The organism is Desulfobacter vibrioformis DSM 8776, from assembly GCF_000745975.1.
Taxonomy (GTDB): Bacteria; Desulfobacterota; Desulfobacteria; order Desulfobacterales; family Desulfobacteraceae; genus Desulfobacter; species Desulfobacter vibrioformis.
Window position 1 is genome coordinate 115,343 of the sequence record NZ_JQKJ01000008.1, and the last position, 54,363, is coordinate 169,705.

The window sequence follows — 54,363 nt, forward strand, 5'->3', positions numbered from 1 at the left end:
ACGATCTTCTGGCAGAGGGTACACCTGTGGGCCAGGCGTTGAGAATGGCCGGAACCAGCCGATTCAGGGCCATATTCCTCACAACGGCCACCACGGTTTGCGGGCTTTTCCCCCTGCTGACCCAAACATCGGAACAGGCCCAGTATCTGATTCCGGCGGCTGTCTCCCTGGCCTACGGCGAGCTGTTTGCCACCGGCATCACGCTGCTGATCATCCCGGTGCTCATGCGTATCGCCTACGACGTCAGGGATGGGGTCAAGGCATTTACATCAGGGCGTTCCTGATCGAGAGCATTAAATATAACCCCAGCCAGGCACAGCCATAACATGTTGTGGCTGTGCCTGGCTGGGGTTTCGACGTCAGAAGGGCCGTTGAGATAAAAACAACCCCTGAAAAGGGCTGAAACAGCAATTTTTTAGGTCGATTTTAAGCATACGGCACCGGAAATCCCCTTAAGCGCTGGAAAAATTAATTTCAACCGGTTGTCGGGATCTGGGAATCGGAAAAGTCGTAAACCAAATCAGGAATAGAGTCGGAAGTCACTGGCTAAGCTGATATTTTTTTACGGCTTTGTTGTGGTCTTTCAGATTGGTGGAAAATTTATGAGTGGTGTCGTTTTTTGATACAAAGTAAAGAAAGTCTGTCCGGGCAGGATACAGGGCTGCCTTCAGGGATTGGGCACCCGGGTTGGCAATGGGACCGGCCGGAAGTCCGTCTATCTGGTAGGTATTATAGGGGGTGACACGCCTTAAATGTTTATATCGGATTCTTCCGTGATAGTCAGATACCCCGTAAATCACTGTGGGGTCGCTTTCAAGCCGCATATGGCGTTTGAGGCGGTTATGGAAGACCGATGAAATCATTGCCCTCTCTTTGGCATTGCCGGTCTCCTTTTCAATGATTGAGGCAAGGATGACAACTTCATGGACGCTTAGGCCTATCTGTTTTGCCCGGGCTTTCCACTTGTCATTAAATGTTTTTTTAAAGGTGGATATCATTTTTTTGATTAAGGTTTTACAGCCTGTCTCCTTGGAAAAAAAATAGGTTTCAGGGAACAGGTAGCCTTCTAAGGTCATGCCCGGTACTTCACACTGATTGATAAATTCAAGATCATTGCACAAAGATAAAAATTGCTGTCGGGAACACAAACCGGATTCCTGGGCGAGTATCGCAATCTCTTCCATGTCCAGGCCTTCGGGAACGGTAAACCGGTATAATTTGTTTTTACCCGAAGTAAGAAGATTTAAGATGGTCTCCGGACTCATCCCGGTGTTCATCTCGTATTCCCCGGCCTTTATCCGGGTAGCTGCCTTTTTCAGCCGGGCATATAGTTTAAATGCACTAGGATTTGAAATTAATTCCTGTGCTTCAAGGTTCTGGGCTATGGAGGATAAATGCTGGCCGGAAGATACCGTAAAATTGACAGGTTTAGAAATTTGGGCGGCAGGTGTCTTGATAAAAGAAGCCATCCAGTACATAGCAGCTCCGGCGGCTATTGCGATGCTCAAGCAGATGATGGCGAAAAAAAGGATAATTTTTTTTGTCATTTTTAATATAAAAATAAAACGGGCCTGCCGGTAAATCGGTCAGACCCGTATGTTTAATTATTTCTTTGTACCTTATTTATTTGGCAATAGGAAACTCGGTATCAGGATTGTAGCAGATCCGACAGCAGTTCAGACAGCGATCCGCCTCGGCAAGCGCCTGGTCTTCGGGCAGAACCAGATCAACCTCAATCATTGAATCCAGCCTCTGATTAACCGGTATTTCCGGCATTTTAGCCCGTTTGATGGGCGTTATACCTTCAACGTTTTTGAAAATAGATTCAGGAATTCTTTTTCCCAGTAAGGAATTTTCGACCGGTTCAACCGGTTTCCCTTTCAGGAACAGGTCGATGGCGCGGGCGGCACGCCTTCCGCCGCCAATGGCAGTAACAACAAGGGACGGTCCGGTTGCTGAATCCCCCCCGGTGAAAATATATGGGATTGAAGTTTGCAGGGTTTCAGGATTGTTGTCAATGGTATTCCAGCGGGTCAATTCCAGGTCTTTTATTTTCGGAGTTGGATCAGTATCCTTAAAAGAGGGATCCGGTGCCTGACTAATGGCAGAGATGACCATATCAACGTCCAGTACGGTTTCAGACCCTTCAATGGGTACAGGCCGTCTTCTACCGGATTTATCCGGTTCACCCAGTTCCATTTTCAGGTATTCAAGGCCTTTAACCTTGCCGTTTTCATCTCCAATGACCCGTGTGGGGGCTGCAAGGAATACAAAATCAATGCCTTCCTCTTCTGCTGCATGAATCTCCACTGCATTGGCAGGCATTTCCTTCCGGGTTCTTCTGTAAACAATGTACACTTTTTCAAGCCCCAGCCGCTTCAGTGTTCTGACGCAGTCAATGGCGCTGTTCCCACCACCGACGATAGCAGCGGTTTTCCCCAATTTTATATCCTGACCGCTGGCAAATTTTGAAAGCCAGTCAATTCCCTTATAACATCCGTCAAGGTTTTCCCCTTCAATACCGAGGGCATAATCGCTCCAGGCACCAATTCCCATGAATATGGCGTTGTATCCGGAGGCTACCAAGGAACTTAGTCCAAAGTCTACTCCGAATTTAACCTGGGTAAAGGCATTGATTCCTAAATCGAGAATTCCCTGGATTTCCCAATCCAGAACCTTTTTAGGAAGTCTGTACTCTGGGATGCCGTATCTGATAATACCACCAAGTTTTGGCATGGCGTCAAATATATCGACTTGATGACCGATCCGCCTTAGAAAATATGCACAGGAAAGTCCGGCAGGCCCGCCGCCGATTACAGCCACCTTTTTACCGGTATCAGGGGCACAGGTAATGGGGATACGGGAACCAGAATTCATTTCATAGTCAGCAACAAAGCGTTTGAGCTGATTAATGGAAACCGGTTCATCCTCAAGACCCCTTCTGCACATATCTTCACAAGGATGAGGACATACCCTTCCGCAGGAAAGGAGAAGGGGGTTTCTCATGCGTATGGTCTGAACTGCTTCGGCATATTTTCCGGCTTTTATTTCACTGATATATTTCGGAATATTGATTTCAGCAGGGCAGGTCTGGGCGCAAGGTGCCAGAGGATCATGCGTCTGGTTGAACTTCAGTAGTTGTTCTGTCAGGGTTTTGACCTGAATAATATCTTTGGGGCAGGCTTTCTGGCAGGCACCACAGCCAACGCACTTGGCGTCATCAACCACGGGGTAACCGTCCGGACCCATGTCAAGGGCGCCAAATTTGCATGCCTTGATACAATCCCCAAGACCGATGCAGCCGACCGTGCAAACCCTGTGTCCGCCATAAACAGCATCCATGGCTTTGCAAGATGACACACCCATGTAATGGTATTTATCAGCAGCCCGGTTACCGCCCTCACACATATTGTAGGATAACGGAGCTTCAGCCTCGCCCGCATCCACGCCCATAATACGGGAAACCGCTTCAACGCCGTCCTTGGAATTGACAATACAAAGACTTGGGGCTTCCTTACCCGTAACAATGGCCTCTGCGGCTGCAGAACAACCCGCATAGCCGCAACCACCGCAGTTGGCACCTGCAAGATTGTTCTCTACCTGTGCGATTCTGGGGTCTTCATACACATAAAAGATTTTGGAAGCAAGACTGAGCACGATGCCGCATGTTGCGCCAATGCCCAGCATTAGCAGTATAGCTGGAATCATACAATCACCTTATATTATATTTGTGTTAAACTAAACCATGCCCCTGAAAATGGTAAATATCAATGCGATCAGGCCCGCAGTCACAAGACCGATGGAGGTATCCTGTAAAGGTTTGGGCACCCGGGATAGAATGACCCGTTCCCTGACGCCGGCAAACAGAACCAGAGCAAGACCAAAACCGACGGCATAGGCAAAAGAGGATACCAGGGCTTCAATAAAGGTATATTCTTCCTTGATGTTAATCAGACATACACCCATAACCGCACAGTTGGTTGTAATCAGTGGAAGAAAGATACCCAGGCCTGCATACAGCCCCGGGATACTCTTTTTTAAAAACATTTCCACGAATTGAACCAGAGCCGCGATAACCAGAATAAAGGACACTGTCCTCAGAAATTCCACATTCATCGCTTTAAGCAGATACACATCTACGATCCAGGTTATCATGCCTGCCATGACCAGAACAAATACAACAGCCATGCCCATTCCCATGGCCGTTTCCATCTTTTTGGAGGTGCCCAGAAAGGGGCAGTTGCCTAAGAATTGGGCAAGGAGAATATTGTTGATGAAAATGCAGCTGATTGCCAGAACAAATAAATCACCCATGTTATAAATCTCCTTACCTTATTTTTGCCCGATGAGGTTCATCAGGCAGAGCATCAGGCCCAGGCCGATAAATGCACCCGGTGCTTCAACCATGAATTGAAAGGGAATATAGCCATGACCTATTTCAAAGATGGGAGAACCACCCCATACCGTCAGGGTGCCGGCCCCGATGAGCTCACGCACCGCCCCAAGTGCTGCCAGGGACATGGTAAAACCAATGCCCATGCCCAGGCCGTCAGCCGCAGAGGGAATCACTGTATTTTTACCGGCAAAGGCTTCTGCCCGGCCCAGTACAATACAGTTTACAACGATCAGGGGGATGAAAATACCCAGTTTCAGGAACAGTTCATAGGTATAGGCCTGCATCATAAACTCCACAATGGTAACAAATGTTGCAATGATAACAATGTAGCAGGCAATTCTGACCTTTGATGGGATTATATTTCTAAGCATGGAGATCAAAATATTTGAGAAGACCAGAACAAAGGTAGTAGCCACGCCCATGCCGATGCCGTTTTCTACGGTCTTGGTTACGGCAAGGGTGGGGCAAAGCCCAAGAACCAGCCGGAACGGGGGAATTTCCGCCCACAGACCTTTTGTAAATTCTTTTACCAGGGATTGTGCCATAATTATCTCTCCTGAACGACCTTAGTTGGCGATCTGTTTAACGATTTCAGGTTTCAGTTTCTTGTACAGGGCCTGGGCTGCGATTGCGGCCTGGCTGACACCGCCTGACGTGACCGTTGCACCGGACATGGCGTCAATGTCACCACCGCCTTTTTTAAGGCTGAAATTGGCGGACATGGACTTGCCGGCAAACTGGGAAACAAAGGACAGGTCCTCTTTGGCTCTGGAACCGATGCCTGGCGTTTCCGAGTGGGTTGTAACGCGCACTGCAATGATTTCATCGGTGTCAATGTTGATACCGACCATCAGACCCACAGGACCGCCGAAGCCGGTGCCCTTGGCTTCAAACGCGACAGCTTTCTTTCCGTTGCTAAGAACGGCCGGGAAAACCTGAAGTGTGGTCCCATCAGCAGTCACGTCAGCGCGTTCCTGGATGGGGTTATTGGTGGCGTCCGGAAAGATTTCTTTGATAGCCGGTTCTTTTTGAAATTTTAAAACCTGCTCTTCGATCTGGGGCCTGGTTGTCTGTTCAACAGCTGCCAGAAGGCCACCGGATACTGCCGTGAGCACGGTCAGTACCACAATCATACTCAGCATCTCACGCATGGGAAACCCCCTTTCCAAGGGCTTTGGGTTTTATTACATCAATCAGCGGATTAATCAGATTGATCAACAGGATGGACAGGATCGTGCCGTCCGGATAAATACCGATATTACGGACAAGGATGATCATAAATCCACCTAAAAATCCGTAAACCAGCATGGGAATACGATGAACCGGGGACGATGAATTTTCCACAGCCAGAAAGAAGGCGCCTAAAAGTGTATATCCTGAAAACAGGTGGAACAGGGGCGGTGCATATGTGTCCGGATGGAGTACATAGAAAAGCGTTGCGGTAATCAGAATACCTGCGATGAACGCTACCACAATTTCCCAGCGGGTGTAACCCCGTAATATCAGATAAATCCCGCCGATGATGATGCCAAGCCCGAAGGTGGAACCAATACCGCCCACTTCGTTGCCCATGAGCAGGTCATAGGTGGAAAATGAGGATAAAACGGATGTGCCCTGGGATTTCAGCGCTGCCAATGGTGCCAGGGCAGTGAAATCAAACTGGTATGATACATAAGCCGTATCAAAGTCCAGGAATGCGGGCCAGGACATCATGAGAATGGCAATACCCACCAGCGTAGGATGGAACGGATTGCCGCCGATACCGCCAAATACATATTTACCCAGAACCACCGCAACAAATGTGCCGGTGATCACAACCCACCAAGGCATTGTGGCCGGAACCATCATGCCGAACAGCAGGCCGATGACCGCCGATTCCATATCGGCAATGGCGATTTTCTGCTTGGAAATAATCGCCATGATCACTTCCCAGAGCATGGCTGATGAAGTGGCGAGGGTCAGCACCCCAAGCGCAGGCGCACCAAATTTGAAAATACCGAAAAGTGCGGCCGGTACAAGGGCGATAAGAAAATTCAAATTCTGTTGAAATAAGCTGTCTCCGCTATGCCAGAAAGGGGCATGGGAGACGATCAGTTTAGTGTTTGTCATTGGTTTCCTCCCATCTTCAAGCATTTTCACGAAGGGTCAACAGTTCATGTTTGCCCAGGCGGATATACTGGTATAAAGGAATCCTGGCCCGGCATACATAGCTGCAAAGCCCGCACTCTATACAGGATTCCAGATCGAACCGGTCTGCTGCCTCTTCATAAAGGTTTGCTTCAAGATACCGTACCAGCAGGTTCACCGGTACATTGGCCGGACAGATGCGGATGCACTCACCGCAGTTGACACAGGCACTGTCCGAAAGTTCGGCAATCACATCCCTGTCCTGAACCATAATTGTATCCATATCAGGAACCACGGGGTGATGAACCGTATACGTGGCAAGACCGCGCATGGGGCCGCCGATGATGACCCGGTCCCGTTCATTGATCTGGACATTAAAACAGGAAAGTATTTTACTGATGGGTGTGCCGATGGTGGCCTTGACCCGGTATCTTTTCCCGCCCTTATCAATTAGCGTGATGACCTTGTCAAACACCGGGTGTCCGGTTTCGTAAATCCGGGCAAGGGAAACCAGGGCCTCGGGGCGAATAAAACAGACGCCCTCATTTTCAGGGATGGTACCTGGTGAAAGCACCTTGCCCAAATGATCTTTCATTACCATGGCCGGCAGGTTGGACGGGTATGTATCAGATGTCCTGAGTATATTGAATCCATCAAGGTCCACCTGTACTGAAAGATTTTCAGGCACTGTAATGCAGATCCGGTCAGCCCGGATCATCGCTTTAAGAATCCTGGCTCCGGCGGCCATCTGGTCTGCATATGCGGAGCAGACAAATTGGCAGGTATCACACAAAAGGTCTGTGTCCGCACCTGTCACAACAATGGTCCTGATATCATAGTCCGGGTTTGCCAGGGTTGAAAAGGGCAGTGCTCCGGGGATCTGTCCCAGGTGGCCGACGGCAAACTCAAGGGTTTGTTCCAGATTTGTCTGGGCCCACTGCTCATCGCCTTTGGCTGATGGATTCGGCTTGATCATTATATATGTTGCTTTGTTGCCGAAGTCATCAGAGTAGGAATCAAATCCTTTGATCGTACCTGCGACAGGAGACAGAACATACGGTGTGCTGTCGTCGTAAAGCTTTAATTTCTGCCCTTTTTTGACAGCATCTCCCGGGCCGATCAAAGCCTTTTTTGCGCTGTCGATTTTTTCAGGCAAAAGGAGGGTAAGGCTGCCAGGAACTGCAAGCGGTTCGGCAGATTGCAGGGACGTATCCAGCAGATCATACGTCAGCCTGGGTTTGGATAGAGCGAAAAAAGATCGTTTAATCATAATTAGTCCTTAAGTTTTGTAAAAATCTTAAGCCAAGCTTTAAATTTATTCAGGTTATGTCCGTCGGTTGATATCCGTGGTCCTGAAAAAATTATTTTGCGTGACATGCATTACATTCTACCGGACCCGCACCATAATCTTCATGGCATCCCTTGCACTGGGCGTGGAATGCGTCAGCCCTGGACGGCATGCTTTCATCACCTGTTTCCTCATGGCACTCACTGCAGTTGTAGGTTTCGCCATCTTCAAGGTTGTGATGGCAGTTCAGACAATCTAAAGAATAGTCGTCTGTGTGCATAAGGTGGGTGAATAAAACTTTGCCTGCTTTGTTCTGAAACATCAGTCTGACTGGATTATCCGGAACAGGTTGGGAAAAGGACGCGTAACATACAATCCCTGTGACCAAAAGAACGATCATGATCCATACAGCAATTTTCAGGTCTCGTTGTGATGTCATAACTTTTCTCTCAATAATTTAGGGGTTAGAGTTTAACGACGAACCCACAACTGGAAGCGTATATAGTATATTGATTTTAGATTTACAAGGAAAAAGTGGTGGAAATTTATTTATTACAATGGTGCAATTTTTAGGAACTGGGCTGAATTTTTTTTCTCACCAGAAAGGGTTTATATTTGTCTTTTCCTGACATGCCTGCCTGCTTTTTTCTAATGATAAGAAAAGCGACTGCAAAAAATAAAAAACCAAACCCCATGGACAGGGCAGATCTGCTCATTTCCAAGACAGGTGCGAGGGCATCTCCGATCAGTGCGCCAATGATGAGCAGGATAATTGGAAATACATAAAGCAGAAAGCTCAAAAAAAGCATAGGTGCTGAATCCATGCCTACAATCACGCGGTCTCCTTTTTCCACACCCAGCGTGTTTGGGACCATGATGGTCATCTCTTCGGAAGGGTGATGGCTTACGCCGCAGGAGTCCTTTGAGGAACAGCTTTCGCAGGCTGCTGAGCGGATGGTTTTAATCCAGGCTGTTTCAGGTGTGGTGTGGGTGACAATGCCGTCTTCGGTAATCATGATGAACTCTTATAAAAAAATCGATGTTGGTATTTCAGGCTGCGGACAAAAAAATAAAACTAAAGGCATCAAAACACAGATAAAGCCTGGTGGCGCAAGCACTTGGCGCTCTTGTATCTAATTTCATGATGTCAGGCAATAACATCAAGTGTGATGCCTTGCCGGCTCTGAGGCTGCTGGGCCTGCAGGGTTTGCGTCTGTTCCTGGGCCTCATTGGCTAGGGATTCTGTATTTTTAGACTGCAGTGCTAACGCTTCCGGGGTAATGTTGACTTGAAAGGCTTCTTGAATGGGCTGGATGCTTGCCTTGTTTAGGTCAACCCCTGTTGTTTCCGTATTATTATTCCGGGCAGAAGTCGTGCTTGCCATTAACGCATTGGATGTGTAGGCATTCATTCCCTGAATACTATTAATATTCATCGGCGTCCTCCCTTTGCTGAAATTTTTTATACCTGATATTAAGAATAATCTTCAGGAGAGTAGATGTCAAATTTTTTATTGAATTTGCTTGACAAAGAATTTTGGCTGATATATAAACCACGAGTCTTGTTGAAAAGACGCTGCTCCCCAGTAGCTCAGTTGGCAGAGCGAGTGGCTGTTAACCACTAAGTCCGCGGTTCAAGTCCGTGCTGGGGAGCCAACATAAAAAAGTTTATCCCGACAACCTAAAAGTTGCCGGGATTTTTGTTTTTATGCCTCCTGCCTTTAATAAAAAAATATCACCCCGTAAATAAATTTTTCATTATTGACACTTTATGAATTGTTTTATATCTAATTATAAATTAGTTTTACATAACTTAATTTATAATCATTGAAGCTTAGGGGGGATGATTGATGGACGCCATGAAGTGTTTTTTAAATATCTGGGAAATTGAGCGCAATTTTAAATGTCCCGTGATTGGAGCCATGCTGACGGTTGACAAGCATAAAGACATACTTAAAAAATGCGGCTGGAATGTCAGCGCCCTAAAACCCTATGAACACCACACTTATCTTATGGGGTGCATGGGGGATGAAAATGCGGTGTCCGTCAAGACAAACAACTATATTCGGCATCAGTCCTTAAAATATATGAAGCAGATTGCAGCCCTTTATAAAAAGAAAGATGAAAAAGGGGTAAGAGCCCTATGGAACGACTATTCGGCCCGGGGGATCATCGGGCCGGTGATGTACGCCATTGTTTCCCACAAAGATACGAATGTTGAGTTGCTTAAGGATATCCAAGGTGAAGTCCATATGCTTTCCCATGCCAATATGGCGGAGGTTTTCAATATCCGGCGCAAGCTTGAAATTGCCGATCAGACCCTGGACCGGGAAAAAAACAAGAGTGATGAAAAAAGTAAAAAAATTCGGGACCTGGTCAGTCAGTTGAAGCAAACGGGTAAAGAAAAGGATTCTCTTGTAAAGGAAAATGCCCGGCTGAAAAAGAGACTTGGTGAACTTGAAACCCAAAACGCTTTGCAGCAGCCCTCAGTCCCTGATCTGACGCAGGATGCTGAACGTCTTGAACAGGCATTAAGCTGTCAAATGGAGGAGACCCTTCGCGCGGAACGGGAGAGAAAACAACTTGAGATTCAATTGTTCAGTGCCAGAAATGAGAACGCAATGCTCAAGGAAGAGTTTGCACAGATCTCTTCGGTCTTTGCCGCCGGGACAGATGATATATACACATGCCGGGAACCGGAGAATTGTCCGGTAACAGGAGCCTGCCCCAACGAAAATTGTCCAAGACGCCGCCTGTGCGCCAGGCGGATCTTTATGATCGGTGGAATTACGAAAATGAAATCCTACTACCGGCAGATTGTTGAAAATGCCGGCGGCGAGTTTGACTATCATGACGGTTATCTTAGAAACAGCAATGAGGATCTTGCCGCTAAAGTCAGACGGTGTGATGTGGTTGTCTGCCCCGTGAGCTGCAACAGCCATAATGCCTGTTTAAAGGTCAAACATTTATGCACACGGTATAATAAAGAACTGAAAATTTTAAACAGCGCAAGCCTTTCAGCCGTTACCCAGGCGTTGATCGTTTCCGATGATGCCGTAAGTATCAACTAATACCCATCCAGAAATAACATGTTGACATTTTTTCAATTCGGGAAATAATGGAGCTACAAAAATATTTGTAAAGGCAAGACAGGTAGATATGGAAACAGCACCCGGCAAAGGGGTGCCGTTCACCATCATTTTTCCGGAATTGATTAAAAAAGACTGACCCATCATGCAGATCCTGAACCCTTCCCGGTGGTATCTCCATCCGGTGTTTATTTTTGCCTGTTCCATTTTTGCCCTTGCCACATTCCTGGTCCTCACGGTCAGCCTCTACATGGAGATCCGTTCTGCCCTTGAGGTGGTGATGCTCAAGTTCAACATCGCGCCCCAGGCCATTTTTCCCTCCAAAACCGGGATGACAATACTTGTCCTGAGCCTATTGATCTTCGTGGTTCTGGCCGGCATTTTTTTAGCCTTTATCTATTACCAGAAAACCGTGAACCTGTTCCGGCTCCAGCACAATTTTATCTATAATTTCACCCATGAACTGAAAACCCCTGTCACGTCTCTTCGCCTTTACCTTGAAACCTTTATCCGTCATCCCATGGACCCTGGAGATGTAAAAAAATACAGTGCTGATATGCTCAAGGATATTGACCGGCTCACAGAGAATATAGACCGGATTCTTAACCTGGCACGCATAGAGAGCCAGAATTTCGGATCAAAGGTGACCCGGGAAAGCCTTGTGGTCTTTTTAAAAGAGTTCTGCCGGAAAAATGCCACCCTGTTCAGGGGCCTTGACATCAAGATTGAAAATCCGTCAGGGGGCAGATTCGAGTATCCGGTAAACGCATTTTTACTGGATATTCTGCTGACCAATATTTTTTCAAATGCCATCCGCTACAATGAAAGCCGCACACCCTGTCTGACCGTTTTGTTTAAAAGTTACTTGCAGAAAGTCACCATAGATTTTATTGATAACGGCATAGGTGTGGATAAAGAGGAGGCAAAAAAGATTTTTCGAAAATTTTACCAGGCAGACAGGAATAATAACCATTCAACCACAGGGTCGGGTCTTGGGTTATATCTTGTATCAAGCATTGCTGCCATTCATGGCTGGCGTGCCTCGGTCTCCAGTGAAGGTAAAGGGAAAGGCGCCAAATTTACCATTACCATCCCCCGGGCAAGCATTGCCGGCGTCAGAGATAAGGTGTTATGGAAACGGCTGAGAAAAAACGTGTTTTGATCATAGAGGATGAATCCCATATTGCCGAGGGGATCAAGTTGAACCTCACCCTCCAGGGATATGAGGCCAAAGTGGCTGCCGACGGTATTCAAGGCCTTGAAAAATGGCGTGCCTGGGACCCTGATCTTATTATTCTGGACATTATGCTGCCCATGGTTGACGGATTTTCCATTCTCCAGACCATCCGCCGGGAAGATGAAAAGATCCCTGTGCTGATTTTATCGGCCCGGGGAGACACCCGGGATAAAGTTCGGGGATTGAAATACGGGGTGGATGATTACCTGTCCAAACCCTTTGATCTTGAAGAATTTCTTTTGCGGGTGGAGCGGCTTGTAAAACGCAAGGAATGGTACGCACAGCCCCGAAAAGAGGAACAAAAATCAGGCTGTCCTTTGTTTGAAGGAACCGCCTATTCCTTTGGGACAAACCACATTGATTTTGTGACATCCACGGCCCGGTGTGCCGCCGGTGAAGTGGTCCTGACCGAGCAGGAAATCACCTTGCTGCGGATTTTCATCGCCCACCAGGGAAAGCCGTTGTCCCGGAAAATGCTTCTTAAGGCCGGGTGGGGATATGCCAGGGATACCACCACCCGGACCGTGGACAACTTCATTGTCAGATTCAGAAAATATTTTGAACCCGAACCCAAGTCCCCGGTCTATTTTAAAAGCCGCAGGTCTGTGGGTTATATTTTTGAACCCGGGGAATAAAAGGGGTTAATCCTGCCCTGCCAGAAGAAACATGGGCATAAACCGCGGATCCAGATTCCGGGTCATGACATGGCCGTATTCCGACTCCAGTTCCCGCAAAAGTGTGTACAAAATGCCCTGGAGCGCCGTGGGCAGATCTGTCTCATGCATGCCGGATGCCTGGGCAGCCCATAATCCAAAATCCTTTGCCTGGGTCTCGTCGATGGTCCCTTCCCGGCTGAAAAGCTGGGCAAAAAAATCCTTGAATTCAGAAATTTCAATGGGCGCAAGACTCAAGGGCTTTGACGCGTTCAGGCCCATACGGTCCCGGACCCACAAGGTCAGGATCATGCTTTTGTATGTGAGCACCCCAAAGCTGAAGGTGGCAATGTCCACATCCAGGCGGTTGAGAAAATCATCCAGGCAGATGATTTCATCCAGCTGCCGCCGGGTGGCCCTGATATCGGAAAGGCTGGCAAAGTTGCGGTACAAGGTTTTGTTGGCATAGTTGGCAAAAAACATGGGCCGCTGGACCATGAGTCCTCCAATAATGCCCAGGTACGTTTCCCCCAGAAAACTTAAGGGCAGGTTTTTTGCCCCGATAAAGCTTGTCTCATGCCATTTGCGCGCCATGGCCTGCAGCCTTGCACCTTCCCTGCTTCCGGTTCTGAAAATATCTTCAAGAAAATATCTTTTAATCAGCTCTACGGCACGCTCCACGCTGATCTTGGCGCCTTCCATAAGCACGTCAAGGCCCAGGCTTAAGGTTGACATGGTTTTTTCAAGGGGTTTTTCAATGGATTCCCGGTTCCTGATTCTTATCCTGTCTGCACTGATGACTTTGTTGATCAGGGCGGCAAGTTCACTGTCAAGACCCGGTATTCCTCCTTGTGCATTGAGTTGTTCCAGGGCTTTTACAAACAGGTTGTCACCTTTTAAAAACTGGGTGAAAAACATGGGGGGCATGGGAATATCCGGGTCAAATGCCTGGGGGTTACGGGGAGTTTCAGGTCTGGAAGGTAAGTTTTTCCCGGCAACTGGCTGGTAAATACCAATGGCCTCATGGGCCGGTAAAAACCCTTTTTCCGCCAGCCTGATGTTTTTTTGCCGGAACTGTTCCTCCTCTGCTTCGGCGGGCAGAAGGCTCAGGGTCTCAAGGAACAGGCCGTGGAGAACCGACAGGTCCATGGCGGCAAGGGTTCTTATCATCTGTTCGATTAATTGCGGGGCATCATCGGGCAGGCCATCTTCCCGGGGGATATCCTGGGGCAAAAGATCGCCTTGGGGGTCTTGATCCGGGCCGGATTGCTGATCTGGAAACCTGAAATAAAATTTATCATCCAGGGTGATGTAGTCGTCAAAATCCTCGGGCGGCACTTCATCGTGTTCCCGGATAAAAATACGCATCTTTTGTGACAGATAATATTCCACAAAATCGGGTTTTTCCGTGATGGCCCAGCGGAGAAGCCGTTGGGGATCAGCTTTGAACAAAAGGGAAAACACCTGGGTCATCATATGGGTATTGAGCCGGTCGTCATCCCAGACCTCCACGTCAAGGATATACTCCCACTGGCTGGATGCGGCCTGGGCCAGAACCGGAATGAAATCATCAACCCCGATTTTATGCATCAGGTAATACAGGTCCTGATCCGGAAAGGACTGGATCAAGGTGGCAGGGGAGGGGGCCTCCAGGATCATGTCAAGGGCTTTGGCCCCGTCGCTGACGATGATGTCCCGGCGCAGATTCTGTAACTTCAGTTCTTTTCTGGTTTGGTTGGCCAGTTGATAATCGTTGTTCATATTAAAGATATTTCCCCCCGGGTTTGATTGATAAATGAATTAACGCGTTGTTTTCTGTTTACATATATTGATGTAATGCCCCAAAGCCGGATCATGGGCAAACGGGGTGAAATATGTTAATGCGCCGTGAAAATCACCGGTATTCATCAGGCACACCCCCATGCACACACAAAGCTCCTTGTTATCTGGAAAATGGGACAGCCCTTTGTCAAGAAAGGCCATGGCCCCGGAAAAATTCTTTTGCTTCTGGCACATCATGGCAAGCCCCTGGAAAGCCCTGGGGCAAGGATAAAACTGCAATGCCCTTTCAAACAGATTCACAGCCATCTGCCCGGCATTTTTGACCCGGTCATCCCGGGCATATTCCCCGTGGGAAAAGGTCATGGCAAGCCTTGATAAGAAATCAGCATGCAAGGGGGCAAACCCATTATCCGGATGAAGGGTAATGCGGTTGATAAAATCCTCTATATTGTCAAAAAAAGCCTGCCTGAGCCGGTCACCCCACCCTTTAACCCGGGAAAAGTCCATGTCCGGGTCCAGTTCCCACCAGGGCAAATCTTCTATGTTTTTTTGCCATACACCCTCATGGGTCCATCCTTTTTGTAAGGCCCGGTTATACAAGGCTGTGCCGGGAAAGGTGACCAGCATATAAAACACCGTGCTCAAGGGGCCTAACCGGATCATAAGATCAATACTCTCCTGGATGGTGGCATCGGTCTCCCCCGGAGAGCCATAGATAAAATAGGCCCGGGGCAGGATACCTGCGGCACGCACCTTGTCAAAGGCTGCCACACAGATGTCATTGTCAATGGGTTTGCCAAGGATCTTTTTGATGGGCTCAGCCCCGGATTCGATGCCGAAGCTGATCTGGATGCATCCGGCCCGGCGCATGGGTCCAAGTATGCTCTCGTCAATATAATCCACCCGGGAGATGGCATTCCAGGTGATGCCAAGATCTGCCCGGATTATTTTTTCGCACAAGGCCCTGACGGCGTCGCCGTCCATGGTAAAGGTGTCGTCACTGATGAAAAAATGGGTCACGCCCTTTTGGGCAAGTGCCTTGATCTCTTCGAACAGCCATTGGGGGGAGTGGCGGCGGACAAGGGAGGTGCCCCAGAATTTCGGGGAGCCGCAAAAGGTGCATCTCCCGGGGCATCCCCTGGACATGGACAGGTGCTGGTAGGTGAAATACCGGGACGGGTGGGGCAGGGTGTCCAGGTCTTTTACCAGTGCACTTTGACCTGTGTCATGAATGCTTGGGCCCTTGCGGAAAACAATGCCGGGAATCCGGCCAAGCTCATGTATCAGCTCAGCTCTGATAACCTGGGCCTGGTGGAGGGTGCCAAAACGGTTTCTTATTTGTTTTGCAGCATTGACCAGCTTTGCCGTGCTGATCTCTCCTTCGCCTTTGACAATCACATCCAGGGCAGGGCAGGTATCAAACAGGAAATCCGCCATAAAGGTGGCACCGGGCCCCCCAAATACAATGAGGCTGTCCGGCAAAAGCTGCCGGGCCTTGTCTGCACAGGCCATGGCATTGATCCGGGTGGGGCTGGTTACGGAAAATCCTAGGATATCAGGCTGTTCACGCATGACGGCCTGGGAGAACAGGTCCAGTGCATTCTTTGCCGATCCCTTTGCCGACGGGTTGGCCGGGCCTGCCGGCGCAAGATTTAAAATACCGGATATCCAACCCTGGTCCAGAAGTCCGGATGCCAGATAATAAAGCCCGATGGGAACCTGGAGCGCATCCGGGTCCGTAACCCGTGGATCCAGGCAGGATGGATTAACAAACAGAACCTTCACAGCTACCAGGCGTTGAGAATCAGATCCTCAAGCTTACGCTTGGGAACGTGATGAACCTGATTTTCATCCCTAAAATACCGGATATCCCCGCCCTCATCCACATCATCAATGCAGGCTTGTTCCACGGGTTTGCCAAGTGCGATGACCAGCTTGACCTCCAGGTGATCGCCGATGCCAAGCAGAGTTTTAAGTTTTTTGATATTGATGGCGGCGAACATACATCCGGCCAGCCCCCTTGCCCGGGCCCCGAGAAGCATGGTCTGGGCGGCAATGCCGTGGTCACACCAGAAATTGTTTGAAATGGTGGTATCCCCCAGGATGACAATGTATCCCGTGGGCTGTTCCCCGGGTTCTGGGCCTTTCCACTCTTTCAGATAAGCGGCCCAGGTCAGGCAGGAAAAGATCTTCTCGTTTTGTTCCCGGCTGCAGGAAATGATATATTTCAAGGGTTGGTTGTTGGCTGCCGAGGCCGTATACCGGGCCAGTTCCACAAGCTCAGTCAAGGTTTGGGTATCCAGGGCAAACGTGTTGTCAAACCGTCTGCAGGACCGGTTGGATTTTACCAGTTCTTTGAATGCATCCATTGTTTTCCCTTTGGTGAAAAATTATTTACAGCCCGGTTCAGTGATAATCCGGGACATTTGAATATCTATCCAGTCCAGAATTTTGTCCATCTCCCGGGTGATCTCCTGCAACGCCTTTCCCCGGTGGCTGACCCTTGCCTTCTCATCCATGGACAACTGGGCAAAGGTTTTATTCAATTCCGGAAAAAAGAACAGCGGATCATAACCAAACCCGTTATTGCCTGCAGGTTCCCGGGCAAGGACCCCTTCACAGCGCCCTTCATAGGTCAAAGCGGCGCCTGTGGGAACCGCAATGGAGATCACACATTCAAAGGCTGCTTTGCGGTTTTCTTCATTTTTCATGGCGTCCAGAAGTTTGTCCACATTGTCCTGGTCCGTGGCATTTTCCCCGGCGTAACGGGCCGAATATACGCCGGGTGCCCCGCCCAGCGCTGCCACGCAAAGCCCTGAGTCGTCCGCCAGGGCCGGATATCCCAGAATTCTGGAAATAAACGAAGCCTTTTTATAGGCATTGTCGTCAAAGGTCTCCCCGTCTTCTATCACCTCGGGAATGGGACCGAAATCAGACAGGTTTTTTATCTCAATCGGATAGCTTTGCAGTCTGTCCTTTAATTCCTTTGTTTTGCCTTTATTGGTCGTGGCCAGTACTAAGATCTGTTTCACCTGAAAGCTCCTTTTGCAGTATTCTCTTTTTTAAAAAAGTTAAGGCTTAATATAAGTGCTGGTCCAGGGTTTGTAAAGGTGAGCCCGTACCCCCTCCCGGCAATTCTAAATTGGCTGCTTATTACCGGGCATTAAAAGAGGTTCAGGCATGAACAAATTTGGCATGCTGCAACATTCCCGGGACTGGATTCGCAGAAGCATGGTCCGCATTATCCGAATACGCGATTTTTTTAAAATTGATATGGTTCCGTCCGTCCCTCATGGAGCTGGTATCCATCTTCAATTATCCGTAAAGATTGGGCCAACAAAAAAATTTAAAGTGTTGCCATAAATATCTTTTGCTATTTCACCTCTCTTATGGCATCTAAAAAGGTTCAACTATAAAAATAGATGTTTTTCGAAAGGAATTAAAATAATGGAGGAACGGTACATCCCTTCCCAGGTCGAGCCCAAATGGCAGGAAAGCTGGAAAAATACCCGGCTTTTCAAAGTAGAAGAAGATTCGTCCAGGGAAAAATATTATCTGCTTGAAATGTTTCCCTACCCTTCGGGAAAGATTCATATGGGCCATGTGCGTAATTATACCATCGGAGATGTGGTGGTCCGTTACAAGCGCATGAGAGGGTTTAATGTCATTCATCCCATGGGATGGGATGCCTTTGGCATGCCTGCGGAGAATGCGGCCATTGACAACAATACCCATCCGGCTGCCTGGACCTATGACAATATCCGGGCCATGCGGGCCCAGCTTAAAAAAATGGGGTTTTCCTATGACTGGGACAGGGAAGTTGCCACCTGCCGGCCAGAATACTACCGCTGGGAACAGTGGCTGTTTTTGAAAATGTTTGAAAAGGGAATGGCCTACCGCAAGGAATCCTATGTGAACTGGTGTGAAAAATGCCAGACTGTGCTGGCCAATGAGCAGGTTGAGCAGGACCGGTGCTGGCGGTGTTCCCAGGTGGTTCAGCAGAAAAAATTATGGCAGTGGTTTTTCAAGATCACCGATTATTCCGAAGACCTTTTGGCACATTGCGATCAGCTCCCGGGCTGGCCGGACAATGTCACCACCATGCAGAAAAACTGGATCGGAAAAAGCGTGGGCGCAGAGCTGGACTTTAAGGTGGACGGCAGTGACGAGGTGATCAATGTGTTCACCACCCGTCCTGACACTATTTTCGGTGCCACCTTCATGTGTCTGGCACCGGAACATCCCCTGGTGGAGACCCTGTCCAGGGGTACGGACCAGGAGGCGGCCGTAAAGCAGTTTGTAGATAAGGTGTCCAGGCAGGAGCGCTCTGCCGAAGGCATTGAAAAATACGAAAAAGAAGGTGTATTTACCGGTGCGTATTGCATTAATCCGGCCACTGAAGAAAAGATTCCCGTGTACACGGCGAATTTTGTTTTAATGGGCTACGGCACAGGCGCCATCATGTCCGTACCCTCCGGTGACCAGCGGGACTTTGATTTTGCCAGAAAATACGGGCTTGAGATCCGGGTGGTGGTGCAGCCGGAAGGGGAAACCCTTGACGGTGCCACCATGACCGATGCCTATGCCGGCCGCGGCATCATGGCCAACTCTGGACAATTTAACGGCATGGACAGCAAGGAAGCCATCGAAAAAATGGCGGACTGGCTTGAAGAATCAGGCATTGGTAAGCGCGCGGTTTCTTTCCGCCTGCGTGACTGGGGAATTTCCCGCCAGCGGTACTGGGGTACGCCCATTCCGGTGATCCACTGCCCCTCATGCGGGGTGGTCCCGGTGCCGGAGGCTGATCTGCCCATTACCCTGCCCGAAGATGCCAACCTGCTGGAAAAAGGCGGATCTCCTTTGCCGACCCTGGACTATTTTGCCAGGACCACCTGTCCTGTCTGCGGAAGAGAAGATGCGAAAAGGGATACCGATACCATGGATACCTTTGTGGAGTCTTCCTGGTATTACCTGCGCTATTGCTCCCCCCGGTATGACAAGGGCATGTTTGATCCCAAAGCCGCGGCATACTGGATGCCCGTGGATCAGTATATCGGTGGTGTGGAGCATGCAGTGCTGCATCTTCTCTATTCCCGGTATTTCCTGCGGGTCCTCAATGCCCTGGGGCTTGTGCCCTTTAAGGAACCGTTTACCCGGCTTTTGACCCAGGGAATGGTGTGCAAGGAGACCATGACCTGCCCTGAGCACGGGTACCTGTTTCCGGAACAGGCGGAGAAACAGGATGGAAAACTTGTCTGCACCATGTGCGGCAAGGATGTGGAGGTCGGACGTGTGATCAAGATGTCCAAATCCAAGAAAAACGTGGTCAATCCCAATGAGCTTCTGGAAAAATACGGGGCTGACGTGACCCGGTTGTTCTGTCTGTTTGCCGCCCCCCCTGAAAGGGATCTGGAGTGGAACGAGGACGGTGTTGAAGGCAGTAACCGTTTTGTCAACCGCGTCTGGCGTCTGGCGTTGACCTGCATGGAAACCATCCAGGGTATGGATGCGTACAAAGGGCCGGCGGAATCACTTAAGGCGGACCAGGCAAAGCAATTGTATATCAAGGCCAATCAGACAATCCAGAAAGTAACCGCGGATATTGAAACCAATTTTCATTTCAATACAGCGATTGCCGCTGTCATGGAGCTGGTCAATGCCATGTACACGGTTGAACTTGAAACGGCGGATGATGAGTTGAAATCCGTGGTCTGGTTCTGCCTTGAAAATGTGCTGCTTTTGCTCAGTCCCATTATCCCCCATTTCTGCGAGGAGTTGTTTGCCCAAATGGGGAACAAGGGCTCTATTCTTGAACAGCCCTGGCCTGAATTCAGAACGGATTCCATGCAAACCGACGAGGTCATTGTTGTGGTTCAGGTTAACGGAAAACTGCGGGCAAAATTTTCCATGGGTGCCGACGCAGGTGAAGATGATATTAAATCCGCCGCCCTTGGGGATTCAAGAATTATCAAGTATATAGAAGGAAAAGAGATCCGTAAACTCATTGTGATTCGTAAAAAACAGACCCTTGTTAATATCGTGGTGTAATTTATGAAAAAATGTATTGCATGGCTGGTGACGGCCTCGGTCCTGATGATTGGTCCGGGTTGCGGATACCGGCTGGAAGGCGGTGGCTTCATTCATAATGATGTCACCCGGGTGTCTGTGGCGATATTTGAAAACAAGAGTACCGAATCCAGGGCCGGGGTATCTTTTGCCAACGAACTGATTCGGGAAATCACCGCAAAAACCGATACCATTGTTGTGGGTGCTGACAATGCCACCCGCAAAATCACCGGCACAGTGCGATCCATCACCTTTTCCGCATTATCAAGATCTTCTTCGGAAGACGTTACGGAAAGGGAGGTTACGGCTAAGGTGGATGTGGTGCTGACCGGGGCCCAAGGAAAGATTCTCTGGTCAGTGAAGAATTTTTTAGCCACGGAATCTTATCAGGTATCTGATAAAGTATCTGGTACTACCGTGGATGATGAGGCCAATAAGCGGGAAGCGGTTGATCTCATTGCCGAGCGTGTGGCAGAACGCCTGGTCAGCCTAATGACAAACGACTTTTAAATGCAGCAAGACGAACCGGCGACTGTTCCCTGTGCAGGGGCAAGCGCCGGTTTATGGCTTGGACCGGCTGTGCTTAAACGGTGCAAAAGCGCGCAACTTATGCGTTCGTAAACTTGAACAGTCTTGAGATCTTCCTTGAAGCAGTTTTCTTGTGAACAATACCTTTTTTAGCAGCCTTGTGAATGGCGGACTGGGTCTTTTTCATCAGTTCCTCGGTATTTTCACCCGCTTCTTTAGCTGCACGAAGTTTCTTTTCAAGGGTTTTAAGGGAGGTTCTTACGGATTTGTTTCTCATCCGTCTGACCTGATTTTGTTTTGCGCGTTTTTTTGCTGATTTATGGTTCGCCAACTTGGTATAGCTCCTTCATAAAATAGAGAATTAAAAATAATAAAACTTATATCAAATTCGGTAAAATATATAAAAGAGATAAGCATGTCAAGGAAAACCTGTGGCCCACTTTATTAAAAAAGCAGCATTTGTCAGCTTAATCACGCTGATTTCAAGAATACTTGGCATGATAAGAGATGCGGTGATTGCTTTTATATTTGGTGCCGGCATGGTTTCGGATGTATTTTTCATTGCTTTCAGGCCCTTTGATCTGATCCGGAAAATGATGTCCGACGGAATTTTGAGTATCTCTTTCATCCCTTTGTTTGCAGAACTATTTGCCCAAAAGAAGACAGACCAGGTCGCGGCCATGTTTTTAAATGCCCTGTTTTTTATATCCGTTGCAGGGGCCCTGCTGGTCAGCCTGGGAATTTATTTTGCGCCTTTTCTGATAGAATTTTTTGCCCCGGGGTATTACCCGGGATCCTATGCCCATACATTGTCCTGTCTGCTGTTCAGGATAATGATGCCCTATATGGTCATCATTTTTTTTGTGGCCTTGTCCATGAGCGTGCTCCATGCAAGGGGTAATTTTCATGTGCCTGCAGCCACGCCGGTGCTGCTCAATCTTTGTATTATCACGGCAGCTGTGCTTTTTTCCAACCGGTTTACGCCAAAGATTGTCGTCCTGGCATTTGGGGTAACCGCAGGCGGCATTGTTCAGCTTGCCTTTCAAATACCAAGTCTTGCAAAGCTTGGTATGTTTAATTTCAAGGCTTTTGTCCGGGTGCATCCCCATGTCAAAAAAGCCTTTATTACCCTTGGCCCTGCCATAATCGGGGCTGCGGCGTTTCAAATCAATGTGCTGGTGGCAGGGCTTTTCGCGTCAACGCTTGATCCGGGTTCGGTCTCTTATCTGAATTATGCCGAACGTCTGGTTCAGTTTCCTCTGGCTTTGGTGGCCTCTCCTGTTGCCACGGTTTTATTACCCATGCTCTGTGCAAAGGCCGGCACGCGTTGCCTGGAAACCGGAAAACATCCCGGAAGGGTGCCTGGATTTGATTTTTTTGATCAAACACAGGAAACACAGGACCTAAGACTTTTGTTTGAGACCGGCCTATGCATGGTCCTTTTTTTAATTATTCCTGCAGTAGCCGGCATCATGGCCTTAAACCGTCCCATTGTCTTATTGCTGTTCGGCCGGGGGGCCTTTGACCTGACTGCCGTGGATCAGACCGGCCAGTGTCTTGTCTTTTTGATTCTTGGTCTCTGGGCGGTTGCCGGAACCCGGCTTTTTGTGGCGTTTCACTATGCGCTGTCCAATATCCGGCAGCCGTTCATGGCAGGCATTGTGTCCATTGGGTGCAATATTCTGCTGTGCCGGTTTCTGGTGCAGCGCATGGGGGTGACAGGGCTTAGTTTGGCCGTATCCCTGTCTGCGGTGGCCGGATTTGTCCTGCTTGCCGCATTCGGGCCTTTGGGCATTCGAGGACGCGCAGTACTGGTTTGCGCTTGCAGAGCGGTTTTTATGTCTGTTATAATGTTCTTTTGGGTTCGATGGATGTGGAGCTTCTGGCCGGATTGTTCCCGCATAATTCAGGCAACAGGCCTTATCATCAGCATCAGTGCCGGGGCCGGCTGCTACTTGTTGGGGGCCCGCCTTACCGCGAATCCGGAAATGGCAATGCTCACAAGGATTTTTTTTAAACAAAAATGACCCGTATGGAAAAAATATGCCTTTACCTGGCCGTGGGGGGGGCGGTTATTCTTTTATTTATGTTTTTTTTTTCCACAAGAGGGGTCATGGACTATAACCGGCTTAAATCCAGGCAGGCGCAGCTTGACGCCCAGGCTGCCATTGCCGTCAGTCAAAATTCAAAAATGGAAAAAGAGATACTGAAACTTAAAACCAATCTTGAATATATTAAACACCTGGCCAAACATGAGCACGAAATGGCTGCCCAGGATGAACTGGTTTTCAAAGAGAAACCCAAGAATCAGACCCCCAAAAATTAAGAATCAGACAAAGGATCTGAAAAATGACCCGTAATTTTGCAAGCTTAGCCCTGGCCCGCCTGTACGAGAAACAGGGATATATAGACGATGCCCTTGGAATTTACAGGGCAATTGATACAAGCCAAAGCCCTGATGCCCAAAATATTTTTGACGCCATTTCCCGCCTTGAAGCCCAAACGAAAACGGCCAATGCAGATTGTAAAGAAAATTTGAAAGAACCAGGCCAGGATGTTTTAACGCCCCATCAGGCTGGCACGAAAGAGGATAGAATGGCCCATATGCTCGAAATATGGATCAGGCTTATTGTCATGCAGAAACGGGTGGATATATTCAAAAACATAAAAGCCCGGTTATGATTTTTAAGCGAGATATTCTGGGATGCTTTTTTATTTTAAGCATCTGTGTGATGACCGGTCTCGGCGTGAATGCGCTGTCTCCCAATGGCATTGCCCTTAGGGGACAATGGAATCCGGATCAGGGTGTGGTCATGGCCGGGGCAAACAAGACCCACGCCGTTGATGTTCTCCAGATCAATGATCCCCTCAAAGTCAAACGGCTGGTGGAATCCGGCACCATGATCGTGCTTGATGTCCGCTGGCCGGAAATTTATGACCTGGGACATATTCCGGGCGCATTGAATTTCCCCTTGGGTGATTTTGAAGAAGAGAAAAAAGAGATGCTCTCAAGAATAACCCCTGAAGATGAGATTCTTGTGTATTGTGCGGGTGTGACCTGCCACGATTCACATACATTTGCCACCCGTCTGGTTGAAATGGGTTTTGCCCATGTGGCGATTTATGCCGGCGGGTTTGCTGAATGGGAGGAAATGGGATTTGATGTGGCCGGCAAAGGAACAGACCCATGAACAAACTGTTCCGTATCAAAAATGGGGCGCATTTGTCGTCCATGGATTTGGGCCGGCACACAGGCATCATTGAATGGGTCCTGCGTCTGTTTCTCGGATCGACCTTTATTTTTGCGTCCTGGCACAAAATTGTGTCACCGGATCAATTTGCCACAATTTTGTACGGCTATGCGATTTTTCCCCATCAGTTTATTAATGTGTTGGCCATTGTCATACCCTTTGTGGAGATTGTCTGCGGTATCACTCTAATCACCGGTTTGCTTAAACGTTCTGGCCTGTTATTGATTAATGCCATGCTGGTCGGCTTTATTCTTCTGATCAGCTTCAATCTGATACGGGGCCATGAATTTGACTGCGGGTGCTTTTCCCTGGGGGATACCAAAGGGACCTGGTCCTCAGTCTGGCTGCTTGTCAGGGATCTTGGGATGCTTGGGGCAGGGGTTTATCTTTTCAGGTTGTTTAATAAAAAAGACAGCAGGTGAACCTGCCGGCTCACTGCTCCCGGACGATTCTGAATCCAAGGCTGTTACGCCGGGCCACCGGCTTGTAATTGGTGCGGTAAGCACATCGCTGGTATTTACTGTTCTGAAACCATCCGCCGCCTCTGACCACCCGGTGTTCACCCTTTGTTTCCAAAGGATCTGTAATGCCGTCAACATAGGTCCGGGTAATGGTTCCGGTTCCCGCACTCCAAAATGTGCGCCACTGACAGGCATCCTGGACCCATTCCTGAACATTGCCGTGCATGTCGTAAAGCCCGAATTTATTGGGTTTGAGCAGTTTTACAGGGTGGGGCTTGAAATCCCCTGCAGGCGAAAATCCACCAGAATTAAAGCAGTACCAGGCATACGAAACAAGCGCCGGTTCCGGTTCCTTGCAGGAAAAAGTGGTGATGCCGCCTGTGGCAAAGGCGGTCTGACTGCCGGCCCGGCAGGCATATTCCCACTCTGCCTCCGTGGGCAAACGGTATTTAGTGGTGCCTTCTCTCTTGTTTAAAAACTGAATAAATGTAACCGCCTCATTCCAGGACACGGTATCCACAGGATAGTAATTGCCCAGTTTAAAAGATGACGGGTTCGGGGCGACCAGGCGGTCCCACTGCCCCTGGGTCACTTCGGTCTCTGACATGTAAAAGCTTTTTGTGATAATCACCTTGTGCTGTTTTTCGTCTTTCTGGCGTCCCTTTTCCGATTCAGGGCTTCCCATGATAAAGGAACCTGCCGGAATCAGGACAAATTTCATTCCGATTTTATTGGTAAAAGCGGCTTGGGCAAAGGCATATGAACACAGCACCCCAAGGGTCAGCGATAAACCCAGAAGGAAAAACGGTATTTGCAAAAAGGTTTTGCCCTGCATAAGTAATACCTGCCTTGATTGTTAACGATAGGGTTACAGTAAATATGTATAGAGATTAGCATATTTAAAAACATTGGTTCAACGATTATAAATTTCCATACGTCAGCGCTGCCATTCGTGTGGACAATATCACCTTGACGCCGGGTTTAATTTTATATAGTCTGCCGTCAATTGTTTCATTACCATTGAGTAAGATCAGGCAGCCTTTTGGTTTTCCACAGAATCCTCTCTGTCTTACATAGAGAGGCTGTATGGAAATATCCCCAGGTGATTCACGCCGGAATATATTCAAGGATATTCTGGAGGACCAGTTTCAAAAAAAGATTTACAACGCGTTCATTACTGGGGCTGTTCTGCCATTGGTAACGGAAGTTATGGCATATGCCCATGATGTTGTTGACGCACTTGAGCATTCGGATAAAAGCCCTGCGGTGGCATGCGGTTCCGGCTGCAGTTATTGCTGCCATTCCCAGATTCATGTTCTGCCCATTGAAACCCTGCTCATTCTCTCCTTTATCCATGAAAGTTTTACCAAAAATCAGATTATCCAGCTCAGGGACAGAATAGGGAAACGCCTTCAGCTGACCCGGGGAAAATCCGTTGATATTCTGTTTCCTCTCCGGGATAAACTGTCTTGTATCTTTTTAGAAAACAACCTGTGCAGTATCTATCATGCCCGCCCTTTTATCTGCCGGGCATGGAACAGCGTGGATTCATCTCTTTGCAGGACGATCTATAATACAGGAAGTTTTGATGATGAAATTGAATCTTCATCAGCCCGAAATTTTGTATTTGAATCCTCCAGATCGCTATTCACAGATTTTGCCAGGCAACTGAACCTGGAAACAGTTCCCTTGGAAATTACACTGGCGGTTTTTAACTGCCTTGCCACAACTGATCCATTGCAGCTGTGGCTTTCAGGAAAAAATATTTTAGATATAAATATAACGTCCCAGCCGGAATAAGGTGGTACGGAGGTGGTATGAACAATTTGATTTCAAATGGGATGCCGGCCTGTACCGAATTCCCAGGCAGGGGGGGAATACAAAGTTGGAATTGGTCACATCAAAACCTGTTGAAAATGATTTTTTAATGCAGCAGATTCCCAGATTGAACAATCGATATTTACTCTCCTTTTCCAGGGACGATACGTGTATGGAATATTTTCTCTGCAGCAGGCGTACCGGAGAACAGATTTCAAAAGCATTGATTGTCTCCCATGAAGTTTTTTCAGGCAGCCTGTACGTTTCCCGGTTTTATCCGGAACTATACAAACAGATAAACTGCAAATACTTGTCAGCAGCTTGTTTTTATCTCATGGTTCACCATGCCGCAGGTGTATTTCAACTGCTTGATAAATGCCGGGTTAATCTGGAAACCGATAACGAGGTTTTTTTACAGTTTTATGCCAGGCTTCAGGATTTTCATTTTTATATCCGGCATGCCAGACCGGCGCAAAAAGTTTACCTGACGGGAAATTACCGGGAAACAGCGGTGTTTACCGACCTGGTTCGTTCACACGTATAAAAAATGAACAATGGTGTTGCGATGTCCTTAAATTAATTGTTTAGGCTTGAAATTACGGACTGAAATGCTATTAAAAGGCAAATGGCATCTTTTTCCAGGAGTCAAAAAAATGATAAAAAATACCGCATCTGAATCCAAAATTCTCACCCCGGGCAAAAACACAAATCAGAAAAAAACCGAACCCGAGGTATCCGCCATTGGGATAGGCGGGACTTTGTTGAAAAAAAATGAATTCACCATGATTCTTGTCGCTGCGTTGGTCGTCACGGTCCTGGTTTTCTTCTTTTTTTTCAGGGGGTCATCTACCCAGCCGGCAGTTGAACACAAGCCTGTACCAGAGACCGGGACAGATCAGGCAGCCCCGGGTTTTGAGAGACGCATTTCCGCCCTTGAGGTCTCCGTGGCAAAACTTGCCTCCTCTTCGGGCCAGAATGAAAACCAAGCCTCATCACAGGCCGTGTCCGCCCTTGATGAACGGATCACACGAATTGAAACAGCATCAACCCTTAAGCTGGACGCCCTGATTGAACGTGTGGAGAAGTTTGAGGGCCGGTTAAACAAATTAGAAGTTGCTGCCGCGACGCCCCCACTGAAAACCGTTGTCAAACCCCAACCTGAAGTGAAGACCCCACCAATCCCCGCACTTAAGAAACAGTCTCAGGTGATAAAGAAAAAAGCTGAGAAACCAGAGAAGACCAGTCAGTTTCATACGGTTCAAAAGGGTGACACCCTGTGGTCGATTTCCCAGAAATATAAAACTAGTGTGGCAGCGATACGCAAACTGAATAATCTGACGCCTAAAGATGACATTTATCCCGGGAGTAATTTGTTAGTCAGATCAAGGTAAATATTTGATACGGAAGCTAAAAACAACAACAAGGCCGGCTAAAATGGATGTCGCAGGCGCTTGGCCCTCTTTTGTTTATAGTTTCATATAAAGGTTTTTCGCATGCACACGATAGCGTCCAAGACCCGTCAGGGTGCGGATCGTTTTTCCGCATACCTGGGGCCGGTCGGATTCCTGGCAGTTCTTTTTTTCATTAACTTTTTGTCCCGGATTATCCTGGCACCTTTTATGCCCCTAATTGAGAAGGATTTGGGATTCAGCCATACGGCTGCGGGGTCTTTGTTTCTTTTTACGTCAGCCGGATACTTTCTGGCCTTGGTGATATCCGGCTTTTTTTCAGCCCGATGGTTTCACAGGCGTACCATTGTTCTGTCGGCGGCTTGTCTGGGCGGTGCGCTTCTATTTTCGGCATTCAGCCGGGACCTGTGGCAATTGCGTATGGGGCTGGTAAGCGTGGGGATGGCCGCAGGGCTGTATCTGCCTTCGGGGCTGGCAACCATCACCGCGCTGGTCCATCCCCGGCATTGGGGAAAGGCCATGGGGATACATGAACTGGCGCCCAATCTGGGCTTTATGTCTGCACCGCTGCTTGCCGAGGTCATGCTGGGGTGGGTGTCCTGGCGCCAGGTCCTGATGCTTTTGGGAGGTCTGTCTCTTCTGATGGCCCTGGCGTATTCCCTATTTGGCAAAGGCGGTCATTTCCCGGGCAAAGCACCTGACCAGGCCGCCTTCAGGATTCTTTTCCGCCTTCCTGCCTTTTGGATCATGATCGTGCTGTTTATGCTGGCCATTACCAGCACCATGGGGCTCTACGCCATGCTGCCGCTGTATCTGGTAACCGAACATGGCATGACGCGCGGCAATGCAAACGAGATTGTGGGGATGTCGCGCCTTTTGTGCCCCATTATTGCCTTTTGTGCCGGATGGGCCAATGACCGAATCGGTGCCAGACATACAATAATAATGGTCTTAGCCATTGGCGGCATCCTGACCATCCTGCTGGGCATGGTTCACGATTCCCGGTTATTGATAATGATCGTGTTTGGCCAGCCTCTGGCCGCGGTCTGCTTTTTTCCGCCCGCGTTTGCGCTTTTGTCCACAATTGTGCCCGCCGAAATGAGCAACGTGGCGGTTTCGCTGACCATTCCTGCTGCATTTTTGATAGGCGCCGGCGTCATGCCCGTGTTGATCGGTATGATGGGGGATTGGGGCAACTTTGGCGCCGGGATTAGCATAGCGGGAAGTATGATTCTGTGCGGTTCACTGCTCGTTGTTTTTATAAAGCCCTATTCCGGAGATAACGAATAATGAAACTGAAAACACCAACAATGCGGTGCTGAAATAAGCGCCCCGGGCGCTTCACCCTCTTGTTTCCTGTATCTTGTCTCTAGTTTCTTAAACCCTTAACCCGTCCCGGCTCAGTCCGGTGTTCCGGTTCTGTTGGCTGCAAATGGACAGATTTTGCAGCCCTGATAAAGGCTTTGACCTTTGAAATATCCTTGATTCCCTTTGCTTTTTCCACACCCGAGGATACATCCACGGCCTGGGGACGGATACTTGACACGGCATCGGCCACATTTTCCGGGTTAAGCCCTCCGGCCAGCATCAAACGCACCTTTTTTGCCATTTCAAGGGCCTGGCCGTAATCCCAGGTTTCTGCATTTCCCCCGGGAAGTATGCCTTTGCCGTATTCGGCCAGACAAAAATCAGCAGATTGGTATTTTTCTGTTTCACAAAGCCCTGGAGGCCTTGCTGCAAAAAAAGCTTTGGTTACCACAAGGTTCTGAGCTGATAAGCGGTCTGCAAGTTCAGGCGTTTCTGCACCGTGCAGCTGTACGATCCCAAGGCCGCAGGCTGAAACGGTCTGCATAATCGTATCAAAGGATTCGTCTACAAACACCCCGCAGGCCGGAATGCCCTTGGGAAGGGCCCGGACAATTTGCCGGGCTTTTTCTGTACTTACATGCCGGGGACTTTTTTCATAAAAGACCAGTCCGATGATATCAGCACCGACTTTTACGCAGTCAAGGGCGTTGTCCACAAGGGTCAGGCCGCATATTTTTACAAGCACACCGGGCCTTGGGTCGGGTATCTGCCATGCAGATACGGGAAGCTGTGCCATGGCTGTTATTCGCCCTCCGCTTTGATGCCAAGAAGGGTTTTGATAAATTGAGCAGGATCCTTTGAACGGACAATGCTCTCTCCCACAAGGAAATTGAAAATACGGTTTTCCATGCCGGCTTCAATGCCGGATCTTCCGGAAATGCCCGAGGCCTCCACGGGAATGATTTCACCAGGGAATATTTTTGCCACCCGTCTTGCCACACTTGTGTCCACCTCAAGGGTGGCCAGGTTTCTGTTGTTAATGCCCACCACCCGGGCCTGGGCTTTATATGCCTGCTCAAATTCAAACTCTGAATTGATCTCCACCAGCGGTTCCATGCCAAGTTCCCGGGTAAGAAGGGTCAGTTCGGCCTGCTGGGCAGGGGCGAGCAGGGTGGTGATCAGCAGAACAGCAGACGCCCCTGCCTTTTTAGCTTCATAAATCTGGTATTCTGAAAATATGAAATCCTTTCGAAGCACGGGAAGGTCCGTGTTTTCGCATACAAGTTCAAGGTCGGCCAACGTGCCTTTAAAGTACTTTGATTCCGTGAGTACCGATATGGCCCTTGCCCCACCTTTGGTGTAGGCTTTGGCATAGGCGGCCACGTCAAGATCAATCCTGATATCTCCCTTGGAAGGCGATGCTTTCTTGACTTCGGCAATGATACCCACCGCATCACGGGTGGAGGCGGCCATGGCCTCTGCAAAAGAGACCGGGGCCGGTGTGTGTTCCGCATCATGGCGAAGGGCGGTCAGGGGAAGTTTACTTTTGGCCCGGCTTATTTCCTCTTTTTTGACATCAATGACAGTTTTGAGAAATCCTTTCATTTATTGATCATCCTTTCGATTTAACCGTTTTCCCTGGTATAATCCGCAAGTTGTTCCAGTTTTTTCATGGCCGCCCCTGTTTCAATGGATGTTAAGGCCATTTCAATACCCTTTTCAATGGTGGGTGCGGCATCGGCAGCCACAAGGCCGGCCCCTGCATTGAGCAGGACAATATTCTGTTTTGGGCCCTTTTCCCCGGACAGAACGGCCCGGGTAATGGCGGCATTGTATTTTGCATCCCCGCCCTTGAGATCTTCGGGGTCGGCATATTCGCCAAAATAGGTCAAGGGATCCACATCATAGGTTTTAATCATACTATTGTTGAGCTCTGTCACCCGGGTAAGTCCTGTGGTGGTCATCTCATCCATGCCGTCATGGCCATGGACCACAAAGGCCTTTTCCACACCCAGCAGATTCAATGCCTTTCCAAACATTTCCGTCAGTTCCGGTGCATATACCCCTAAAATCTGGCAGGAGGCGGCTGCCGGGTTGGTCAATGGCCCGAGCATGTTGAAAATACTTCTGATTTTGCATTCAGTACGGGCTTTCATGGCATACTTCATGGACCCGTGGTACAGGGGCGCAAACATGAACCCAATGCCGATTTCGTTGATGGCCTCTTCCACAATTTCAGGGTCCACACTTAAATTCACCCCCAGTTCTTCAAGCACATCCGCAGACCCGCATTTGCTGGTGACGGACCGGTTGCCGTGTTTGGCCACGGTGATGCCGGCACCTGCAATGACAAAGGCTGTTGTGGTGGAAATATTAAATGACCCTAGGGCGTCACCCCCTGTACCGCAGGTGTCAATGACCTTTTTGGCCAGGGCCTGGACACGAACCGCCTTGGTCCGCATGGCCCGGGCCGCACCTGCCAGTTCCTCAAAGGTTTCCCCTTTTGTGGCAAGGGCTGCCATGAATGCCCCGATCTGGGATTCGGTGGCCTGTCCTGAAAAGATGGCGTCCATCATGCCTGCCATCTGGTCCTGGCTGAGATCCTGTCCTTTTACGATGGTATTCAGGTGAGCTGTAAAATCCATATCATGCTCCTTTGATAAAGTTTCTGATCAGCCGTTTTCCCACGGTTGTCATGAAAGATTCAGGGTGAAACTGCACCCCCTGGGTGGGGTGTTCTTTGTGCCTTATGCCCATGATCTCTCCGTCTAAGGTCCTGGCGGTCACTTCCAGGCAGTCGGGCAGATCCGATTCCTGAACCGCCAGGGAGTGGTAGCGCATCACATTAAAGGGCTTGTTGATGCCTGAAAAGATCTGTTTGCCGTCTGCTTCCACCACGGATATTTTTCCATGCATAATGGCCTTTGCATGGATAATGGTGCCGCCAAAACTCTGGGCAATGGTCTGATGTCCCAGACACACGCCAAGAATAGGAACTTTTCCTGACAGTTGTTGTACAAGTTCAAGGCAGATTCCTGCATCTTCGGGCCTGCCCGGCCCCGGTGACAGGATGATGGCGTCAAACCCAAGCCCTGCCAGTTCTTCCACACTGATCTTATCGTTTCTGAAAACCTCTGCCTGGGCCCCTGTGTGCAGGACATAATGCACCAGGTTAAAGGTAAAGGAATCATAGTTGTCTATTATTGCGGTTTTCATATCTTACTATCCTTTATGGCTTTGTGACAGGGCAAGTTTCAATGCCATTTCAACACTTTTGGCCTTGTTGATGCACTCGTTCAATTCGGTTTCAGGATCTGAATCATAGACAATGCCGGCCCCTGCCTGGACGGTCAATGTGTCGTTTTCCATGACAGCGGTGCGGATGGTGATGGCAAAGTCCATGTTGCCGGTAAAGGAGATATACCCGGCAGCACCGCCATAGACACCCCTTTGGCGGTTTTCAAGTTTTGCAATGATCTCCATGGCCCGGATTTTGGGCGCACCGGACAAGGTGCCTGCCGGAAAGGTGGCCTTGAAAAGGTCAAAGGCGTCGCATTCCTCTTTCAGATCACAGGTGATATTGGAGACCAGGTGCATGACATGGGAATAGCGTTCAATGACCATGGTGTCCGTGACCTGTACCGTGCCGGCCCGGGCCACTCGGCCAAGGTCGTTCCGGCCAAGATCAATGAGCATGACATGTTCTGCTTTTTCCTTTTCATCATTGAGCAGATCATCGGCCAGGGCCCGGTCTTTTTGTTCGCTTTTGCCCCTGGGCCTTGTGCCTGCAATGGGCCGAAGGGTTGCCACCCGGTTTTCAAGGCGTACCATGGTTTCAGGGGAAGACCCTGCAATGACCCGGTCCGTGAAATTCATGAAAAACATGTACGGTGAAGGATTGATGTAGCGCTGGGCCCTGTAGATCAGTACGGGATCAACCGTTGTTTTGCATGAAAAGGGCTGGGAATATACCGCCTGGAAAATATCTCCCTCTACAATATGTTCCTTGATGGTTTTAACCCCTTCCATGTACGCTTCGGCGGGTGTTTCAGGTACAAGCTGGGTATCCGGAACATGGGGGGCGGTCCCGGGAACAAAGGGTTTGCCTAAATCTTTCACAAGCGTGTCAACGTTATCCCTGGCAGTATCATAGACCAACGCCGGGTCATCTGTCTTGGACAGGTAACAGATGTTCAGGCAGGTCAGTGTCTGTTTGATATTGTCAAAGATGATCATCTGTTCGGGAATAATAAAATGGCCGTATGGGGTGCCGTCGGGCAGGGCAACGTCAATATTTTCAAAGAAAGAGACCATCTCATAGGCAAAGTAGCCGGTGATCCCGCTCCAGAACCGCGGCAGCTCCGGGATATCAGCCGGAGTAAATTCTTTGATAATTTCCCGCATCACGCTTAGAGGATCATTGTCATGGGCAATTTTTCGGGTGTCGTGTCGGGTTGTCACAAGGACATGGGTTTTAAATATTTTGATGTGCCCAAAGGCCGACACACCAAGAAAGCTGTAACGGCCCCATCGCTCTCCGCCCTCCACGCTCTCTAAAAGGAAGCACGCCTTGTCCTTTTCATAGCATTTCTGCAGGATGGATACGGGCGTGTCACTGTCTGCAAGCACCCTTGTGGCCACTGGTATGACATTGGCGGATCGGGCAAGTTTAATAAATTGGTCTTTATCCGGCAGTCTGTCTAATATCATTAAAAAAAATCCTTACAAAAAATTTAAAATAAAAAAAGGCTGACACGGGATGTTGTCAGCCTTGGAACCGCAACAGCCACAAATTGGGAAAAGCTGCTGCAGCGATATGTCATAGAACCTAAAACATCTTTGATAACCTGTGCAGCCGCCATTGCCATATTGGCCAGGAATGCCAGCGCCATAAATTCAGTTTCTGGTTGGTTGCAGATGTTTTCATACGTGCCCTTGTAATCTGTATAGGTTTCTTTAGAGGCCAAATTAAATGGTTTTTATAATGGTGTCAATAAAAATGTTTCTACTCGTAGAAACAAAATTCAAAATCCCCCGGACAAAGACCAGACAAAGATAAAAAAAGCTGGCACTATCAGGCTCCGGCATTTATATAAACGGTCATAAATTGATATTTTTTTGAGTATGCAACAATAATAATAGAAGCACGGGACTGATTTCAATGCTTTTGCTTTTCCCCCCTGTGGCAAAACCCTGTGAACCGCCGGCCGGCATTGCGCTGCTGTCATCGGCATTAAAGGAAAACGGTATTGACTGCAAATGTGTTGACGCCAATGTCGACGGCCTTTTATGGCTGATTAATTCCGTGGGCAAAGACAAAGCAACCGATTCCTGGACCCGGCGGGCCCTGAAAAACCGGGCAGCCATTTTAAATGACCTGGGAAGTCCTGGTCTGTACACCAATTTCGACCGCTACCACCAGCGGGTCTATGACCTGAACCGGCTGGTGGCCGTATCCGCAGACCAATCAAGATTCAGGATCAGCTTAAGTGACTATTCGGACAATCAGCTCTCTTCGGTGGATTCAAAGGCCTTGCTTGACAGTGCCGCATTATATTCGGAAAATCCTTTTTACCTCTATTTTGAAGAAAAACTTCGCCCCGTGATAGAGTCCTGGGATCATCCCTGGATCGGCATTTCCCTTTGCTATCTCAACCAGGCCCTGGTCAGTTTTGCCCTGGCCGGATGGATCCGGGATAACTTCCCGGGTAAAATACTTGTCATGGGCGGGGGACTGATCTCTTCCTGGATGAGCCGTCCTGATTTTAATAACCCCTTTTCAAGTTTGATTGATCACCTGGTTAAAGGGGAGGGGGAATCTCCTTTGCTTGCGCTGCTTGGAAAGCCCGGCATTGAGAAAAAACATTATGTGCCGGATTACGGGTTTGCCGACAACCATGATTATATTGCGCCTGCAAAAATTCTGCCTTTCAGGGCTTCCATCGGGTGTTACTGGAGCAAATGCCGGTTCTGTCCTGAAAAAGCTGAAACGCGTCCCTACTCAACCCAGCGCTCCGATCAGGTGCTTGGGGATCTTGACTTAATGGCCGAAAACCACGGCCCGGATGTTGTGCACTTCATCGACAATGCGGTGACGCCTGCGTTTCTGCGTACACTTTCCAGACAGACATGCGCTTTTAAGTGGTACGGGTTTGTCCGGTTTGAAAAGGATTTTGCAGATCCCAGGTTTTGTCTGGCCCTTAAGCAAAGCGGATGTGAAATGCTCAAACTCGGGCTTGAATCCGGGGACCAGAAGGTATTGGAAGATATGGGAAAGGGCACGGATCTTGAATTGGTGTCAGCCACCCTTGCCAACCTTAAAGACGCAGGCATCCTTACGTTTGTTTACCTGCTTTTCGGCACCCATTATGAAGATGAGGCTGCAGCCCACCGGACCCTGGATTATATCAAGGCCCATAAATCCGATATTGACTATTTGAATCTGTCCGTGTTTAATCTGCCCAAGTTCAGTGAAGATGCCCAGGGACTTGTCACCCATGAATTTTTCCACGGCGACCTCTCTTTATATCTTAATTTTGAACACCCCCGGGGCTGGACCCGCCGTAATGTGAAATCGTTTATTAACAAAGCGTTTAAAAAACAGCTGGGTGTTGGGTCCAGGTTCAGGAAAAATCCGGCCTTTTTTTCATCCAACCATGCCATGTTTTTTAACCATATAGAATAATTTTAAAGGGAACTGCCATGATTAATGCCCATGTTCTATCCACCGGCAATGAGGTGCTGCTTGGTGATATTGTGGACACCAACAGCGCATTTTTATGCCGGCGGCTTAAAAGTTCAGGTGTAACCGTTATAAAGACAAGTGCTGTGCGCGATGATATGACAGCCCTTGTCCGGGAGATTGAAAGCATCGCGTCTTCCGTAGATGTCTGTGTGATGACAGGCGGCCTTGGACCGACTTCTGATGATTTAACGGCCGCAGCCCTGGCCGAAGCAGCCGGGGTGAAACTTGAGCTGGATACCGCAGCCTTGAACTCCATGAAAAAGTATTTTGATAAACGCGGGTTTGATTTCACACCTGCCAATGAAAAACAGGCCATGCTGCCCCAGGGCGCAAAATTTATGGAAAATCTTCACGGTACGGCTCCGGGTTTTTCCATGACCCTCAACAGGTGCCGGTTTTTCTGTATGCCGGGCGTCTCCAGGGAAATGGAGCGGATGTTTGATTTAAAAGTCAGACCCAAATTGTATGAAATGACCGGGCATGCCGGTGAAATCCAGGTCATACGCCTGATGGTGTTCGGTATGCCGGAATCCAGGGCCGGGCAGGCCCTTTCGGGTTTCACTTTGCAGTTTCCCGCAATTCATCTGGGTTTCAGGATCAGATTCCCCATGATTGAGGTGAAGCTCTCCAGGCTTAACGAGGTGGTATCCGATTCCCAAGAGGGCCTGGGCGGTGCCAGAGAGATGAATCAGGCTAAACTATGGGTGATGGAAAAGCTTGGGCCAAAAGTCATTTCAGACCAGGGACTGACCCTGGCCCAGGAAGTGGGACGGCTTCTGACAAAGCGTGGGCAGACACTCAGTGTGGCTGAATCCTGCACAGGCGGACTCGTGGCTCATCTGATAACGGATGTGCCGGGTGCCTCTGATTATTTTCTGTTTTCAGCCACCACCTACGCCAATTCCGCCAAAGAAGCGATTCTTAACGTATCCCGGCAAACCCTGGAAAATAACGGGGCTGTGGATGAAACCACGGCCCTTGAAATGGCAATTGGCGTCAGGACAGCCGGCGGATCAGACTGGGCGGTTTCCACCACGGGCATTGCCGGTCCTTCCGGCGGGACCGAAGCCAAGCCTGTGGGAACCGTATGCATTGGGGTGGCTGGTCCGTTGGGGTCGCATTCCCAACGGTTTATGCTGGACCGCGGTGACCGCGAACGCAACAAACAACTGTTTGCCGCCATGGCCCTTGAGATGCTGCGCAGGGAACTTGTGAAAAACTAAGGTATATCTGCGGATAAACTATATATTGAATACCGATTTATACCAGGCGGTCATTTTCTGTTCAAACTCCTGCTGGTGTGCCCGGTTTGTCATCTGATGATCCCCGCCGTCATGGAGGATCATCTCCTTGGGAGCCTGCATGGCAGCATAAAGGATATTGGCATTTTCCACCGGGACCACCTCATCGGCACTGCCATGGAAAATCATGACATGGTGCAATGCCTTTGCCTGGTCGGAAAGGTCATACAAAAGATTCTTCTTGAAAAAGTCTAAAGAAAGGGCAGGGCGCTTGTCATTTCCTGCCATGGGAATCCTGGTTATGGTTCGGGTGTTCACGGGGGAGGCGCACAAAACAGCCCCCTGAACCCTGAATCCTGCACGTTCAAGATCCTGCCAGGCGCTGATACAGGTGGCACCCCCCATACTGGAGCCAAACAGGGCAATATGGTTGGATGTAACCTTCATGTCAAGCACATGGCCCACTGCTGCACAAAAATCCTTTGTGCGTTTTTTAAGACTGGTATCCTTAATAAAACTGCCCTGGCTGTCGCCGCATCCCCTGTGGTCAAACCGAAAAAAGGCGATTTTATTTGCAGGCAGCACTTTGGACAAAAGCATCTGTTTTGCTGAAGTTCGGCTGCCTTCAAGGCCGTGGGAGCCGACAACAAGGGGCGGCATGGGACATTCGGGAAGATGAAGGGTACCTTTCAGGGTGAATCCATCAACTGTAAAATTCGTTTCCACTATTTTCATCTTGTCTTTGTGTCCATATCTTTGTATATTTATCGACTTTTTCACCAAACTTAATCATATATATAACCATAAGATATAGTATAAAATGCCTGTTAAAAAAAGCAAAACCTACGAACTTGACATTATTGACCTTGCCTTTGGGGGAAAGGGTCTGGCCAAACCCGATGGGTTTCCCGTGTTTGTGGACCGGTGTGTGCCGGGAGACCGGGTTTTTGTAAAAATTTTCAAAAAAAAGAAATCCTGGGCCGAAGCACGGCTGATCAATATTGTCAGCCCTTCGCCCCTGCGCCAGGAGGCAAGATGCGAGTACAACAGGTTTTGCGGGGGCTGCAAATGGCAGCAACTGCCTTACGAACGCCAGCTTGAATACAAAAAGCGCCATGTCGCAGAGTCGCTGGCGCACATCGGACGCTTAAAAGATGTCCGGGTTACGGATGTTGTGCCCTCGGATTATGTTTACGAATACCGCAATAAAATGGAGTTTTCCTGTTCTTCCATGCGATGGCTCATGCCGGAGGAACTGGCTGATGATTCCGTTAAAAAGGGTTTTGGCATTGGATTACATGTGCCGGGCACCTTTGACAAGGTGATTGATATTCACGCCTGTCATATCATGCCGGCCCTGGGCAATGAAATTTTAGAGACCATCCGTGGCTTTGTGGCCCAATCCGGGCTTGGGGCATATCACCTGCGCAACCACGAGGGCTTCTGGCGCTTTGTCATGCTAAGGCATTCCGTGGCCCGGGATCAGTGGATGGTCAACCTTGTGACCAGTGAAAATAAACCTGACGTCATGGCATCCTTAAGCAGACAGCTTGCCGAAAAATTCAACCAGATATGCTGTATTGTCAATAATGTTACAGATTCCCGATCCGGGGTCTCTACGGGCAAGGAAGAGATCCTTATCCATGGCGAAGATCATCTGATCGAAAAACTCGGGTGTTATCAGTTTAAAATTTCGGCAAACTCTTTTTTCCAGACAAATACCCGGGCCTGTGAAAAATTGTACACCAAAGTTAGTGAATATGCGGACCTTGACGGATCCCAGACGGTTCTGGATCTGTATTCAGGCACCGGGACCATTCCTGTCTGGCTGTCGGGCCAGGCAAAAAAAATCTACGGAATTGAGATCGTTCATTCTGCTGTGGTCGACGCAAGGGAAAATGTAAGTTTGAACGGCATTGATAACTGCACCTTTCTGGAAGGGGACATCAAGGATGTGTTCAGACAGGTGCCTGAAAAGCCGGATGTGATCATCATTGATCCGCCCAGGGTGGGCATGCACAAGGATGTGGTGGGACATGTGCTGGCCCATTCTCCCGATAGAATCGTCTATGTTTCCTGCAATCCTGCAACCCTTGCCAGGGACCTTGAAATGCTTGCATCACGTTACGCCGTGCTGGAAGTGACCCCTGTGGATATGTTTCCCCACACCTATCATATTGAATCTGTGGCGTTGCTTGTGAGAAAAGGTTAGTGTTTGGACGAAAAGTCACCCACCTGCGGCGTTGCATAAAAATTTAAAATCCTCACAACCTCAAGGTTGCTCCGGTTTTAAATTTTTATGCGCCTTGCATCTGGGCAACTTTTCGTCCAAACACGGGTTTCTGTTCAGGCACAAGTCGATAACCTAAAATTTTTTTAACCCATGGACAGAATGGCGTCGCCCAGAGCTTTGCCGCCGTCGTCGTCTTCTTTCGGTTCATTGAACACGCAGCTTAGAATAAGCATGTCATCATTTCTTTCAGTTGTAACTTTATATGGCTGCTTGTGAAAAAGGCCGATCATGCCTTTGTTATGCGGAGAGGTATAGGCGATCAGTCCTTTAATACCGTTGTCAATGGCCGCTTGATTGAGTTTTTTCTGTAAGATGTTGGCAATTCCCATGCCCTGGTATGCTTTTGATACGGAGTAAGCAACTTCGGCCATGTTAATGATCGTGTTTCTGAAATACTCGCCCACGGCAATAATTTTTTCAAATCCCAGTTCGCCGATGGTCGCCACAATGGTCAGATCATTGATATAATCAATTTCATAGGTGGTTTCAATCTGATCATAGGCAAAACTTTTTTTCTCATGAAAGAACCTGGAAACAATATCGCCACGATTCATGGTGTAATAGTGTTCCTGGATAAACCGCTCATCCACCGGTTTTGCCGGTCTGAATGTAATGGGAATATCTTTTATCACAATGGTTTCTTCATACTTAAGCGGGTAAACGCCTTTAATGGCCTGTTTAAATTTGCGGTCACTGTCAATCAGACCCATATCCTTGGCTGCGGCAAACAATTCATCCCTGAAATCCGGATGAGCAATGGATACCAGGGCCATGACCCGTTCCTGAATTGTTTTGCCAAAAAGATTCACCAGCCCGTATTCTGTTGCCACAAACTGAACATCTCCCCTTGGAACCACCACGGCCTGTTCTGTTAAACGGGGCACAATCCGGCTTTTTTGCCCGTGATCCATGGTGGAGGTCATCATGAGAATGGATTTTCCACCTTCGGACATGGCTGCCCCCCGGGTAAAATCAAGCAGGCCATTAATTCCTGTGTAATTGTTAAACGGCAGGGCATCGGCAGCCACCTGGCCGGTAAGATCAATGGCCATGGCCGTGTTCAGGGTGACCATTTTATTGTGGCGGCCGATGATTCCCGGGTTGTTGATATAATCTGAGGGGTAAAACTCAATGGAGGGGTTGTCGTCAAGAAATTCATAGAGCAGGGCGGAGCCCACGGCTGCGCTGGCCACAAGCTTTCCGTTATTAAATCCTTTTTTCTTATTCGTGATCACCCCAATGGAGAAAAGGCTCATAATTGAGTCTGACAGGTATTGTGAGTGAATCCCAATATCATTTTTGTCTGACAACGCCACCATAATTGCCTCGGTAGTTAGGCCAAGACTTGCCTGGATGGTTGAGCCGTCTTCAATGAGACGTGAAATATGTTTGGCAATAATATTATCCGACTCCTGTTCAGGACGCGGCTGGATGGTTAAAAGCGGGGCCTCATGTTCCACAATAAAATCAACATCATTGACATGGATAAAGCTTCTTCCCAGGACCCGGGGCATTTGCGGGTTAATCTGGCATATGACAATATCAGCAGTTTCGCAGGCAGACAGATTGATATCCACAGAGATTCCAAGACTCATCCACCCAAAGTCATCGGGCGGCGATGCCTGGATCAGAGCCGCATTCAACGGCATGAGCCCGGATTTGAACAGGTGCGGAATCTGGGACAGGTTCGCAGGCGTAATATATCTTTGATTTTTGCTGATAATGCTGGGGCCGCAGGAGCCCAGATAAAAGGATCTGATTTTAAACTGCTGGGAGTGGGACTCATTAGCGATAAGCGTCAGCGGGCCACTTTCAATGCTGAGCAGGCGCACGATTTCAAGATCGGTGAATCTTGCGGAAATAGTGGATAGCTCTTTGACAAGATGCTGGGGTTCAGCACAGGAAGAGCCTATAAATACGCGTTGGCCAGGCCGGATATGTTTCAGGGCGTCCTGGGCACTGCAACGTTTGTCTACGTAGGAATCTGCCCAGTACGTGGCTTTTGTCATAATCAACCTCCCCAATATTTGTTGTCTGCTTGAAAACGGGTCTGCTTGAGAACGGGCCAGCTTGAAAACGGTTTTTCTATTTCTTATTCAAAAACAAATATGATGTTACAAAAAAATGTAAAGGCGGAAGATATCATATATAAAAATTGCACGGTTGTGAACATTAAACTAAGTCTTAGGTACAATAATTTAATTTAAATAAGGGCTGAATAAAATTAAATCAGTTTGAAAAGCCTGTGGATGGTCTGGGCATGCCACTGCCCCCTGCCGGAAAAGGTCGGAATACCTTTATCTCTTAAATATTCAGCAATCGTGGCAAATGTGGCCCCCTGATCCCGCATTCTGTTAATCGTCGAGATGATGTCATCCTTGGTGTAATGGGTACCCGAGGTATAGCTGGCTGTTGCTATGGGCATGTCATCCGGATATTTTCTGTTTGAGATAAGCACTTTCAAGGATTCAAAAAAATCAGCCATGGCATTTTGCTGGCGCATTTGGGATTCCATGATCGTCTCACTTACCGCTGCGATTCTGCCCATTTCTTTGACCAGTTGCGTGGTGTTTTCGGCAATAACCGGGATCAGGTCCCAGATTTCCTGTTTCGTTGCCTCTTTTACCGGAATGGAATTTGACCGGTTAAAGGTGGAGGGGCGCCTGTCCTTTGGAATACGCCGTTCTCCAGACGGGAAGTAGTTGCCGTCCATGTTTTTCCTGCCGGCCGCTGTTTCTTTTTTACCGGAAATTCTCATATTTTTTAAAAAATCGTTCAATGATGTTTCCTCCGTATGGTTAAGATTCCGCAAAAAATTACCCATGGAAATGGATAGGTATCGGAAAAATAAAACTTAACGTAAGAATACAGTTCAATAATACGGTTAGATACTTGAGTAACGACTCTGAATATTAAATGAATGAATTTCAGTTGGATTATTGAACATTATCTAATAGTAAAATTATTTAACATAGGTTTATAAATAAAGTCAAAATTTTTTAGTGAATTGGCGAAAAAGAATCGATAACAGGTGAGGCAACTATTGTTTTCCCGGCATCAGGCAAAAAAAATTTGCCGATGCCGGGAAAGAATTATGATGCTTTAACGCTTTGGGCCCCAAGTTTGTAATTTATAATATCTTCAACTGTGAGCATTGTAAAACCGTTGTCCAGAGCAAATTGCGCGGCTCGGGGGAGCCTGGCCATGGTTCCGTCGGGATTTGTAAGTTCACACAAAACCCCGTATGGGGGCAAACCAGCCAGGGTCATAAGATCAACTGTGGCCTCGGTATGGCCTGCGCGTTCAAGGACGCCCCCGGGTTTTGCCTGTAACGGAAAAATATGGCCGGGACAATTGAGATCTTCCGGGACTGCCCCATCGGCAATGGCTGCTCGAATGGTTGTTACCCGGTCCCGGGCAGAAACCCCTGTGGTGACATCTTTGGCCGCCTCAATGGATACTGTGAACGCAGTCTGGTACTGGCTTGTGTTGTTTTTTACCATTGGAAAAAGATTTAAGTGTGCGACCTTTGCCTGGGGAAGGCACAGACAGACAATGCCGCTGCATTCCCTGATCAGCATGGCCATCTGGTCCACTTTAAGGCTGTGTGCCCCGAAAATGAGATCCACTTCATTTTCCCGGTTTTCATCGTCAGCCACCAAAACGCCTGAGCCCCGGCGAAGGGCGTCAAGTCCGGCTTGTAAACGCTGCTGGGAATTTCCAAACTGTTTTAAAGGATTCTGATTCATGATTTCACTCCTTGGTAATAGTTATACATTAATACATGAATCAGGGCGTGGGAATAAAAAGGCAAGATAGCACCATCCAGTGCCATACCAGTACTTGCCGACAAAAGCGGTCAGTAAGCTGTAAGCGCAATGGTGCTGTTTTTTTGCTTATTCTCTTCCATCCGGACTGTAACCGTCGGCTCTGGAGTCTCACCAGATCTGCTGACCTTTGCGCACAAAGCTGCAAAGCGCTCGCGGGCTTTCCTGGAATTTGACCTAAAATTACCAGGTTACCGCCGGTGGGGAATTGCACCCCGCCCTGAGAATTAAAATCGTTGCAAGATAAGGCTTTCAGCGTTTCAAGTCAAGCCCTGATAAATCATTGATAAACTTTATTCTTGCCTTTTATTGTCGGAGAAGGTTAATCTCCAAATTAAATTGAATTTTTGTTCCAAATCGTTCCACTGAAAAACAATAGACAGAATCTGCCTATTGCCATATTGGCCCATTCTGCCTAATTCACTGTTCGGTTTTAACTCATAAGGATACGAATAATGCCACAGCTTTCTTTAACTGATTTTGTAGACGTTATCTCTGCAAGTGGGACTCCTAAAGCAACTAAGGTTAAACAAATCAAAAATCGGCCTGCTTATAGTCCAGCTACGGATTTTTACAAACGGTTGCGGGAAAATATTGTTGAAATCCACAGAGAAAATCTCAACAAGGACATTCTTGATTCCACTTTATCTGGTTTGACTGATAAAAAGAAAGAAACAGCATACCCTGCAATTATTAGTGGATATAAAAAATGGTGGGGAAAAAAACAAATGAGCTGGTTTGAGCCTCCAAATGATCTTTTTTCAAGTCATGGTGTCGATATTTCGGTAAATCCTGAACTTGGGCTCGAAATAAATGGAACCCCACATTTGATAAAATTGTACTTTAAGTCTGATCCTCTGACAAAAAACAGAATAGATATAATAACACATCTTATGGCTGCTGTTTTAGGTAATGCTTGCCCGCCTTCAACAGAAATGTCTGTTCTCGATATTCGCCGTTCGAAGTTGATATCTCCAACTGTAGAGATTTCATTAATTGATGGTATTATTGATGCTGAGTTGGCCTACATCTCAGCACTTTGGAGTTCAATATAAAAATACTATAAACCGAACAAAACGCTGGAGAGGGACCAGGCTTACAGAGCGGCCTTTCGGAAGTGCCTGGTTCATGAAAATTTAAACTTTTATCGGAGCTTTTTGGGTTCAAAAGCCTGGCCCCTCAGCTCCCCGTTACATTAAACATACTGTGGATCTGAAAACCCTAACCATTTGTAATTATATGAAAATATTCATTGGTATTCCCGACAGGCCTCAGGAGCTTTACCGGAGAAAAAGGGGGGCGCTCTGGCGCAAGATTTACGCCAGTCATGTCATTTGCAAAAGCGCAAATGCCACGCCTGTCATAAATCTTGCAAGCCAGCGCCCCCCTTTTTCTCCTACACCGAGGCTTCGATAACCGATGAAGGTTCTCTGCCGTCATACCCCGCTTCCCGATAAGCCGGTAACCGGCCCATCCATTGGTGATATTTTCAGGGAATATGGCCCCGGCTTCAGAGATTCACACAATCTGCATCCCCGCCAACACAAGGTGATGTACGATATTGAACACTGCCGACGCGGAGAGTTCGGCACCCATTGGGAAATCTGCGATACATGCGGGCATCTGGAAAAAGGATACAACTCCTGCCGGAATCGCCACTGCCCAGGCTGTAACAATATCGCCCGGCGCAGATGGGTGGCAGCCAGGATCGAAGAATTGCTTCCGGTATCCTATCATCACTGCGTTTTTACCCTGCCTGATATCTTCAATACTCTGTGCCGGTTCAACCGGCAGGTCATGTATGACCTGCTGTTTGAAAGCGCCTCAAAAACCCTGCTGGAGTTTGGAGAGAATCCCAAGCGCCTTGGAGCCAAGATCGGATTCTACGGTATTCTCCACACCTGGGGCGGCAGACTCTGGCTGCATCCCCACATCCATTTTATTGTCACCGCAGGCGGAATAAATACCCAGGGGGAATGGGTGGAGCCAAAATACAGTGCAACATTCCTGTTTCCGGTTAAAGCACTTTCCAATGTATTCAGGGCCAAATTCCTGAGTGGCCTGATTGCAGCCCACGGTCGGGGAGAGTTAAAACTGCCGGATGAACTGGCTTAGTTTTCCCGTCCCTGTGCTTTCAGGCAATGGCTGTTCCATACCGTTCCCAAAGCCTGGGTGGTATACTCCAAACCACCGTTCTCAGGTCCGGCCGAAGTGGTTAAATACATCGGCAGATACACCCACTCAACAGCCATCAGCAACAACAGAATCATATCCGTTAAGGATGATACCGTTGAATTCTGGTTCAAAAATACCCGGAATAGATCCAGGTGGGAAACAACCTCTTTGCCGGTGATGGAGTTCATTGACCGTTTCCTTTTGCATGTTCTGCCCAAACATTTTCACCGGATCAGATATTATGGATTTCTGGCCAACGGGCAGGCCGGACGGAATATAGCGGTAATACGACAGGCTTTGAATGACCAGGCCACACCAGATCCTGAGCCTCTGAAAGAGCAGGCACGTCAATGCCCGGCCTGCGGCAAGGGAAACATGATTACGATTCTGGTGTTGGACAGTCATGGCAACGTGGTGAAAGAAGACTTACCCCAAATAGAAATCAGACAAGTTTCAGCTAAAGCAAGGGAACCATAAAAGGCTTTACTTTGGAAACAATTACCGATATCAAAATAGGCAAAGCTCTGTCAGGGGCTCGTATTGGCAATCAGCGCCGGTTCCCGGTTTTTTCGATTCTTTTTCAAACCGGGTCGGATGAACCAGGAGGTTGAATCCGAATGGACACTCGACTCTACCAGGCAAATTGTATCACTGGAGCTGTTAAATCCAAGTTTGAGAATAAGGATTCTCCTGCTTTTACCCAAGCAAGCACCTGCGAGACTTCGATCCGGTTAATGTAATGTAACAAGACGTTCAAGCAGAAAAAAACACGGCAATCTCTTGGTTGTATAAAATTTTTATCCTGTGTTTTTTTCTGCGTAACTTAACGTTCCATAGATAAAAGCGATGTGGATTGTCCTGGCTTTGGTCGTACAATTATTATTCAAGGAGATGCGAATTGAGTTCCCACATTGAAATACATGTGCCACCTGGGAAGCATATTCCAACCATTGAACATTATGCGGCTTCGTTGCTTCCTTCAGAGATTGAGGACGACCATTGTTGGATAAACCAGTATGGATGTGTTACCTCAGAGGACACCGAGTCTTTGCTCGTTGTCCAAATTGATGGAAAACATTTCAGTTTGCTGCCAGGCCCAGAGTTCTCACCCCGCCTGTATCGAGGGCAACCGAATTTCTATGAGGAGTGTCTGCCTTCGTTATTCAGAAAGCCGATGACTCAAATAAAATATTTGACCGATTTGCTTAAAAAATATGAATTCTACAACTCGATGTTCAAGTTTTTATGATTAGCTAAATTTGCAGTTTGATAATATAATCACAACCATTGAACCAGTATTGAAGAAATATTAATCAACCCCCAAAGGGCCATTCATATTGATCATAACTAAGCCTGCATCATTTATTAAAGAATACATTGAAGAGCTCAATAATGCTCTATATCAACATCAAGCAGGGGCTAAGTTGACCTTTAGTCAGAAAACATGGCTCAGCTTTTGTCTTACGGGCATATTAATGGTGAACGCTGTCTGTTGGGCAAAATTTGAACGGGTAAGCCTGGGCGATTATAAAATAGCGGCTCTATCCTGGATGTTTCATAGGGGTAAGATTGCATGGGATAAATTACTCATTGTAAGCGTGAGGCATATCCTAAAAAAATATGGTATTACAAGCGGGGTACTTGTCCTTGATGAGTCTGATCGTGCCCGATCTAAGAATACAACACGAATACACAAGGTTCATAAGCAAAAACACAAAGCAAGCGGTGGTTATGTTAATGGGCAAACAATTGTTTTGCTGCTTTTGGTCACAGATTCTATAACCGTGCCTGTTGGTTTTAAATTTTACATGCCAGATCCAGTAATTAGCGACTGGAACAAAGAAGAAGAAAAAATGAAAGCGAAAGGCACTCCGAAGAGTGATCGGCCTGCCAAACCAAAGAATGATCCGGATTACCCGAAAAAAATTGAATTGGCGCTGCTATTGCTCGAGGAATTTAAAGAATATCATCCAGAAATAACAGTCAAATGTGTATTGGCTGATGCGCTATACGGTTCAAAGGAATTCATGAGTGGAGCCTCTGATATTTTTGGAGGAGTACAAGTTATCAGCCAGTTAAGGTCAAACCAGAATATCCACCATAGAGGAACAAAAAAAACAATTGAGGACTATTTTAATATAACCAACAAAGGGGTAGTTTGTACCATTCGCATACGAGGTGGTAAAGAAATCAATGCAACAGTAAGCAGCGCCCGCCTGAAGGTTGATGCACACGGCGGCAACATGCTTTTTGTGATCGCTTTGAAATATGAAGGAGAAGAAAACTACCGTTATTTAGCAGCTACAGATGTCAGTTGGCGTACACTTGACATTATCCAGGCATACTCTCTGAGATGGCTTGTAGAGGTTTTTTTTGAAGACTGGAAGCTTTATGAAGGATGGGGGCAAGAGGCCAAACAATATGGCGAAGAGGGATCAAGCCGAGGCCTGATTCTGAGCCTATTGCTAGACCATTGCCTCCTCCTTCACCCTGAGCAGAAGGCCTGCATAGAGAACAAAACTCCTGCATTTACTGTGGGAAGTCTACAGCGAAGGGCTCAAATGGATGTTTTAATGGTATGCTTCGAATTTTTGCTGCAACAACAAGATCCTGGTGAAAAGCTCAAGGAAATGGGCCAAGCGATTAAAGATGTTTTTCAGCTTATACCATCAGGAAAACATATGAGCGGAAGAATTTTGGGTAGATTGAAACCGACGCCTTCTCTATCAGCCAAATATTGTTCTTGCTGAGTACTTTTGGCAAGTTTATCATCAAAAACTTGAACATCGAGTACAAGCTTATGGCTGGACATCCTATTATTCGGCATCTCTCGAATTGGTGTATTGATGGCTATTGCTTCAAAGTCGATATGGAGGGGCTTGCGGCCCACTACGAATTTGCAACGGCCATGATTGATCTAAGCAGATCGAAAGATGTTGCTATGTTCTTTGCCTTTTGTGAAAAAATTGATGGGCGGTATCAGCCAATAGTCGATGAGAGCCGGGAAGTCGTTATTTACACTATAAATCTCAAAGCGCTGTTGGATAGTCGCAGCTCGGATTTCAATGCTATTGGTTTTCAAGCTCTTCCGCGCCCTGATGCTCAGAAAGCATATGCTCTTTGGCTTGGTCATGGGCAGAACCTTAATAAATGCCATTTTATCAGCAAAAAAATGTTTAAAGTGCAACGTAAGGAGTCGGAAAAGTATTTTGATATGTTCGAAGGTGGAGCAACATTATTTCCGAATGATATTGTTGACGCGATGGCGCTGGAACTCAGACAATCTATGGAAATTGACAAAGAAGTACTGGAGGCATGTTTCGAACGGCATTTGATACCTACAGCGTGGGATAATTTTGACGAGCTCACTAAGTTTCTGAAAAAATATGGATACTTGGTTAGGGAAAAGCAGTTGGAATTTTCAGATGGAACCAGAAGGAAGATAATTGAGAATTGGAACAGTCATTCCCCTCTTTCCTCAGATAGGGTTAATTGTCGGTTTGTTGCAGAATCCGTATAGTTCGTATTAACGGGCAGAATGAGAATATTTTGCCCAACAAAACGCTGGAGAGGGACCAGGCTTACAGAGCGGCCTTTTGAGAGTCCCTGGTTCAGGAAAATTTAAACTTTTATTGGAGCTTTTTGGGTTCAAAAGCCTGGCCCCTCAGCTCCCCGTTGGGCCTTTAAACGGGAACAGACAATTTCCAAGAAAATTGGTACTCGTTTAAATCGATCCTGTTTTTAAGATTTTGATATCATTAGATCTTTCTAATGTAAGCGTCAAGCTGTCGGATAATAGGTGATAAACGGGTCTGCACATCATAATTGATTAACGTTAAAAAGGTTCAGGCTTATATGGACTTATTTACACCAATAGTTTCTGATGAACGGCTTCATCACAACTTTTCTCAAATACTTCAAAGTGCTCAACTGAAAGATCGTCAAGAACTCTCTCGGTGGGCGGAAGGCTTTCCTGATAGAGACAATAAGTTGGTTATTGAATTCCAAACAACTTTTAATTCAACCTTTTGGGAAATTTATTTATTCGCGCTATTTAAAGAGTTGGATTTTGAATTAGACTGGACACATGCTGCTCCTGATTTCTCGGTTAACTGTGAAGGGGTGTCTCTTGTAATAGAGGCGACAACGGCTTCTGCTGCTTTGGGTAAAACTCCTGAGTGGGAGAAAAAATTAGAGGAGGGTGTTCCAAAACGATTCAAAAAAATGAATATCGAATCAATGGTTCGCTTAGCTAATTCAATTTCATCTAAACATGAAAAGTATAACAAATCCTATAAAAAATTGGAGCATGTGAAAGGGAAACCATTTGTAATAGCAGTGGCTCCATTCGAGCAACCATACTTTAACATGCAATATGATGTGCCAATAATGGCTTTGCTTTACGACTATTACGTTGATGAAGATGCTTTCAATGATGCTCCTCATAAATATCCATATGGACCTCCAGGGGTTAATTTAGGAACCGTCACGAAAGATAATGGTGCTGAGATTGAGTTAGGGATATTCAAAAATGGAAAGTACTCTGATATTAGTGCAATAATGCTGAGTACCACCGCCACATGGGGAAAGGTTGAAGCCATGTCTGGCAATGACGATTTAAGTCGTTTTGTAACCACATCGTGGTGGCCTGATGGAGGTGGACCACCCATTCACAAGTTGTCAACTTCTGGTGATTTTAAAGAAAATATACGTGACGGACTTGTGGTACTCCACAATCCTTTCACGGATAAAAAAATTGCGCCAGATATTTTTAGAAAAAGTGGTATTGTGCAGGTGTTTTATGATCCTGATAATCAAACGTTTACAAAAGAGATAAATGGACCCTGTTTATTTCATAGACAGACCCTGAATTTGATTCCAAGAAGTTAACAAGTGAAGGCAAAGGGACGCACCGTTGCACTTAACCATAAAATATCTTGCACAACAAAACGCTGCTCGTGCCCAGATAAATCCGAATCGTTGGGATTCAACCGAATAGGAGGATGAAATTCGATAATGTTACCCAGTGGGTGTAAGTCCCACATGAACAAAGCTTAGCCGGCAGTTCATTAGTGAAATCCACAGGCAAAACCGGAGACGGGAGTCTGAAGCTGGATGGAACAAGATTGCAGGCTCTGTATTGAACTCCGAAAAATGTATAGTTGTGGTCCATCAGGATAAACCCTGCGTGCAGGGGGGAAAGCCGACGTATTGTGGCGTGCGGAAGGCAGCAGACTTACAGGCGCTATGGCAAGCCTGTGAGTCACCACCGGGGTCTTAGACCAGGGCATGTTCTCAAAGGGGTAGCTCGGGAACTGGGGAGAGCCAATTGGTTCCCTGAAGAATAAGAACGGTATCAGGAGATCCAGCCATGGGCAAAATCCCGGTATCTGTATGGAGACCCCGCCTGCAGATAAGTTCGCCACAGGCGAAGACACAAACATAAAAGACGGGCAACTCAAGGTAACGGGGGCGGATAGTTAAAAGCGAACAAACCCGTGACGGCCAATTGGCAGTCTTAGCTGATCATAGTACCAAAGTTCAGGGAGAAACGAGACCTGAACGGTAAGGTGGGGAAGTGAAGCCCAAGCAACCCACTGGAGGTAAGGAGAAGCCGGGTGTGACGTTTTACTGGGAGGAACTACAGGAGGCACTCAGAGGCCACAAACTGTATCACCAAATTCCAGTAAAGTGCATTAGGGCGGCTGTTGCCGCCCATGGGTAGCATAGTCATGCGCCAATCGGAGTGTCGCCTGATTGGTTGACGGCTCGGTAAAAAAAGCCTGAACCGAGGAACCGTATGAGGGAAATCTTCACGTACGGGTCTGTGGGGAGGGCGTCGGGTAACTGATGCCTTTACCCGGAAGAGGGACCAGGCTTACTGCGCGGCCTTTTGGAAGTCCCTGGTTCAGGGAAATTTATCTTTTTATTGGAGTTTTTGGGGTTTAAAAGCCTGGCCCCTCAGCTCCCGTTGGCCTTGACAAAGCCCACACGATGTATAACTATAATGTATACACTAAAGTGGAGGGTATAAAATGATACGAACTCAAATATATTTGACGGATCAGCAGCGAAATGAATTGGCCATACTTTCAGAAATCCAGGGGAAAAAACAAAGCGAACTTATCAGAGAGGCAATTGATATTTTAATTGAACAGGCAAGTCAGGAAAGGCGAAAAAAGATATTATGCGAAACGGCTGGTATCTGGAAAGATCGATCCGATATCCCCGATTTTAAAAAAATGCGTCCTGAATGGGATAGGGAATAACAATGGCGCAACTATTCCTTCCTGATACAGATGTTCTCATTGATTTTTTACGAGGCTATCAGCAAGCTGTTGACTTTATTAACGTCAACGCTTCTCAAATAATTTTGTCCACAATCGTGATTGCTGAACTATATGCAGGGGTAAGGGGGAAACAAGAATTAACGATTTTGAATAATTTTGTTTCCCTTTTTGATGTCATTCCAATGAATTCAGAAATTGCCAAGATTGGTGGGCTTTATAAACGTGACTTTGGCAAATCTCATGGCGTAGGGTTAGCAGATGCCATCATCGCCGCTACTTGTCACTCCAAAAATGCGCAACTGAAAACGCTAAATATCAAACACTATCCGATGATTGAAAATTTAGAACCGGCCTATACAAAAAATTAGGCCAATCGGGATAGGACTCCCCATCACTGAGGAGCCCTCCCAGGTGAGTAGCCCAGGGGAATCTCACCCCCAGGCCCTCTCAGAACCGTACGTGAACCTCTCGATTCATACGGCTCCTATTGTCCAGCCATAAAACATGGCATTGCTTGATCCAAAGAATTCCTCCCATTGCTGGTTGACCCCTCGCATCAAGCCGGACAATGCAACCCCTTCGCTCCAGTCCCATTACAGAACCTTCTTCACTACTACGAGCTGCTCCGCCCCTGTGCTCCGCTTCGGTACTCTGATCCTTGTGGTGCTTCCACTTGGATTTCTCCCTTAGCATCGGAACGACAGGTTCCCATGTTCCATAAGAAAGCCTAAGATATGTTCATGCCGCCTTTATGCCGGACACCATCCAAGCAGTAACCAGATTTCCCTTGGACTCCTCATGGGACAGTGGCGCAACCCCATTTTTGATGTCACCATATATGCTTTCGACACGTCATCAGCGGTTCGCTTACGCTCATCTCCAAATCTCATACCTGACAGGCTCTATGTCCTGCCTTTTCCGTGACGCTCACCACCTTGACTCTTAATCAACTCAGCTCACGGTAGTTTGGTAACTACTTCTGGAAGTCGTCACCGGAGGGCCTTCCTCCATCTTTCCTACAGTTTCGAGCACAACCTTCTGCTCTCATGGCACACCACCACCCGGCATACGGATCACGTACCAAGGCGGTTCAGCTGGTATTAATAGAATCGGCTTGTAGGTTATCCCACCGATTCTATCGGGTTTTAGGCCGAGGCATGCTATGGAAGTTTCGGCCACTGCCGCATTACTCCCATAAATGCCGTCCACTTACTCATCACCACCATTCACTCGGTCCATTCGGCCCGGGCACTGTTCAGGCCTTCATCCGGGTGAGGCCTCTCCATTTTTGTGAAGCTCGTTTCCACCGACTACTATGCCGTCTGCTGACTTCTCCCATGCGGTCAGAGCCGGTTGCCCCCCCCCCTCAGCTATTTGGCACATGGCACATGGGAGATCTCCCGGGGTAAACACGTGTCTTTCAGTACGTGAATGCCGGATTTACGGACATACCCTGCAATGGATAGAGGACTTTATCTTGTTGTTCAGACTCGTCCCGGTATGTGCGCCTCACATCCGATTTCTGTACGTCATCCCGTACCTTCGCGGTACCTTGCCTCGGCAAGGCGGCTTCCTTCCGAAGCACCGTCACCGGTACCCCGTTGCACTACCGCTACACCCTTCGTCTCCATCTGGCTGGGTCTAAGACTTGCCAAATGTTTAGAAATCCACTACATTTGACTCTCTTTTAAGAACACGTGCCGTGCCCGGCACACACAAAACGCTGGAGAGGGACCAGGCTTACTACGCGGCCTTTCGGAAGTACCTGGTTCAGGAAAATGTATCTTTTTATCGGAGCTTTTGGGGTTCAAAAGCCTGGCCCCTCAGTTCCCCGTTCGGACATAAAAGATGGAACTAAAAATAAAAACGGATTGCTCTGGAATTAATTGGCAAGCGATAGCTGATTCACTAAAAAAAGTCGGAATGGCTTACCATGAACCAAAAGTTCATAAGAGAGCTTTTGAAGCCAGTCATACTACCGTTTTCATTTATGAAGAATCACGGCTGATCGGTTTCGGAAGAGCTATATCTGATGGTGAATATCAGGGTGCAATTTATGATGTTGCGGTTTTGCCCGAAGCCCAAGGAAAGGGAATTGGAAAGGTCATAATTCAAACTATCTTAGATCAACTTCCAAACTGTAATATCATTCTTTATGCAACTCCTGGCATGGAAGGCTTTTATAAAAAACTTGGGTTTGGAGCTATGAAAACAGGAATGGCTATGTTTACAACTCCACAAGCAACGAAAAAATTCACTGAATAATTTGCCGAACGAATAAGGATAGATCGTGTGAGGAACGAACCACGATCTTATCCGATTGTTGAACAAGCCCGGCCAAAATGAGCCGGGTTTTCCATATATATGAAAATATCTTTTT

General features: G+C 47.8%; 49 protein-coding genes, 1 tRNA gene, 2 pseudogenes and 1 riboswitch (1 of these 53 running past the window's edge). Of the genes and pseudogenes, 27 read left to right on the forward strand and 25 right to left on the reverse strand.

Features of this window, described 5'->3' with window-relative positions; genetic code table 11:
• Positions 1–284, forward strand: a pseudogene (locus tag Q366_RS06440) (efflux RND transporter permease subunit); it begins 2,827 nt to the left of the window's first position.
• A gap of 255 nt (positions 285–539) precedes the next feature.
• On the opposite strand, the gene mltG reads toward Q366_RS06440, so the two are convergent.
• The 10 genes from mltG to Q366_RS06490 all read right to left on the reverse strand — a co-directional run bounded on the left by mltG (position 540) and on the right by Q366_RS06490 (position 9,246).
• Positions 540–1,547, reverse strand: a complete 1,008-nt coding sequence (gene mltG / locus Q366_RS06445; protein ID WP_035237414.1) for an endolytic transglycosylase MltG — start codon at positions 1,545–1,547, stop codon at positions 540–542.
• 76 nt (positions 1,548–1,623) lie between these two features.
• On the reverse strand, positions 1,624–3,708 hold the full coding sequence (locus Q366_RS06450; RefSeq protein WP_035237415.1) for an FAD-dependent oxidoreductase: 2,085 nt from the start codon (positions 3,706–3,708) through the stop codon (positions 1,624–1,626).
• A gap of 30 nt (positions 3,709–3,738) precedes the next feature.
• Positions 3,739–4,314, reverse strand: a complete 576-nt coding sequence (locus Q366_RS06455) for an electron transport complex protein RnfA (RefSeq protein ID WP_035237416.1) — start codon at positions 4,312–4,314, stop codon at positions 3,739–3,741.
• 18 nt (positions 4,315–4,332) lie between these two features.
• Positions 4,333–4,941: an electron transport complex subunit RsxE gene (gene rsxE / locus Q366_RS06460; protein ID WP_035237417.1), complete on the reverse strand. Its 609-nt coding sequence runs from the start codon at positions 4,939–4,941 to the stop codon at positions 4,333–4,335.
• A 21-nt stretch (positions 4,942–4,962) separates the two neighbouring features.
• The gene (rnfG, locus tag Q366_RS06465; RefSeq protein ID WP_035237418.1) at positions 4,963–5,547 is read right to left on the reverse strand and encodes an RnfABCDGE type electron transport complex subunit G; all 585 of its coding nucleotides are present in this window, start codon (positions 5,545–5,547) and stop codon (positions 4,963–4,965) included.
• Positions 5,540–6,505 carry an RnfABCDGE type electron transport complex subunit D gene (locus Q366_RS06470; RefSeq protein ID WP_035237419.1) on the reverse strand — a complete coding sequence of 322 codons (966 nt, stop codon included), beginning with the start codon at positions 6,503–6,505 and terminating at the stop codon, positions 5,540–5,542. Before Q366_RS06470 ends, rnfG begins: the two co-directional genes overlap by 8 nt.
• 16 nt (positions 6,506–6,521) lie before the next feature.
• On the reverse strand, positions 6,522–7,793 hold the full coding sequence (locus Q366_RS06475) for a 4Fe-4S dicluster domain-containing protein (protein WP_035237420.1): 1,272 nt from the start codon (positions 7,791–7,793) through the stop codon (positions 6,522–6,524).
• A 91-nt stretch (positions 7,794–7,884) separates the two neighbouring features.
• Positions 7,885–8,250 (reverse strand): cytochrome c3 family protein, encoded by a 366-nt coding sequence (locus tag Q366_RS06480; RefSeq protein WP_035237421.1) that lies wholly within the window; start codon positions 8,248–8,250, stop codon positions 7,885–7,887.
• Positions 8,251–8,380: 130 nt separating this feature from the next.
• Complete coding sequence (locus Q366_RS06485) at positions 8,381–8,827, reverse strand: SoxR reducing system RseC family protein (RefSeq protein WP_035237422.1); 447 nt, start codon at positions 8,825–8,827, stop codon at positions 8,381–8,383.
• Positions 8,828–8,958: 131 nt separating this feature from the next.
• On the reverse strand, positions 8,959–9,246 hold the full coding sequence (locus Q366_RS06490) for a hypothetical protein (protein ID WP_035237423.1): 288 nt from the start codon (positions 9,244–9,246) through the stop codon (positions 8,959–8,961).
• A 144-nt stretch (positions 9,247–9,390) separates the two neighbouring features.
• Between Q366_RS06490 and Q366_RS06495 the strand changes: the two genes are divergently transcribed.
• The 4 genes from Q366_RS06495 to Q366_RS06510 all read left to right on the forward strand — a co-directional run bounded on the left by Q366_RS06495 (position 9,391) and on the right by Q366_RS06510 (position 12,771).
• Positions 9,391–9,466, forward strand: a tRNA-Asn gene (locus tag Q366_RS06495).
• A gap of 194 nt (positions 9,467–9,660) precedes the next feature.
• On the forward strand, positions 9,661–10,881 hold the full coding sequence (locus tag Q366_RS06500) for a DUF2325 domain-containing protein (protein WP_035237424.1): 1,221 nt from the start codon (positions 9,661–9,663) through the stop codon (positions 10,879–10,881).
• A gap of 163 nt (positions 10,882–11,044) precedes the next feature.
• Positions 11,045–12,061, forward strand: a complete 1,017-nt coding sequence (locus Q366_RS06505; RefSeq protein WP_035237425.1) for a sensor histidine kinase — start codon at positions 11,045–11,047, stop codon at positions 12,059–12,061.
• Complete coding sequence (locus Q366_RS06510) at positions 12,031–12,771, forward strand: response regulator transcription factor (protein WP_035237477.1); 741 nt, start codon at positions 12,031–12,033, stop codon at positions 12,769–12,771. The genes Q366_RS06505 and Q366_RS06510 overlap by 31 nt, the downstream gene beginning before the upstream one ends.
• A gap of 6 nt (positions 12,772–12,777) precedes the next feature.
• Here the strand turns inward: Q366_RS06510 and Q366_RS06515 are convergent, their stop codons facing one another.
• The 4 genes from Q366_RS06515 to Q366_RS06530 are packed head-to-tail and all read right to left on the reverse strand — an operon-like array spanning position 12,778 to position 17,603.
• Positions 12,778–14,550 (reverse strand): DUF6178 family protein, encoded by a 1,773-nt coding sequence (locus Q366_RS06515; RefSeq protein ID WP_035237426.1) that lies wholly within the window; start codon positions 14,548–14,550, stop codon positions 12,778–12,780.
• Positions 14,551–14,589: 39 nt separating this feature from the next.
• Positions 14,590–16,356: a B12-binding domain-containing radical SAM protein gene (locus Q366_RS06520; RefSeq protein WP_035237427.1), complete on the reverse strand. Its 1,767-nt coding sequence runs from the start codon at positions 16,354–16,356 to the stop codon at positions 14,590–14,592.
• 2 nt (positions 16,357–16,358) lie between these two features.
• Entirely contained in the window at positions 16,359–16,940 is a 582-nt protein-coding gene (locus Q366_RS06525) for a nitroreductase family protein (RefSeq protein WP_035237428.1), read from the reverse strand.
• 21 nt (positions 16,941–16,961) lie between these two features.
• Positions 16,962–17,603, reverse strand: coding sequence for an XTP/dITP diphosphatase (locus tag Q366_RS06530; RefSeq protein ID WP_051957866.1), 642 nt, complete (start codon positions 17,601–17,603; stop codon positions 16,962–16,964).
• Positions 17,604–18,018: 415 nt separating this feature from the next.
• On the opposite strand from Q366_RS06530, the gene leuS reads away from it, so the two are divergent.
• Both leuS and lptE read left to right on the forward strand, forming a co-directional pair.
• Positions 18,019–20,619, forward strand: a complete 2,601-nt coding sequence (gene leuS, locus Q366_RS06535) for a leucine--tRNA ligase (RefSeq protein ID WP_035237429.1) — start codon at positions 18,019–18,021, stop codon at positions 20,617–20,619.
• A gap of 3 nt (positions 20,620–20,622) precedes the next feature.
• Positions 20,623–21,147, forward strand: a complete 525-nt coding sequence (gene lptE / locus Q366_RS06540) for an LPS assembly lipoprotein LptE (protein ID WP_035237430.1) — start codon at positions 20,623–20,625, stop codon at positions 21,145–21,147.
• Positions 21,148–21,244: 97 nt separating this feature from the next.
• Here the strand turns inward: lptE and rpsT are convergent, their stop codons facing one another.
• The gene (gene rpsT, locus Q366_RS06545) at positions 21,245–21,496 is read right to left on the reverse strand and encodes a 30S ribosomal protein S20 (protein ID WP_035237431.1); all 252 of its coding nucleotides are present in this window, start codon (positions 21,494–21,496) and stop codon (positions 21,245–21,247) included.
• Between the two features lie 100 nt (positions 21,497–21,596).
• Here rpsT and murJ point away from each other — a divergent pair, with 100 nt between their 5' ends.
• From murJ to Q366_RS06570, 5 genes are read left to right on the forward strand one after another with little or no spacing between them, the layout of a single operon-like run.
• Positions 21,597–23,192, forward strand: a complete 1,596-nt coding sequence (murJ, locus tag Q366_RS06550) for a murein biosynthesis integral membrane protein MurJ (RefSeq protein ID WP_035237432.1) — start codon at positions 21,597–21,599, stop codon at positions 23,190–23,192.
• Complete coding sequence (locus Q366_RS06555) at positions 23,189–23,491, forward strand: FtsB family cell division protein (RefSeq protein ID WP_035237433.1); 303 nt, start codon at positions 23,189–23,191, stop codon at positions 23,489–23,491. Before murJ ends, Q366_RS06555 begins: the two co-directional genes overlap by 4 nt.
• A gap of 23 nt (positions 23,492–23,514) precedes the next feature.
• Positions 23,515–23,847, forward strand: a complete 333-nt coding sequence (locus tag Q366_RS06560) for a hypothetical protein (protein WP_035237434.1) — start codon at positions 23,515–23,517, stop codon at positions 23,845–23,847.
• Entirely contained in the window at positions 23,844–24,356 is a 513-nt protein-coding gene (locus Q366_RS20110; RefSeq protein ID WP_051957867.1) for a rhodanese-like domain-containing protein, read from the forward strand. The genes Q366_RS06560 and Q366_RS20110 overlap by 4 nt, the downstream gene beginning before the upstream one ends.
• Positions 24,353–24,838, forward strand: a complete 486-nt coding sequence (locus tag Q366_RS06570) for a MauE/DoxX family redox-associated membrane protein (protein ID WP_035237435.1) — start codon at positions 24,353–24,355, stop codon at positions 24,836–24,838. The genes Q366_RS20110 and Q366_RS06570 overlap by 4 nt, the downstream gene beginning before the upstream one ends.
• Before the next feature lie 10 nt (positions 24,839–24,848).
• Here Q366_RS06570 and Q366_RS06575 read toward each other — a convergent pair whose 3' ends face one another.
• Positions 24,849–25,712 carry a formylglycine-generating enzyme family protein gene (locus tag Q366_RS06575; protein ID WP_035237436.1) on the reverse strand — a complete coding sequence of 288 codons (864 nt, stop codon included), beginning with the start codon at positions 25,710–25,712 and terminating at the stop codon, positions 24,849–24,851.
• A 251-nt stretch (positions 25,713–25,963) separates the two neighbouring features.
• Between Q366_RS06575 and Q366_RS06580 the strand changes: the two genes are divergently transcribed.
• From Q366_RS06580 to Q366_RS06595, 4 genes are all read left to right on the forward strand, one after another.
• Positions 25,964–26,677 carry a YkgJ family cysteine cluster protein gene (locus Q366_RS06580; protein ID WP_084691734.1) on the forward strand — a complete coding sequence of 238 codons (714 nt, stop codon included), beginning with the start codon at positions 25,964–25,966 and terminating at the stop codon, positions 26,675–26,677.
• 85 nt (positions 26,678–26,762) lie between these two features.
• Positions 26,763–27,239 (forward strand): hypothetical protein, encoded by a 477-nt coding sequence (locus Q366_RS06585; RefSeq protein WP_245619891.1) that lies wholly within the window; start codon positions 26,763–26,765, stop codon positions 27,237–27,239.
• A 109-nt stretch (positions 27,240–27,348) separates the two neighbouring features.
• Positions 27,349–28,086, forward strand: coding sequence for a LysM peptidoglycan-binding domain-containing protein (locus tag Q366_RS06590; RefSeq protein ID WP_035237437.1), 738 nt, complete (start codon positions 27,349–27,351; stop codon positions 28,084–28,086).
• Between the two features lie 102 nt (positions 28,087–28,188).
• Positions 28,189–29,394, forward strand: coding sequence for an MFS transporter (locus tag Q366_RS06595; RefSeq protein WP_035237438.1), 1,206 nt, complete (start codon positions 28,189–28,191; stop codon positions 29,392–29,394).
• 79 nt (positions 29,395–29,473) lie between these two features.
• Here Q366_RS06595 and Q366_RS06600 read toward each other — a convergent pair whose 3' ends face one another.
• The 5 genes from Q366_RS06600 to Q366_RS06620 are packed head-to-tail and all read right to left on the reverse strand — an operon-like array spanning position 29,474 to position 34,122.
• Positions 29,474–30,208, reverse strand: a complete 735-nt coding sequence (locus Q366_RS06600; RefSeq protein ID WP_051957868.1) for a phosphoribosylanthranilate isomerase — start codon at positions 30,206–30,208, stop codon at positions 29,474–29,476.
• A 5-nt stretch (positions 30,209–30,213) separates the two neighbouring features.
• Positions 30,214–31,017: an indole-3-glycerol phosphate synthase TrpC gene (gene trpC / locus Q366_RS06605; protein WP_035237439.1), complete on the reverse strand. Its 804-nt coding sequence runs from the start codon at positions 31,015–31,017 to the stop codon at positions 30,214–30,216.
• A gap of 20 nt (positions 31,018–31,037) precedes the next feature.
• Entirely contained in the window at positions 31,038–32,057 is a 1,020-nt protein-coding gene (gene trpD / locus Q366_RS06610) for an anthranilate phosphoribosyltransferase (protein ID WP_035237440.1), read from the reverse strand.
• 1 nt (position 32,058) lies between these two features.
• A complete protein-coding gene (locus Q366_RS06615) occupies positions 32,059–32,628 on the reverse strand; it encodes an anthranilate synthase component II (protein ID WP_035237441.1) in 570 nt (189 codons plus the stop codon).
• Positions 32,629–32,634: 6 nt separating this feature from the next.
• Complete coding sequence (locus Q366_RS06620) at positions 32,635–34,122, reverse strand: anthranilate synthase component I family protein (RefSeq protein WP_035237442.1); 1,488 nt, start codon at positions 34,120–34,122, stop codon at positions 32,635–32,637.
• Between the two features lie 451 nt (positions 34,123–34,573).
• On the opposite strand from Q366_RS06620, the gene Q366_RS06630 reads away from it, so the two are divergent.
• Both Q366_RS06630 and Q366_RS06635 read left to right on the forward strand, forming a co-directional pair.
• Positions 34,574–36,097, forward strand: coding sequence for a B12-binding domain-containing radical SAM protein (locus tag Q366_RS06630; protein WP_035237444.1), 1,524 nt, complete (start codon positions 34,574–34,576; stop codon positions 36,095–36,097).
• A gap of 17 nt (positions 36,098–36,114) precedes the next feature.
• Positions 36,115–37,380 carry a CinA family nicotinamide mononucleotide deamidase-related protein gene (locus Q366_RS06635; RefSeq protein ID WP_035237445.1) on the forward strand — a complete coding sequence of 422 codons (1,266 nt, stop codon included), beginning with the start codon at positions 36,115–36,117 and terminating at the stop codon, positions 37,378–37,380.
• 18 nt (positions 37,381–37,398) lie between these two features.
• On the opposite strand, the gene Q366_RS06640 is transcribed toward Q366_RS06635, so the two are convergent.
• On the reverse strand, positions 37,399–38,133 hold the full coding sequence (locus Q366_RS06640) for an alpha/beta hydrolase (protein ID WP_035237446.1): 735 nt from the start codon (positions 38,131–38,133) through the stop codon (positions 37,399–37,401).
• An 85-nt stretch (positions 38,134–38,218) separates the two neighbouring features.
• On the opposite strand from Q366_RS06640, the gene rlmD reads away from it, so the two are divergent.
• Positions 38,219–39,610, forward strand: a complete 1,392-nt coding sequence (rlmD, locus tag Q366_RS06645) for a 23S rRNA (uracil(1939)-C(5))-methyltransferase RlmD (protein WP_035237447.1) — start codon at positions 38,219–38,221, stop codon at positions 39,608–39,610.
• 164 nt (positions 39,611–39,774) lie between these two features.
• Here rlmD and Q366_RS06650 read toward each other — a convergent pair whose 3' ends face one another.
• From Q366_RS06650 to ribB, 3 genes are all read right to left on the reverse strand, one after another.
• Positions 39,775–41,700: a bifunctional acetyl-CoA hydrolase/transferase family protein/GNAT family N-acetyltransferase gene (locus Q366_RS06650; RefSeq protein ID WP_035237448.1), complete on the reverse strand. Its 1,926-nt coding sequence runs from the start codon at positions 41,698–41,700 to the stop codon at positions 39,775–39,777.
• A gap of 215 nt (positions 41,701–41,915) precedes the next feature.
• Positions 41,916–42,470: a recombinase family protein gene (locus Q366_RS06655; protein ID WP_035237449.1), complete on the reverse strand. Its 555-nt coding sequence runs from the start codon at positions 42,468–42,470 to the stop codon at positions 41,916–41,918.
• A gap of 313 nt (positions 42,471–42,783) precedes the next feature.
• Entirely contained in the window at positions 42,784–43,440 is a 657-nt protein-coding gene (gene ribB / locus Q366_RS06660) for a 3,4-dihydroxy-2-butanone-4-phosphate synthase (protein WP_035237450.1), read from the reverse strand.
• A 145-nt stretch (positions 43,441–43,585) separates the two neighbouring features.
• A riboswitch (FMN riboswitch) is annotated at positions 43,586–43,750 on the reverse strand.
• Between the two features lie 223 nt (positions 43,751–43,973).
• Here ribB and Q366_RS06665 point away from each other — a divergent pair.
• The 8 genes and pseudogenes from Q366_RS06665 (at position 43,974) to Q366_RS06710 (ending at position 54,248) form a co-directional block, all read left to right on the forward strand.
• Positions 43,974–44,573, forward strand: coding sequence for a hypothetical protein (locus Q366_RS06665; RefSeq protein WP_035237451.1), 600 nt, complete (start codon positions 43,974–43,976; stop codon positions 44,571–44,573).
• A 364-nt stretch (positions 44,574–44,937) separates the two neighbouring features.
• A pseudogene (locus Q366_RS21920) lies at positions 44,938–46,170 on the forward strand (IS91 family transposase).
• An 860-nt stretch (positions 46,171–47,030) separates the two neighbouring features.
• Positions 47,031–48,443, forward strand: coding sequence for a transposase (locus Q366_RS06680; RefSeq protein ID WP_035237453.1), 1,413 nt, complete (start codon positions 47,031–47,033; stop codon positions 48,441–48,443).
• 50 nt (positions 48,444–48,493) lie between these two features.
• A complete protein-coding gene (locus Q366_RS06685) occupies positions 48,494–49,213 on the forward strand; it encodes a hypothetical protein (RefSeq protein WP_156968127.1) in 720 nt (239 codons plus the stop codon).
• Between the two features lie 335 nt (positions 49,214–49,548).
• Complete coding sequence (locus tag Q366_RS06690; RefSeq protein ID WP_035237455.1) at positions 49,549–50,583, forward strand: hypothetical protein; 1,035 nt, start codon at positions 49,549–49,551, stop codon at positions 50,581–50,583.
• 1,145 nt (positions 50,584–51,728) lie between these two features.
• Positions 51,729–51,962 carry a ribbon-helix-helix domain-containing protein gene (locus Q366_RS06695; RefSeq protein WP_035237456.1) on the forward strand — a complete coding sequence of 78 codons (234 nt, stop codon included), beginning with the start codon at positions 51,729–51,731 and terminating at the stop codon, positions 51,960–51,962.
• 2 nt (positions 51,963–51,964) lie between these two features.
• Positions 51,965–52,351: a type II toxin-antitoxin system VapC family toxin gene (locus Q366_RS06700; protein ID WP_035237457.1), complete on the forward strand. Its 387-nt coding sequence runs from the start codon at positions 51,965–51,967 to the stop codon at positions 52,349–52,351.
• Between the two features lie 1,480 nt (positions 52,352–53,831).
• On the forward strand, positions 53,832–54,248 hold the full coding sequence (locus Q366_RS06710) for a GNAT family N-acetyltransferase (RefSeq protein ID WP_035237459.1): 417 nt from the start codon (positions 53,832–53,834) through the stop codon (positions 54,246–54,248).
• The last annotated feature ends 115 nt before the right edge of the window (positions 54,249–54,363 follow it).

Bases quoted from the DNA above. Each gene is read 5' to 3' on its own strand.
- mltG (WP_035237414.1), bottom strand. From the start codon at position 1,547: ATGACAAAAAAAATTATCCTTTTTTTCGCCATCATCTGCTTGAGCATC.
- Q366_RS06450 (WP_035237415.1), bottom strand. From the start codon at position 3,708: ATGATTCCAGCTATACTGCTAATGCTGGGCATTGGCGCAACATGCGGC.
- Q366_RS06455 (WP_035237416.1), bottom strand. From the start codon at position 4,314: ATGGGTGATTTATTTGTTCTGGCAATCAGCTGCATTTTCATCAACAAT.
- rsxE (WP_035237417.1), bottom strand. From the start codon at position 4,941: ATGGCACAATCCCTGGTAAAAGAATTTACAAAAGGTCTGTGGGCGGAA.
- rnfG (WP_035237418.1), bottom strand. From the start codon at position 5,547: ATGCGTGAGATGCTGAGTATGATTGTGGTACTGACCGTGCTCACGGCA.
- Q366_RS06470 (WP_035237419.1), bottom strand. From the start codon at position 6,505: ATGACAAACACTAAACTGATCGTCTCCCATGCCCCTTTCTGGCATAGC.
- Q366_RS06475 (WP_035237420.1), bottom strand. From the start codon at position 7,793: ATGATTAAACGATCTTTTTTCGCTCTATCCAAACCCAGGCTGACGTAT.
- Q366_RS06480 (WP_035237421.1), bottom strand. From the start codon at position 8,250: ATGACATCACAACGAGACCTGAAAATTGCTGTATGGATCATGATCGTT.
- Q366_RS06485 (WP_035237422.1), bottom strand. From the start codon at position 8,827: ATGATTACCGAAGACGGCATTGTCACCCACACCACACCTGAAACAGCC.
- Q366_RS06490 (WP_035237423.1), bottom strand. From the start codon at position 9,246: ATGAATATTAATAGTATTCAGGGAATGAATGCCTACACATCCAATGCG.
- Q366_RS06500 (WP_035237424.1), top strand. From the start codon at position 9,661: ATGGACGCCATGAAGTGTTTTTTAAATATCTGGGAAATTGAGCGCAAT.
- Q366_RS06505 (WP_035237425.1), top strand. From the start codon at position 11,045: ATGCAGATCCTGAACCCTTCCCGGTGGTATCTCCATCCGGTGTTTATT.
- Q366_RS06510 (WP_035237477.1), top strand. From the start codon at position 12,031: ATGGAAACGGCTGAGAAAAAACGTGTTTTGATCATAGAGGATGAATCC.
- Q366_RS06515 (WP_035237426.1), bottom strand. From the start codon at position 14,550: ATGAACAACGATTATCAACTGGCCAACCAAACCAGAAAAGAACTGAAG.
- Q366_RS06525 (WP_035237428.1), bottom strand. From the start codon at position 16,940: ATGGATGCATTCAAAGAACTGGTAAAATCCAACCGGTCCTGCAGACGG.
- leuS (WP_035237429.1), top strand. From the start codon at position 18,019: ATGGAGGAACGGTACATCCCTTCCCAGGTCGAGCCCAAATGGCAGGAA.
- lptE (WP_035237430.1), top strand. From the start codon at position 20,623: ATGAAAAAATGTATTGCATGGCTGGTGACGGCCTCGGTCCTGATGATT.
- Q366_RS06555 (WP_035237433.1), top strand. From the start codon at position 23,189: ATGACCCGTATGGAAAAAATATGCCTTTACCTGGCCGTGGGGGGGGCG.
- Q366_RS06560 (WP_035237434.1), top strand. From the start codon at position 23,515: ATGACCCGTAATTTTGCAAGCTTAGCCCTGGCCCGCCTGTACGAGAAA.
- Q366_RS20110 (WP_051957867.1), top strand. From the start codon at position 23,844: ATGATTTTTAAGCGAGATATTCTGGGATGCTTTTTTATTTTAAGCATC.
- Q366_RS06570 (WP_035237435.1), top strand. From the start codon at position 24,353: ATGAACAAACTGTTCCGTATCAAAAATGGGGCGCATTTGTCGTCCATG.
- Q366_RS06575 (WP_035237436.1), bottom strand. From the start codon at position 25,712: ATGCAGGGCAAAACCTTTTTGCAAATACCGTTTTTCCTTCTGGGTTTA.
- Q366_RS06580 (WP_084691734.1), top strand. From the start codon at position 25,964: ATGGAAATATCCCCAGGTGATTCACGCCGGAATATATTCAAGGATATT.
- Q366_RS06590 (WP_035237437.1), top strand. From the start codon at position 27,349: ATGATAAAAAATACCGCATCTGAATCCAAAATTCTCACCCCGGGCAAA.
- Q366_RS06595 (WP_035237438.1), top strand. From the start codon at position 28,189: ATGCACACGATAGCGTCCAAGACCCGTCAGGGTGCGGATCGTTTTTCC.
- Q366_RS06600 (WP_051957868.1), bottom strand. From the start codon at position 30,208: ATGGCACAGCTTCCCGTATCTGCATGGCAGATACCCGACCCAAGGCCC.
- trpC (WP_035237439.1), bottom strand. From the start codon at position 31,017: ATGAAAGGATTTCTCAAAACTGTCATTGATGTCAAAAAAGAGGAAATA.
- trpD (WP_035237440.1), bottom strand. From the start codon at position 32,057: ATGGATTTTACAGCTCACCTGAATACCATCGTAAAAGGACAGGATCTC.
- Q366_RS06615 (WP_035237441.1), bottom strand. From the start codon at position 32,628: ATGAAAACCGCAATAATAGACAACTATGATTCCTTTACCTTTAACCTG.
- Q366_RS06620 (WP_035237442.1), bottom strand. From the start codon at position 34,122: ATGATATTAGACAGACTGCCGGATAAAGACCAATTTATTAAACTTGCC.
- Q366_RS06630 (WP_035237444.1), top strand. From the start codon at position 34,574: ATGCTTTTGCTTTTCCCCCCTGTGGCAAAACCCTGTGAACCGCCGGCC.
- Q366_RS06635 (WP_035237445.1), top strand. From the start codon at position 36,115: ATGATTAATGCCCATGTTCTATCCACCGGCAATGAGGTGCTGCTTGGT.
- Q366_RS06640 (WP_035237446.1), bottom strand. From the start codon at position 38,133: ATGAAAATAGTGGAAACGAATTTTACAGTTGATGGATTCACCCTGAAA.
- rlmD (WP_035237447.1), top strand. From the start codon at position 38,219: ATGCCTGTTAAAAAAAGCAAAACCTACGAACTTGACATTATTGACCTT.
- Q366_RS06650 (WP_035237448.1), bottom strand. From the start codon at position 41,700: ATGACAAAAGCCACGTACTGGGCAGATTCCTACGTAGACAAACGTTGC.
- ribB (WP_035237450.1), bottom strand. From the start codon at position 43,440: ATGAATCAGAATCCTTTAAAACAGTTTGGAAATTCCCAGCAGCGTTTA.
- Q366_RS06665 (WP_035237451.1), top strand. From the start codon at position 43,974: ATGCCACAGCTTTCTTTAACTGATTTTGTAGACGTTATCTCTGCAAGT.
- Q366_RS06685 (WP_156968127.1), top strand. From the start codon at position 48,494: ATGGCTGGACATCCTATTATTCGGCATCTCTCGAATTGGTGTATTGAT.
- Q366_RS06690 (WP_035237455.1), top strand. From the start codon at position 49,549: ATGGACTTATTTACACCAATAGTTTCTGATGAACGGCTTCATCACAAC.
- Q366_RS06695 (WP_035237456.1), top strand. From the start codon at position 51,729: ATGATACGAACTCAAATATATTTGACGGATCAGCAGCGAAATGAATTG.
- Q366_RS06700 (WP_035237457.1), top strand. From the start codon at position 51,965: ATGGCGCAACTATTCCTTCCTGATACAGATGTTCTCATTGATTTTTTA.
- Q366_RS06710 (WP_035237459.1), top strand. From the start codon at position 53,832: ATGGAACTAAAAATAAAAACGGATTGCTCTGGAATTAATTGGCAAGCG.